The 56,047-nt window shown below is 65.9% G+C and carries 52 protein-coding genes, 1 tRNA gene and 3 pseudogenes (1 of these 56 cut by a window edge); 35 read left to right on the top strand and 21 right to left on the bottom strand.

All coding sequences use genetic code 11. The features are described 5' to 3' along the window. Positions 1 to 380 (top strand): annotated as a pseudogene (locus QM682_RS05650) (IS5 family transposase); the annotation flags it as partial. A gap of 48 nt (positions 381 to 428) precedes the next feature. Here the strand turns inward: QM682_RS05650 and QM682_RS05655 are convergent. The 5 genes and pseudogenes from QM682_RS05655 to QM682_RS05675 form a co-directional block, all read right to left on the bottom strand. Beyond that, positions 429 to 827, bottom strand: a pseudogene (locus QM682_RS05655) (integrase arm-type DNA-binding domain-containing protein); the annotation flags it as partial. Positions 828 to 996: 169 nt separating this feature from the next. Further along, a tRNA-Ile gene (locus tag QM682_RS05660) sits at positions 997 to 1,072 on the bottom strand. A 95-nt stretch (positions 1,073 to 1,167) separates the two neighbouring features. After that, a complete protein-coding gene (locus QM682_RS05665) occupies positions 1,168 to 2,139 on the bottom strand; it encodes a diguanylate cyclase domain-containing protein (protein WP_415127972.1) in 972 nt (323 codons plus the stop codon). Beyond that, positions 2,136 to 2,708: a heme NO-binding domain-containing protein gene (locus QM682_RS05670; protein ID WP_415127974.1), complete on the bottom strand. Its 573-nt coding sequence runs from the start codon at positions 2,706 to 2,708 to the stop codon at positions 2,136 to 2,138. Before QM682_RS05670 ends, QM682_RS05665 begins: the two co-directional genes overlap by 4 nt. Position 2,709: 1 nt before the next feature. Then, positions 2,710 to 4,839, bottom strand: coding sequence for a ComEC/Rec2 family competence protein (locus QM682_RS05675; protein WP_415127975.1), 2,130 nt, complete (start codon positions 4,837 to 4,839; stop codon positions 2,710 to 2,712). Positions 4,840 to 5,022: 183 nt separating this feature from the next. Here QM682_RS05675 and gltX point away from each other — a divergent pair, with 183 nt between their 5' ends. The 3 genes from gltX (at position 5,023) to QM682_RS05690 (ending at position 8,606) form a co-directional block, all read left to right on the top strand. Next, entirely contained in the window at positions 5,023 to 6,429 is a 1,407-nt protein-coding gene (gltX, locus tag QM682_RS05680) for a glutamate--tRNA ligase (protein WP_415127976.1), read from the top strand. 56 nt (positions 6,430 to 6,485) lie between these two features. Then, a complete protein-coding gene (locus QM682_RS05685) occupies positions 6,486 to 7,778 on the top strand; it encodes a citrate synthase (RefSeq protein ID WP_415127977.1) in 1,293 nt (430 codons plus the stop codon). 174 nt (positions 7,779 to 7,952) lie between these two features. Further along, positions 7,953 to 8,606: an SDR family NAD(P)-dependent oxidoreductase gene (locus QM682_RS05690; protein WP_415127978.1), complete on the top strand. Its 654-nt coding sequence runs from the start codon at positions 7,953 to 7,955 to the stop codon at positions 8,604 to 8,606. Here the strand turns inward: QM682_RS05690 and QM682_RS05695 are convergent. After that, positions 8,599 to 10,032, bottom strand: a complete 1,434-nt coding sequence (locus QM682_RS05695; RefSeq protein WP_415128079.1) for a cobyric acid synthase — start codon at positions 10,030 to 10,032, stop codon at positions 8,599 to 8,601. The two genes, QM682_RS05690 and QM682_RS05695, sit on opposite strands and share 8 nt — an antisense overlap. A 68-nt stretch (positions 10,033 to 10,100) precedes the next feature. Between QM682_RS05695 and secG the strand changes: the two genes are divergently transcribed. From secG to QM682_RS05740, 9 genes and pseudogenes are all read left to right on the top strand, one after another. Then, positions 10,101 to 10,634 (top strand): preprotein translocase subunit SecG, encoded by a 534-nt coding sequence (gene secG, locus QM682_RS05700; protein WP_415128080.1) that lies wholly within the window; start codon positions 10,101 to 10,103, stop codon positions 10,632 to 10,634. Between the two features lie 147 nt (positions 10,635 to 10,781). Beyond that, a complete protein-coding gene (locus QM682_RS05705) occupies positions 10,782 to 12,425 on the top strand; it encodes a CTP synthase (RefSeq protein ID WP_415127979.1) in 1,644 nt (547 codons plus the stop codon). An 88-nt stretch (positions 12,426 to 12,513) separates the two neighbouring features. Beyond that, positions 12,514 to 13,263 (top strand): type I methionyl aminopeptidase, encoded by a 750-nt coding sequence (gene map, locus QM682_RS05710; RefSeq protein ID WP_415127980.1) that lies wholly within the window; start codon positions 12,514 to 12,516, stop codon positions 13,261 to 13,263. A gap of 123 nt (positions 13,264 to 13,386) precedes the next feature. Further along, a complete protein-coding gene (locus QM682_RS05715; protein ID WP_415127981.1) occupies positions 13,387 to 13,854 on the top strand; it encodes a hypothetical protein in 468 nt (155 codons plus the stop codon). A gap of 63 nt (positions 13,855 to 13,917) precedes the next feature. Next, a complete protein-coding gene (gene ppk2, locus QM682_RS05720; protein ID WP_415127982.1) occupies positions 13,918 to 14,826 on the top strand; it encodes a polyphosphate kinase 2 in 909 nt (302 codons plus the stop codon). 136 nt (positions 14,827 to 14,962) lie between these two features. Then, positions 14,963 to 15,478 carry a hypothetical protein gene (locus tag QM682_RS05725; protein ID WP_415128087.1) on the top strand — a complete coding sequence of 172 codons (516 nt, stop codon included), beginning with the start codon at positions 14,963 to 14,965 and terminating at the stop codon, positions 15,476 to 15,478. Continuing rightward, positions 15,367 to 15,981 (top strand): hypothetical protein, encoded by a 615-nt coding sequence (locus QM682_RS05730; RefSeq protein WP_415127983.1) that lies wholly within the window; start codon positions 15,367 to 15,369, stop codon positions 15,979 to 15,981. Before QM682_RS05725 ends, QM682_RS05730 begins: the two co-directional genes overlap by 112 nt. Beyond that, on the top strand, positions 15,971 to 16,756 hold the full coding sequence (locus QM682_RS05735) for a hypothetical protein (RefSeq protein WP_415127984.1): 786 nt from the start codon (positions 15,971 to 15,973) through the stop codon (positions 16,754 to 16,756). The genes QM682_RS05730 and QM682_RS05735 overlap by 11 nt, the downstream gene beginning before the upstream one ends. After that, positions 16,716 to 16,913, top strand: a pseudogene (locus QM682_RS05740) (transposase); the annotation flags it as partial. The gene QM682_RS05735 and the pseudogene QM682_RS05740, both read left to right, overlap by 41 nt. Before the next feature lie 140 nt (positions 16,914 to 17,053). On the opposite strand, the gene QM682_RS05745 reads toward QM682_RS05740, so the two are convergent. Continuing rightward, complete coding sequence (locus tag QM682_RS05745) at positions 17,054 to 17,440, bottom strand: YraN family protein (RefSeq protein WP_415127985.1); 387 nt, start codon at positions 17,438 to 17,440, stop codon at positions 17,054 to 17,056. Then, the gene (gene rsmI / locus QM682_RS05750; RefSeq protein WP_415128081.1) at positions 17,437 to 18,294 is read right to left on the bottom strand and encodes a 16S rRNA (cytidine(1402)-2'-O)-methyltransferase; all 858 of its coding nucleotides are present in this window, start codon (positions 18,292 to 18,294) and stop codon (positions 17,437 to 17,439) included. Before rsmI ends, QM682_RS05745 begins: the two co-directional genes overlap by 4 nt. 174 nt (positions 18,295 to 18,468) lie before the next feature. On the opposite strand from rsmI, the gene QM682_RS05755 reads away from it, so the two are divergent. The 3 genes from QM682_RS05755 to murJ are packed head-to-tail and all read left to right on the top strand — an operon-like array spanning position 18,469 to position 24,062. After that, positions 18,469 to 19,695: a penicillin-binding protein activator gene (locus QM682_RS05755; RefSeq protein WP_415127986.1), complete on the top strand. Its 1,227-nt coding sequence runs from the start codon at positions 18,469 to 18,471 to the stop codon at positions 19,693 to 19,695. Between the two features lie 26 nt (positions 19,696 to 19,721). Then, positions 19,722 to 22,508, top strand: coding sequence for a [protein-PII] uridylyltransferase (locus tag QM682_RS05760; RefSeq protein ID WP_415128082.1), 2,787 nt, complete (start codon positions 19,722 to 19,724; stop codon positions 22,506 to 22,508). Between the two features lie 9 nt (positions 22,509 to 22,517). After that, positions 22,518 to 24,062, top strand: coding sequence for a murein biosynthesis integral membrane protein MurJ (gene murJ, locus QM682_RS05765; protein ID WP_415127987.1), 1,545 nt, complete (start codon positions 22,518 to 22,520; stop codon positions 24,060 to 24,062). A 4-nt stretch (positions 24,063 to 24,066) separates the two neighbouring features. Here murJ and QM682_RS05770 read toward each other — a convergent pair whose 3' ends face one another. Continuing rightward, positions 24,067 to 24,780 (bottom strand): rhomboid family intramembrane serine protease, encoded by a 714-nt coding sequence (locus tag QM682_RS05770; RefSeq protein WP_415127988.1) that lies wholly within the window; start codon positions 24,778 to 24,780, stop codon positions 24,067 to 24,069. Between the two features lie 101 nt (positions 24,781 to 24,881). Between QM682_RS05770 and trpS the strand changes: the two genes are divergently transcribed. Then, on the top strand, positions 24,882 to 25,901 hold the full coding sequence (trpS, locus tag QM682_RS05775) for a tryptophan--tRNA ligase (protein WP_415127989.1): 1,020 nt from the start codon (positions 24,882 to 24,884) through the stop codon (positions 25,899 to 25,901). Positions 25,902 to 25,970: 69 nt separating this feature from the next. Beyond that, positions 25,971 to 26,927 carry a betaine--homocysteine S-methyltransferase gene (gene bmt / locus QM682_RS05780; protein WP_415127990.1) on the top strand — a complete coding sequence of 319 codons (957 nt, stop codon included), beginning with the start codon at positions 25,971 to 25,973 and terminating at the stop codon, positions 26,925 to 26,927. On the opposite strand, the gene QM682_RS05785 is transcribed toward bmt, so the two are convergent. Further along, positions 26,924 to 28,006: a PA0069 family radical SAM protein gene (locus QM682_RS05785; protein ID WP_415127991.1), complete on the bottom strand. Its 1,083-nt coding sequence runs from the start codon at positions 28,004 to 28,006 to the stop codon at positions 26,924 to 26,926. The two genes, bmt and QM682_RS05785, sit on opposite strands and share 4 nt — an antisense overlap. Before the next feature lie 153 nt (positions 28,007 to 28,159). Between QM682_RS05785 and QM682_RS05790 the strand changes: the two genes are divergently transcribed. The 4 genes from QM682_RS05790 (at position 28,160) to QM682_RS05805 (ending at position 32,259) form a co-directional block, all read left to right on the top strand. Then, positions 28,160 to 28,321: a hypothetical protein gene (locus QM682_RS05790; protein ID WP_415127992.1), complete on the top strand. Its 162-nt coding sequence runs from the start codon at positions 28,160 to 28,162 to the stop codon at positions 28,319 to 28,321. A gap of 561 nt (positions 28,322 to 28,882) precedes the next feature. Then, entirely contained in the window at positions 28,883 to 30,259 is a 1,377-nt protein-coding gene (locus tag QM682_RS05795) for a GntP family permease (RefSeq protein WP_415127993.1), read from the top strand. Further along, the gene (locus QM682_RS05800) at positions 30,256 to 30,765 is read left to right on the top strand and encodes a gluconokinase (protein ID WP_415127994.1); all 510 of its coding nucleotides are present in this window, start codon (positions 30,256 to 30,258) and stop codon (positions 30,763 to 30,765) included. Before QM682_RS05795 ends, QM682_RS05800 begins: the two co-directional genes overlap by 4 nt. A gap of 111 nt (positions 30,766 to 30,876) precedes the next feature. Beyond that, the gene (locus QM682_RS05805) at positions 30,877 to 32,259 is read left to right on the top strand and encodes a GntP family permease (protein WP_415127995.1); all 1,383 of its coding nucleotides are present in this window, start codon (positions 30,877 to 30,879) and stop codon (positions 32,257 to 32,259) included. Positions 32,260 to 32,268: 9 nt separating this feature from the next. On the opposite strand, the gene QM682_RS05810 is transcribed toward QM682_RS05805, so the two are convergent. The 7 genes from QM682_RS05810 to QM682_RS05840 all read right to left on the bottom strand — a co-directional run bounded on the left by QM682_RS05810 (position 32,269) and on the right by QM682_RS05840 (position 38,501). Further along, entirely contained in the window at positions 32,269 to 33,600 is a 1,332-nt protein-coding gene (locus QM682_RS05810) for a glutamine synthetase family protein (protein ID WP_415127996.1), read from the bottom strand. 3 nt (positions 33,601 to 33,603) lie between these two features. Continuing rightward, positions 33,604 to 34,431 (bottom strand): ABC transporter permease, encoded by an 828-nt coding sequence (locus tag QM682_RS05815; RefSeq protein ID WP_415127997.1) that lies wholly within the window; start codon positions 34,429 to 34,431, stop codon positions 33,604 to 33,606. Continuing rightward, positions 34,428 to 35,306 (bottom strand): ABC transporter permease, encoded by an 879-nt coding sequence (locus QM682_RS05820; protein ID WP_415127998.1) that lies wholly within the window; start codon positions 35,304 to 35,306, stop codon positions 34,428 to 34,430. The genes QM682_RS05815 and QM682_RS05820 overlap by 4 nt, the downstream gene beginning before the upstream one ends. A gap of 84 nt (positions 35,307 to 35,390) precedes the next feature. Continuing rightward, positions 35,391 to 36,116, bottom strand: coding sequence for a transporter substrate-binding domain-containing protein (locus QM682_RS05825; protein WP_415127999.1), 726 nt, complete (start codon positions 36,114 to 36,116; stop codon positions 35,391 to 35,393). A gap of 22 nt (positions 36,117 to 36,138) precedes the next feature. Continuing rightward, complete coding sequence (locus tag QM682_RS05830) at positions 36,139 to 36,951, bottom strand: ABC transporter ATP-binding protein (protein WP_415128000.1); 813 nt, start codon at positions 36,949 to 36,951, stop codon at positions 36,139 to 36,141. Between the two features lie 90 nt (positions 36,952 to 37,041). Next, a complete protein-coding gene (locus QM682_RS05835) occupies positions 37,042 to 37,503 on the bottom strand; it encodes a TerB family tellurite resistance protein (protein ID WP_415128001.1) in 462 nt (153 codons plus the stop codon). A gap of 197 nt (positions 37,504 to 37,700) precedes the next feature. After that, positions 37,701 to 38,501, bottom strand: a complete 801-nt coding sequence (locus QM682_RS05840) for a heme-dependent oxidative N-demethylase family protein (RefSeq protein ID WP_415128002.1) — start codon at positions 38,499 to 38,501, stop codon at positions 37,701 to 37,703. 76 nt (positions 38,502 to 38,577) lie between these two features. Between QM682_RS05840 and purB the strand changes: the two genes are divergently transcribed. The 4 genes from purB (at position 38,578) to gap (ending at position 42,347) form a co-directional block, all read left to right on the top strand. After that, positions 38,578 to 39,879, top strand: coding sequence for an adenylosuccinate lyase (gene purB, locus QM682_RS05845; RefSeq protein ID WP_415128003.1), 1,302 nt, complete (start codon positions 38,578 to 38,580; stop codon positions 39,877 to 39,879). Between the two features lie 77 nt (positions 39,880 to 39,956). Continuing rightward, a complete protein-coding gene (locus QM682_RS05850) occupies positions 39,957 to 40,991 on the top strand; it encodes a flagellar motor switch protein FliG (protein ID WP_415128004.1) in 1,035 nt (344 codons plus the stop codon). Positions 40,992 to 41,074: 83 nt separating this feature from the next. Then, positions 41,075 to 41,218, top strand: a complete 144-nt coding sequence (locus QM682_RS05855; protein WP_415128005.1) for a hypothetical protein — start codon at positions 41,075 to 41,077, stop codon at positions 41,216 to 41,218. Between the two features lie 127 nt (positions 41,219 to 41,345). Then, positions 41,346 to 42,347: a type I glyceraldehyde-3-phosphate dehydrogenase gene (gene gap, locus QM682_RS05860; RefSeq protein ID WP_415128006.1), complete on the top strand. Its 1,002-nt coding sequence runs from the start codon at positions 41,346 to 41,348 to the stop codon at positions 42,345 to 42,347. A gap of 75 nt (positions 42,348 to 42,422) precedes the next feature. On the opposite strand, the gene QM682_RS05865 is transcribed toward gap, so the two are convergent. Further along, a complete protein-coding gene (locus QM682_RS05865; RefSeq protein ID WP_415128007.1) occupies positions 42,423 to 42,728 on the bottom strand; it encodes an antibiotic ABC transporter in 306 nt (101 codons plus the stop codon). 141 nt (positions 42,729 to 42,869) lie between these two features. On the opposite strand from QM682_RS05865, the gene pyrC reads away from it, so the two are divergent. The 7 genes from pyrC (at position 42,870) to QM682_RS05900 (ending at position 51,175) form a co-directional block, all read left to right on the top strand. After that, complete coding sequence (gene pyrC / locus QM682_RS05870) at positions 42,870 to 43,913, top strand: dihydroorotase (protein ID WP_415128008.1); 1,044 nt, start codon at positions 42,870 to 42,872, stop codon at positions 43,911 to 43,913. Next, positions 43,910 to 44,581: an orotate phosphoribosyltransferase gene (locus QM682_RS05875; protein ID WP_415128009.1), complete on the top strand. Its 672-nt coding sequence runs from the start codon at positions 43,910 to 43,912 to the stop codon at positions 44,579 to 44,581. Before pyrC ends, QM682_RS05875 begins: the two co-directional genes overlap by 4 nt. Before the next feature lie 232 nt (positions 44,582 to 44,813). After that, complete coding sequence (locus QM682_RS05880; RefSeq protein WP_415128010.1) at positions 44,814 to 46,313, top strand: replicative DNA helicase; 1,500 nt, start codon at positions 44,814 to 44,816, stop codon at positions 46,311 to 46,313. A 46-nt stretch (positions 46,314 to 46,359) separates the two neighbouring features. Beyond that, complete coding sequence (locus tag QM682_RS05885; protein WP_415128011.1) at positions 46,360 to 47,565, top strand: multidrug effflux MFS transporter; 1,206 nt, start codon at positions 46,360 to 46,362, stop codon at positions 47,563 to 47,565. 57 nt (positions 47,566 to 47,622) lie between these two features. Next, positions 47,623 to 49,017, top strand: a complete 1,395-nt coding sequence (locus QM682_RS05890) for a helix-turn-helix domain-containing protein (protein ID WP_415128012.1) — start codon at positions 47,623 to 47,625, stop codon at positions 49,015 to 49,017. A 384-nt stretch (positions 49,018 to 49,401) separates the two neighbouring features. Next, on the top strand, positions 49,402 to 50,694 hold the full coding sequence (locus QM682_RS05895; RefSeq protein ID WP_415128013.1) for a DUF5930 domain-containing protein: 1,293 nt from the start codon (positions 49,402 to 49,404) through the stop codon (positions 50,692 to 50,694). Then, a complete protein-coding gene (locus QM682_RS05900; protein WP_415128014.1) occupies positions 50,684 to 51,175 on the top strand; it encodes a bactofilin family protein in 492 nt (163 codons plus the stop codon). Before QM682_RS05895 ends, QM682_RS05900 begins: the two co-directional genes overlap by 11 nt. Positions 51,176 to 51,364: 189 nt before the next feature. On the opposite strand, the gene coaD is transcribed toward QM682_RS05900, so the two are convergent. From coaD to QM682_RS05915, 3 genes are all read right to left on the bottom strand, one after another. Continuing rightward, entirely contained in the window at positions 51,365 to 51,859 is a 495-nt protein-coding gene (gene coaD / locus QM682_RS05905; protein ID WP_415128015.1) for a pantetheine-phosphate adenylyltransferase, read from the bottom strand. A 128-nt stretch (positions 51,860 to 51,987) separates the two neighbouring features. Then, on the bottom strand, positions 51,988 to 52,425 hold the full coding sequence (locus QM682_RS05910) for a CBS domain-containing protein (RefSeq protein ID WP_415128016.1): 438 nt from the start codon (positions 52,423 to 52,425) through the stop codon (positions 51,988 to 51,990). Positions 52,426 to 52,502: 77 nt separating this feature from the next. Then, positions 52,503 to 53,420: a LysR family transcriptional regulator gene (locus tag QM682_RS05915; protein ID WP_415128017.1), complete on the bottom strand. Its 918-nt coding sequence runs from the start codon at positions 53,418 to 53,420 to the stop codon at positions 52,503 to 52,505. Positions 53,421 to 53,541: 121 nt separating this feature from the next. Between QM682_RS05915 and QM682_RS05920 the strand changes: the two genes are divergently transcribed. After that, entirely contained in the window at positions 53,542 to 55,041 is a 1,500-nt protein-coding gene (locus QM682_RS05920; protein WP_415128083.1) for a CoA-acylating methylmalonate-semialdehyde dehydrogenase, read from the top strand. Positions 55,042 to 55,303: 262 nt separating this feature from the next. Then, positions 55,304 to 56,047, top strand: partial view of an enoyl-CoA hydratase/isomerase family protein gene (locus tag QM682_RS05925; protein WP_415128018.1) — the 5' portion only. 276 nt of this gene lie beyond the right edge of the window; the window shows 744 of its 1,020 coding nt (coding positions 1-744); its start codon is at positions 55,304 to 55,306; the stop codon falls past the right edge of the window.

The following is a 56,047-nucleotide window of genomic DNA, read 5'->3' on the forward strand; positions in this document are numbered from 1 at the left end:
AAAGGGGGCGCGTACGCCAGATCGGGCGGACAAAAGGCGGCATGAACGCCAAACTGCACGCTGTTGCCGATGCCAGGGGGCGGCCGATCAGGTTCTTCATGTCGGCCGGCCAGGTCAACGATTACACCGGCGCAGCGGCGCTGTTAGGCCGTCTTCCGAAGGCTGGCTGGCTGTTGGCTGACAGGGGCTACGACGCTGGTTGGTTCAGAGAAGCGTTGAAAGACAAGGGGATAAAAGACACGGGGATAAAGGTCTGCATCCCGGGCCGGAAGTCTCGCAAGAAAGTCGTCAAATACGACAAGCGGCGCTACAAACGGCGCAACCGCATCGAGATCATGTTCGGCCGCCTCAAGGACTGGCGGCGCGTTGCCACGCAACACGGCCAGCACGTCCCGTGAGGTGATGGCGCATATCCCTTTCGTGCCCAGATCGGGAAAGACGTCGGCTTCAATCCGATTCCAGGTCCGGGCGGCATGGGCTGGCGCCCATGCGCTGCGGTTCGCTTCATGCCACGACTTGGCAACAGTCTCGAAGGTGTCGCTGCCATCCTCGGCTGCTTGGGGGCCTCTGGGATCGTAACCGGCCTTCACACCAACCCGCAGCGCCATGGCCGCGTCACGGGCCGCTGATAGGCCCATGGCAGGGTATTGTCCCAGCGTCTTATAGGATGGCTTGCCGCCGATCGGGCGGTAATAGAGCAACCAAGCGCGCACCCCTGAAGGACGAATCTCCAGGCTCAGCCCGTGCCCATCCGCAAGGCGATAGACGGACTCCTTGGGCTTGGCCGCTCGGCACACCGGATCGTTCGGCTTTCCCGCCTTCACCACCTGATTATTGCGAATCTGCTACCACAGTATTGCAACCATATTGCAAATCCCACAAGTCGCATGGGGATTCATCGGGACGCATGAGAGAGGCGACGGGGGAGGGAGAAAATTGATTTTTATAACGAAAAAGACAAATCTTCTTTGCGAAGATGGGCCTCGATCTATCTTTTGGTAGGCGCGGAGGGATTTGAACCCCCAACCAAGGCGTTATGAGCGCCCTGCTCTGACCATTGAGCTACGCGCCCGTTGGCTTTCAACTATGCCCCGCGGATGCCCAAGGTCAAGGGCATTGGCGAAGTCGAAGACATGCCCGGACAGAACCCGGTCCACCGTCCGCCGTTCAAGCCCGCACGCCGGGTCTTTCATGCAATGACGCATCGCCCCGGCCCGACACCTTCACCGCATAAAGCGCCGCATCCGCATCGGCGAGCATCGTTTCGGCGCAGGGGCTGGGGTAGTCCGATGAGCGGGCGAAACCCAGGCTGGCCGAAACACCGCAGCAAAGATTGTCAATTTCGACCGTGGCAGAGATACGGTGGATGATCCGCCGTCCCAGAAGCTGAAGGTCATCGGGCGAGCCGTTGCCCGAAAGCAGGATCAGAAACTCGTCCCCGCCCATGCGCGCGACGCGGTCGCTGGACCGGGTTTCGACCCGCAGGATCTGCGCCACCTGTTGCAGCACGTCGTCCCCGGCCTGATGTCCCAGCCGGTCATTCACCTGCTTGAAATGGTCAAGATCCATATGCGCCAGGGCAAAGGGATGGATCGCGGCCTGCCGCACGGCCTCATCAAGGCAGGATTCGAAGCCGCGCCGGTTCAAGAGCCCGGTCAGGGGGTCTGTCAGGGCCAGGGTCTGGGCGGCCTCGCGCGCCTCCTCAAGCCGGTTATTGGCGCGCGCGAGTTCCGTCATGACCGCGCGGTTCGCCTCATGCAGAAACAGAAACTCCATCGCCAGGTCCGAGGGCACGAAATCCGCATCGGTCAGGGAAAAGCGCCGAATCGCGTCGACCAGCGCGATGCCAAAGCCCAGATTCAGCAAAAGCCCGCCCGACATGGCCGTGGCCTGGCCGCGCAGCGGAACCTCGGGTGCCGAAAGCGGGCGCAGCAGGATCCGGCAGCCCGCCAGCATCCGCGGCCAGCCATCGCGTAGATCCCGGCAGACCGGGCGCTCGATCGTCAGGCAGTCGCCGATCCACCGGGCCGGGCCGATAATCTTTCGGATCGTCCGCCCGGCCGAGACGATCGTTCCGTCCGGGTCCAACAGCAGATGCATGGGCAACAGCGCGTGCAGCGCATCAAGGGAAAGGATCATGGCGCGACCTCTGGTTGCGGCATAAGCAGGAAAGGGCGCGAAAGGGCGAATTCCTCGACCACGATGCTAAGATCGATCCATTTGTCGCTGACCGCGATGACCGCCAGAGCGCCATAATCATCGGCCATGCCGCGCAGCCCCCCGGCCAGGACCCAGATCCAGCCCAAGGGCATCTCCTCGGAGCCGATGCGGTATTCCTGGGCGCCCGTCCGCTCGACCGTCAGGGAGATCAGCGGCATGTCCAGCAGCACCAGCCTGGCGCGCCCCGGCAATTCGTCCAGAGATTGCACGAATTCGGCGAAATCAGGGCCGCTGAAGCGCAGGAGGCGGCGCAGCGATTCGCGCTGCACCAGCCAGGCGCCCAGATCCTCAAGCATTTCGTCCAGCGGCTTTTCCAGCTTGCGCGCGGCGGTCAGGAGAATCCGGCGGGCAGCCCCCTTCCGGTCGGTGGACAGCGTCAGGAAATCGCTGTTCGCCAGACGCGCCGCGACCAGCGCCTCATTCCAGAAGGCGTCCCCGTAGCTGGTGCGCAAGAAGCCCTCAAGCCAGCGGTTGATCATGCCCTGCATGTCACCTCCCGTCCTTTCCACGCGTCCAAAGGCGGCGCGAGACGCCATTCGCATCCCGCACCAGATAGCCGGTGCCGGTCGGCACGATGGCCACCGCGCCGCGCCGGGCCAGCGCGCGCTGGTCCAGAAGCAGGCAAGCGGGCCTGCCCCCCAGCACCAGCGGCTGATCGCTGACCAGGATGGTTCCGGCGTCGCATAGCGATGCGGCAAGCGGTGCCGATTTCTTGCCGGTCAGATGCTGGATCGTCACATCCCGGCCCTGCGCCTGAAGCCGGGCGCTGCGCCCACCGGGCGGGCCGGACCAGAGCGGGCGCGCCGCCGCCGTGCGTTGATCGGCGGCATCGCCATCGGCCTCAAGCCACTCGGCCGTCGCGAAAGCGCCGCCCCTGGCCTTCGACGGCACCCGGCCCAGCGGCGTCATGATCGCCACCCCATCCCCCTCGGATGAGATCAGCATCAGCGGCCGGGGCGTCGCCCCCCAGACCCCCAGCGCCAGAAGCACAAGCCCCGCGCCGGCCAGACGGCGGAAAGGCAGCCGGGACATGTCGCCATGCCCGATGCCCGCCGGGGCCAGCACCACAAGCATGGCGCCAATCCCGATCATCGGCAGCACGATCCGGGGCGGGGCCTTGACCAGATAGACCGCGCCATGCAGCCCCGCGATCCAGTCGGCCACCCAAAGCATCCAGTCGACGCCCAGGCCCATCACCCAAAGCGCGGGCTGGGCCAGGCCCAGTAGCGCCAGAAGCGCGGCGATCACCCCTGCGGGCATCACCACCGAACCGACCACCGGCACGACCAGCAGGTTGGCCAGCAGCCCGTATTGCGTCCCGCGACCGAAATGCGCCGCCGCAAGCGGCGTGGTGACCAGGCTTGCGATCAAGGACGAGACCAGCAGCATCGCCAGCGGCCGCAGCCACCAGGGCAGCGCCGGGGAAAGCCGCAGCCAAGGCCCTTGCGACAGGATCAGCGCCACGGTGGCCGCGAAGCTCATCTGAAAACCGGCGCTGGTCAACGCCTCGGGCTGGTAAAGCAGAACCAGCGCCGCCGCAGCCGCCACCGTCCGCAGCGACACCGCGCGCCGATCCGCCAGGATCGCCAGCAGCATGACCGCGACCATGATGAAGGAACGCTCGGTCGCGACCCCCCCGCCCGAAAGCCACAGGTAGATCCCCGCCGCCGCAAGCGCCCCCAGCGCCGCGGGCTTGTGCAGCGAACTGCCCGCGAAAAGGCCAAGCCCTTGCAAAGCCATGCAGATCAGCCGCAGCCCCGCATAGACGAAACCCGCCAGCATGCTCATATGCAGCCCCGAGATCGAGATGATGTGATAGAGGTTCGAGGCGCGCATGATGTCGTTCGTGCGCTCGGAAATACCCGAGCGGTCGCCGGTCATCAGCGCCGCCGCCACCGCGCCCGACTGGCCGCCGATCGCATCGCGCATCACCTGGCCCAGATGCATGCGCAGCCGGTGCAGCGCCAGAACGCCCCCCGGACGGGGCGGCGCCACGGTCATCACGGGGGTGCGGGAATAGCCGATGGCGCCCAGCCCCTCGAACCAGGCCATGCGGCGGAAATCGAAGCCCCCCGGCTCGGCCGGTCCGTTCGGCGGGCCAAGATGCGCGGTCAGCATCACCTGCTGGCCCGGCACCGGCAGCGGATCGTCCAGAAACAGCGATATCCGCACCCGTTTCGGCAGCTTTCCGGGGGCCAGATCCCCAAGCGTCACCCGGTCCAGCGTCAGCCGCAGCCGGTCGCCGGCCGAGCGGTCGATACCGATCACCCTGCCCTCGACCGGACCGTAATAGCGAAAGGACAGCACCGGATCGGCCACGGACCAGGCACGCAGCCCGATCAGCGTGAATCCCAGCGCGACAACGGCGGCGGCCAGGCCCAGAAGCCGCAGCCGGTCGGCCATGGCCCAGCCCAGCCCGGCACGATCCGATCCGACCCGATACGCCAGACGCGGCAGCGACAGCCAGGCGGCAAGGCCCGCAAGCCCCGCCCCGCCCGCCAGCGCATAGGCCACCGCCCCAGGCTCTTGCGCGGGCCAGAACCAGGCGCCGATTCCCAAGGCCAGCCAGAAGGGGATCCAAGGCAAAAGCCCCGCCCGCACGCCCAGGGAAACCCGCACGACCGCGCTCTGGCCCCGCCAAAGCCCGATCGGAGCCGCATTTTGGATCGCCGCTAGCGCCACCGAAACTTGTCCTTGCCCTTTGCGTTGCTTATTGCTGCCGGCAAAGATGGCATGCCGAGCCTTTAGGAAGGGTTAATCGCGGCGGCCAGAATTCATATTTTCAGGAATGAACGGCCCGCAATGACTGACACCCGCCCCGTCGTGACCCGCTTCGCCCCCTCGCCCACCGGCTACCTGCATATCGGGGGGGCTCGCACCGCGCTGTTCAACTGGCTTTACGCGCGCGGGCGAGGCGGAAAATTCCTGCTGCGCATCGAGGATACCGACCGTGCCCGGTCCACGCCCGAGGCAACCGAGGCGATCCTGAAGGGCCTGACCTGGCTGGGCCTGGACTGGGACGGCGAGCCGATCAGCCAGTTCGCCCGCTGCGAGCGCCATGCCGAGATCGCGCGCGAGATGCTGGCCAATGGCCGGGCCTACAAGTGCTTCTCGTCCCCCGAGGAGATCGACGCCTTCCGCGAAGCCGCGCGCGCCGAGGGCCGCTCGACCCTGTTCCTGTCGCCCTGGCGCGACGCCGACCCCGCGACCCATCCCGACGCGCCCTTCGTCATCCGCCTGCGCGCCCCGCGTGAGGGCCAGACGGTGGTGCGTGACGCGGTGCAGGGCGACGTGACCTTCGGAAACGACCAGTTGGACGACATGATCCTGCTGCGCTCGGACGGGACGCCGACCTATATGCATGCGGTGGTGGTGGACGATCACGACATGGGCGTGACGCATATCATCCGGGGCGATGACCACCTGACAAATGCCGCGCGCCAGGCCCAGATCTATCAAGCCATGGGCTGGAATCTGCCGGTCTTTGCCCATATCCCGCTGATCCACGGCACCGATGGCAAGAAGCTTTCCAAGCGGCACGGCGCGGTCGGGCTGCACGAATTCGCGGCAATGGGCTATCCCGCGTCAGCGATGCGCAATTATCTGGCACGTCTGGGCTGGAGCCATGGCGATGATGAACTCTTCGATGACGCGCAGGCCAAGGCATGGTTCGATCTGCCTGGAATCGGCAAGGCCCCGGCCCGCCTGGACTTCAAGAAACTGGAACATGTCAGTGGCTGGCATATCGGGCGGATGACGGATCACGAATTGCTTGAGGAAATCACGGCTTACCTGGATGAAACCGGCGCCGAGGCGCTGAACGGGCAGCAGAAGGCGCGGCTGGCGCCGATCCTGGCGACGTTGAAAGCCAAGGCCAAGACCCTGCCCGCGCTGCTGGATCAGGGCCAGTTCGCCTTGGCCACGCGGCCGCTTCAGGTTGAGGAAAAGGCCGCTGCAGCCCTTGATACAGTATCCCGTGGTATACTGGCGGAATTGACTGCCGCATTGCAGCATGTTAGCTGGACGCGTGACGATCTCGAGGCGACCGCGAAGCAGATTGGCGAGTCGCGCGGGCTGGGTCTGGGCAAGATCGCGGCGCCGCTGCGCGCGGCCCTTGCCGGACGCAGTTCCACCCCGAGCGTATTCGACATGATGTTGGTGCTTGGCCGCGACGAGACGCTGGCCAGGATGCAGGATCAGGCGGGCTGACGGCCCGCGCCCCATCATCCGGCCGCCGGCCGGAGACAGGTGTAAAGGAGAGTGCAATGGCAGAAAACAAAGCCGCGAAACTGCTTGTCGGAGACAAGGAGATCGAGCTTCCGATCCTGAGTCCCACCGCCGGCCCGGATGTCCTGGACATCCGCAAGCTTTATGGCCAGGCGGATGTCTTCACCTACGACCCCGGCTTCACCTCGACCGCATCCTGCGATTCGACCATCACCTATATCGACGGTGACAAGGGTGAACTGTGGTATCGCGGCTATCCGATCGAACAACTGGCCAACCAGTCCAATTTCCTGGAAGTCTGCTACCTTCTGCTTTACGGGGAACTGCCCGACCCCGCGCAGATGAAGGATTTCGAGGGGCGCGTCACGCGTCACACCATGGTGCATGAGCAGATGCACAACTTCTTCCGCGGCTTCCGCCGGGACGCCCATCCGATGGCGACCATGGTAGGCGTGGTGGGCGCGATGTCGGCCTTCTATCACGATTCGACCGATATCAGCGACCCGCAGCAGCGTGAGATCGCCTCGATCCGGCTGATCGCCAAGGTGCCGACCATCGCGGCCATGGCCTATAAATATTCGATCGGCCAGCCCTTCGTCTATCCGCGCAACGACCTGAGCTATGCGGCGAACTTCCTGCATATGTGCTTCTCGGTTCCGGCCGAGGCCTATGTGGTCGAACCGGCTCTGGCCAAGGCCATGGACCGGATCATGACACTGCATGCCGATCACGAGCAGAACGCCTCGACCTCGACGGTGCGGCTGGCAGGGTCCTCGGGGGCCAATCCCTTCGCCTGCATCGCGGCGGGGATCGCCTGCCTCTGGGGTCCGGCGCATGGCGGCGCGAACCAGGCCTGCCTGGAAATGCTGCGCCAGATCGGCAGTGTGGACCGGATCCCGGAGTTCATCGCCCGCGCCAAGGACAAGAGCGATCCCTTCAAGCTGATGGGCTTCGGCCACCGGGTCTACAAGAATTTCGACCCGCGCGCCAAGGTGATGAAGGAATCGGCCGACGAGGTGCTGGAACTGCTGGGCATCCACGACAATCCCATCCTCCAAGTCGCCAAGGAGCTTGAGAAGATCGCCCTCCAGGACGAGTATTTCATCGAGAAGAAACTTTACCCGAACGTAGATTTCTATTCGGGCATCATCCTTGAGGCGATGGGCTTCCCGACCTCGATGTTCACGCCGATCTTCGCGCTGTCGCGCACGGTGGGCTGGATCTCGCAGTGGAAAGAGATGATCGCCGATCCGCAGAACAAGATCGGCCGTCCGCGCCAGCTTTACGTCGGCTCGGACAAGCGCGATTATATCGCTCTGGATCAGCGTTAGCAAAGGCGGAGGCCCTGGAACATTTCCGGGGCCTGTTCGTGCCAGCGAGGCCTCGGGGGCTCTGCCCCCCGCGGCTTCGAGGCCCCTCAATGGGGCCTCGAAGCCGCCCCCCCGGGATATTTGGGCAAGAAAGAAGCACTTGCCTGGGCGCGGCAGGAATGCGACATCGCTGGCATGACGAAAAGCTCCAAGATCGCGCTGATCACCGGCGCTTCGCGCGGCCTGGGGGCTGCTTTGGCCGAAACGCTGGCGGCGAAAGGCTGGCATATCCTGGCTCTTGCCCGGACCTCGGGCGCGCTTGAGGAATTGGACGACCGCATCCGCAAGGCGGGCGGCAGCGCCACGCTGGCGCCGATGGATCTGGGCCAGGCCGAGCCGATGGCCGGGCTGGCCCAGGCAATTGCCGGGCGCTGGGGGGGCGTGGACCTGTGGGCGCATTGTGCGGTCCATGCCGCGCCCCTGTCTCCGGCGGGGCATGTCGATGCCAAGGATTTCCAGAAATCGGTGGATCTGAACATCGTGGCGGTGCGCGGCCTGATCGCGCTGATCGAGCCGCTGCTACGCGCGCGCCGGGGCCAGGCGCTGTTCTTCGACGATCCGCGCGCCGGGCAGAAATTCTTCGGCAGCTACGGCGCGACCAAGGCGGCACAGATCGCCCTTGCGCGCAGTTGGCAAGCCGAGACCGAGAGCATCGGCCCCCGCGTCACCGTGGCCACCCCCGCGCCCATGCCCACCGCCACGCGGGCACGCTTCTTTCCGGGCGAGGATCGCGCCCGCCTGACCCCCTGCCGTCACGAAGCCGAACGGATTCTGGCCGACATCATCTAGCCAGCGCGAAAAGCCGGTCAAGATCGAGATGGGTTTCCAGGTGGCGGGCGAGGTCGTCCAGCACCGCCTCGACCCCCCCGCCGTAATCCAGCGCCGAGCGCGCACCCAGCCGCGCGAGCCATTCCGCGCGGAAGCCGTCCGAGGCGAAAAGCCCGTGCAGATAAGTGCCCGCCACGCGCCCATCGGGGCTGATCGCGCCATCGGCCTCGGGGATATGGGCGAAGGGGCGGGCGCAATCCGGCCCGGTGGTGCGGCCCATATGGATCTCGTAGCCCTCGATGCCTTGCCCCAAGGCTTGGCCGGCAATGCGGGTCAGGCGCTTTTCCGAGGCCATGCGGGTTTCCACGTCCAGAAGGCCCAGGCCGGAATCGCTGCCGGGGTTGCCATCATGGCCCTGGGGATCGTGGATCATGCGGCCCAGCATCTGATAACCGCCGCAGATCCCCAGCACATGACCACCGCGCCGGATATGGGCCGCCAGGTCCACATCCCAGCCCTGCGCGCGCAGGAAAGCCAGATCGCCGCGCGTGGATTTGCTGCCCGGCAGGATCACCAGGTCGGCATCCCCCGGCAAGGCCCGGCCCGGCGGCACCATGGTCAGGCGCACGCCCGGCTCGGCCGCCAGCGGGTCCAGATCGTCGAAATTGGCGATGCGCGACAGGATCGGGCAGGCGATATGCAGGGCGCCCCCGCCCGAGGCGCGGCGCAGGTCGGCCGCGTCCTCGGCCGGCAGGCGGGCGGCATCCGCGAACCAGGGCACAAGCCCCAGATCGGGCCAGCCGGTGCGCCTGGCGATCAGGGCGCGGCCCTCATCGAAAAGGCGCGGATCACCGCGGAAGCGGTTGATCAGGAAGCCCTGGATCATCGCCGCGTCCTGGGGATCCAGCACGGCCCGCGTGCCCACGATCTGGGCGATGACTCCGCCCCGGTCGATGTCCCCGGCCAGCACCACCGGCACATCAGCGGCGCGGGCAAAGCCCATATTGGCGATGTCGCGGGGGCGCAGATTGACCTCTGCCGGGCTGCCCGCGCCCTCGACCAGCACCAGATCGTGCCGCGCCCGCAGATGAGCGAAGCTGTCCAGCACCGCGCCCAGCAGTTGCGGCTTCAGCGCCGCATAATCGCGGGCGGCGGCGCGGGCGAAGGCACGGCCCCGCACGATCACCTGGGCGGCGCGGTCGGTCTCGGGCTTCAGCAGCACCGGGTTCATGTGGATGCTGGGCGCCAGCCCCGCCGCGCGGGCCTGAAGCGCCTGGGCGCGGCCGATCTCGCCCCCGTCCGGGGTGACGGCGGCATTGTTCGACATGTTCTGCGGCTTGAAGGGCGCAACCCCGATTCCGCGCCGCCGCGCCGCCCGGCACAGCCCCGCCACCAGCAGCGATTTCCCCACATTCGAGCCCGTGCCCTGGATCATCAGCGCCCGCATGAAGCCCCCGCTTGCCATTCCCCGCCTTGGTGACTAGATAGGCCCGTCGCTGAAAGAAAGGCCCCGTGTTGGAAAACATCGTCCTGACCGTGCATCTGATCCTTGCCGTCCTGCTGATCGGGGTGGTTTTGCTGCAACGGTCCGAAGGCGGTGGCCTGGGCATGGGTGGTGGCGGAGGCGGCGTCATGACCGGACGCCAGGCCGCCAATGCGCTGAGCCGCGCGACCTGGATCCTGGCAGCGGCCTTCCTGATCACCTCGCTGGCCTTGACGATCATCGCGGCGCGCAATGCCTCAAGCGGCTCGATCGTGGACCAGTTGAACCTGGGCGGAGATGCCGGCGAAGAGCCTGCGACCACGCTGCCGGGCATCGGCGAATATACTCCTCCGCCCTCGGCCGTCGGCCAGCCGATCCTGCCGCCGGTGCAGGGCACCGCGACCGAGACGCCCGCAGCCCCGGCCCAGATTGCGCCGGTCGAGAGCGCCCCCGTGACCCCGCCGGCAACCACCGAGCCCGCCGAAACGACCGCGCCCGAAGCGCAGCCCGAAGCGGCCACGGCAAGCGAAAGCCCCGCTCCGGCCAGCCCGGCGCCCGCCAACTAGACAACGGATAGGGGTGCGCCACGCATCCTCCACGACACATTGCGGTCCGTTGCGGCCACGGGACAATTCGGATAAAGCTCGAATCCCGTGATGCCGGCCAGATTCGGGCCGCGATTTCCTATTTGATCGACTCACGGGGGCCTTCGGATGGCGCGCTATATCTTCATTACCGGCGGTGTGGTTTCCTCGCTTGGCAAGGGGCTTGCATCGGCGGCGCTGGGGGCGCTTTTGCAGGCACGCGGCTATACGGTGCGGCTGCGCAAGCTGGACCCCTATCTGAACGTCGATCCCGGCACGATGTCGCCCTTCGAGCATGGCGAGGTCTTCGTTACCGATGACGGCGCCGAGACCGACCTGGACCTGGGCCATTACGAGCGCTTCACCGGCGTGTCGGCACGCAAGACCGACAGCGTGTCCTCGGGGCGGATCTATTCCAATGTGCTGGAAAAGGAGCGCCGCGGCGCCTATCTGGGCAAAACCATCCAGGTCATCCCGCACGTAACCAACGAAATCAAGGACTTCCTGGCCACGGGTGAGGATGAGGTCGATTTCATGCTATGTGAGATCGGCGGCACCGTCGGCGATATCGAGGGCCTGCCCTTCTTCGAGGCCATTCGCCAATTCGCCCAGGACCGCCCGCGCGGGCGCTGCATCTTCATGCATCTGACGCTGCTGCCCTATCTGGCGGCCAGTGGCGAACTCAAGACCAAGCCGACGCAGCATTCGGTCAAGGAGCTTCGCACCATCGGGTTGCAGCCCGATGTGCTGGTCTGCCGCAGCGAGCATCCGATCCCGGAAAAGGAACGCGCCAAGATCGCGCTGTTCTGCAACGTGCGCCCCGATGCGGTGATCCCGGCCTATGACCTGAAGTCGATCTATGAGGCGCCGCTGGCCTATCACCGCGCCGGCCTGGACCAGGCGGTGCTGGACGCATTCCAGATCAGCCCCGCGCCGCGCCCCGACATGTCGCGCTGGGAGGACGTGATGGACCGGCTGGAGAATGCCGAGGGTCAGGTCCGCATCGCCATCGTCGGCAAATATACCCAGCTTGAGGACGCCTATAAGTCGATCGCCGAGGCTCTGACCCATGGCGGCATGGCCAGCCGCGTCCGCGTCAAACCCGATTGGGTGGACAGCGAAAAGCTTGAGGGCGAAGGCGCGCATCTGCTGGACGGCTATCACGGCATCATCGTGCCCGGCGGCTTCGGCGAGCGCGGGACCGAAGGCATGGTCACCGCCGCCCGCTATGCCCGCGAAAAGAAGGTGCCCTATCTGGGCATCTGCCTGGGCATGCAGATGGCGGTGATCGAGGCCGCGCGCAACCTGGCCGGAATGCCCGACGCGGGTTCCGAGGAATTCGACCACGAGGCGGGCGAGACGCGCTTCACCCCCGTCGTCTATCACCTGAAAGAATGGGTGCAGGGCAATTATACCGTGCAGCGCAAGGTCTCGGACGACAAGGGCGGCACGATGCGGCTGGGCGCCTATACCGCCGTGCTGGCGCCGGGCTCGAAGATTTCCGAGGTCTATGGCGGTGCCCTTGAAATCGAGGACCGCCACCGCCACCGCTACGAGGTCGACGCGACCTATCGCGAAAAGCTGGAGGCGGCGGGGCTGTCCTTTTCAGGCATGTCGCCGGACGGCCGCCTGCCCGAGGCGGTGGAATACCCCGACCACCCCTGGTTCATCGGCGTGCAGTCCCACCCCGAACTGAAATCCAAGCCCTTCGCTCCGGCGCCCCTATTCGCGGGCTTCGTGCGGGCGGCGATGGAGAATGAGCGGCTGGTTTAGCGAGCAGGCGGGGGCTGCTTGGTGGAGTTTTGCCGCCGGTCATGGTCAGATGCCCCATGCCTGTGGAAAAAACCGATGAGGCCGAAGAATGACGATCACCAAGCAAGACGAACTCGACGGGATGAAGGCCATTGGCCGGATTGTCGCCAATACGATACAGACCATGGCCAAGGCAATGGAAGTAGGCATGACGACTGGGGAACTGGACGAGATCGGCCGCAAGCTGCTGGAACGAGAAGGTGCAGTTTCCGCGCCGAAGTCCACCTATGATTTTCCAGGTGCGACCTGCATCAGCGTGAACGAGGAAATCGCCCATGGCATCCCCGGCAATCGGGTGATTGCGCCGGGTGATCTGGTCAATATAGACGTGTCGGCTTCGAGAAACGGGTATTTTGCGGATACCGGGGCGACGTATCGGGTGCCTCCTGTGCGTGCCTCGCTGGATCGGCTTTGCCGCGACGGCAAGCGCGCCATGCAGGTGGGCATCGCACAGGTCGGAACGGGCAAACCTCTGGCGGGAATCGGCAACGCCATCGGACGCTTTGCCTCGCAACGCGGCTATACGCTGATCCGCAACCTCGCGAGCCATGGCGTGGGCCGGTCGCTGCACGAATATCCCGAAGAGGTCGCGACCTGGCCCACCCGTCATGACAAGCGCCGCATCAACAAGGGCCTCGTGCTGACTGTTGAGCCGTTTCTGTCCACGGGCGGCACGTGGGCTGCCGAGGGCGACGATGGCTGGACGCTCTACAGCGAGCCTCGCGCGCCGGTGGTTCAGTACGAACATACTGTCGTCGCGACGGATCGCGGAGCAATCGTGATCACGTTACCGGGTTAAAACCTCTGTGACCGTCAGCAAAGGATCAAAGGCAACAAGTTCCACGCCTTCCCGCCTGCACGCTCCACCCCTGCCCTTCCGCCCGTCCCTGCCCCACAATCGCCGCAGCAGACGGAACCGACCATGCGCATGAACCATAGCCCCCTCGCCCTGATCCTCGCCCTCACCCTAGCCGCCCCGGCGCTTGCCGATGCGCCGCTGTTCGTGCTGGAGCAGTCCAGCCTGCCCTTCGACCTTGGCCCCGGCGCGCCGCAAAACCAGCCCTCGCGGCAGGCGAATTCGCCCAATGCGGCGGCGAACAGTGCCGCGAACCCGGCGAATTCCGCCGCCAGCTTCGCCAATTCGCCCCGCAATCCCGCCAATGAGAAGCGGGTGATCTTTACCTCGGACGGGACGGTGCTGGGCTATTACGTCCGCAACCCTGCGGGCGTGCTGAATCTGTTCGACCGGGCGGGGAGGCGCGTGGCCTATGCGCCCAAAGGCTCGAAAAGCCTCTTCTCGGGGGATGGGCGCTGGTGCGGGACCATCGCCCCCGCCCAGGGCGGCGGTTTCGCCCTGGGCCTTGTCCCAAGCTGCGCCAACGGCTTCTGAACGAACGATACGCAAATGTCACATGCCAGGGGTAAACCGCGCCAGGACCGCAAGGAGAGGCGCATGAAGGACGAATATTCCAAGGACCGGCTGGAAGCGGAACTGGCAGACACCCTCGACGAGGATTGCGAGATCGCGCTGGAAGATGCGATCCTGTCGCAGGAAATCGCCAGGATCTACCGCGACACCCATCCCGACGCGATGCCGCCCGCCGCCTATTTCCGCGAGCTTCTGCGCCTGCAATCGGAGCTGATCCGGCTTCAGGACTGGGTCAGTCATCACAAGGAAAAGGTCGTCGTCATCTTCGAGGGCCGCGACAGCGCCGGCAAGGGCGGCGCGATCAAGCGCATCGCCCAGCGACTGAACCCGCGCGTCTGCCGCATCGTGGCGCTGCCCGCGCCCTCGGACCGGGAAAGGACGCAATGGTATTTCCAGCGCTATGTCCCCCACCTGCCCTCCGGGGGCGAGATCGTGCTGTTCGACCGCAGTTGGTATAACCGCGCCGGAGTCGAGCGCGTCATGGGCTTCGCCACCGAGCCCCAGGTGCGGCAATTCTTCGACGACGTGCCGGAATTCGAACGGATGCTGCTGCGCTCGGGGATCCGGCTGGTGAAATACTGGTTCTCGATCACCGACGAGGAACAGCAGATGCGCTTTCTTGTGCGCATCCACGACCCGCTGAAACAGTGGAAGCTTTCGCCCATGGATCTGCAATCCCGCGTGCGCTGGGAGCAATACACCAAAGCCAAGGAAGAGATGTTCGAGCGCACCAATATCCCCGAGGCGCCCTGGTATATCGTGCCGGGCAACGACAAGAGGCGGGCACGGCTGAACTGCATCAGCCATCTGCTGAGCATGATCCCCTATCAGGACGTGCCCCATGACGATGTCTCGCTGCCCGAGCGGGTGTTCAACCTCGATTACGAGCGCGAGGTGCTGCCGCCCGAGCTTTACGTCCCGCAGCGTTACTAGGTCCGGGGCCGCTCTTGCTTCAGTGCCGAAACCCGTGCCCGCCCCGCCGACCCGCACGGGTTTCGATCGTTTTCCAAGGCCGAGATGACGCTGCCCCTGGTGGTGGTGTAGGTTCTGGCAGAGGTGGTCACCGGCGATGTTCGCGCAGGGTCACCCGCAGGCGATCCGCGACGACATGGCGGCGGTGTGGGACAAGGCGAGCGGCAATCTGCGCCATGCCCCCGGCGATGGACCGGACCCGGCGCGCGCGGCGCTGAACGCGGCGCTGCAAGAGCGCGGCATAGACCCCGCCGAGATGACGAATGACGAGATCGCGGCGGCACTGGGGGAAGGGGCCAGCGCGGAATATGGGCAGGCTGGACGAAGTGAGCCGATCCCCCTGACGGGCAAGGAACTTGAAAGCGCCTCGGATGCCATTTCCGACCTGCGCGCGGCTGCGGATCGGTTTTATCGCGCCAATCTACAGGGCACGGCGGTCGACCGTGCCGATATTGGACAGGTATTTTTTCAAAGCGAGAGCGCAACAAGACCATCTCCACCATGGCAAACCCGGACAAAGCCCGCCTGGTGCCAGCCTTGCGGGATATACTGGCGCATGGGGCCTTGGTGCGGACGGTGCGGAACACTGACCCGAAGAAGCCAAACATCCTAGAATACCATTGGATAGAGGCCGATGTTGATGTCGGGGGCCGCGTTTTGCGCGCGGGCATAACCGTCGAGCACCATCGCGACGGCAAGAACTACTACAATATCAACCCTGTAAAAGAAAATGGCCCCGGAGATACCCAAGCTTCCGGCAACACAAATGCCGGGCGAGAGTATGACCAAGGCGACGAAATCAATATCGGCTTGACCGACGAGAAAGTCAACCGCCGTGGCTCCATCCAATTCCCCCCTGCCGGCCCGGACGGCGCGCAGACCGTCATCAACCTGTTCGAAAGCGCCGATCTGTCGACCTTCACGCACGAGGCCGGGCACTTTCCCCTGGAAGTGACCGACGCGCTAGCGCGCGATCCGCGACGACATGGCGGCGGTGTGGGACAAGGCGAGCGGCAATCTGCGCCATGCCCCCGGCGATGGACCGGACCCGGCGCGCGCGGCGCTGAACGCGGCGCTGCAAGAGCGCGGTCTGGATCCCGCCGAGATGACGAATGATGAGATCGCGGCGGCGCTGGGGGAAGGGGCCGGCGCGGAATATGGTCAGGACGCTAATTTTGTAAAATCACCAAACGGGAGTTATGACTTCGGGGAGATTGACAGGGACGTTGCTGCTATCCTCGGTCGTCAGTCGGGTCCGCTTCGGCTGCGGCGCGGTGACGAAACCAGCGGCTTAATCCACATCGAAAGCCGGCATGGCGACCAGATCCGCAAGATGGGATTCCCCTCAGTTGAGGAATTCGTTCAAACCATCGCGCACGGATTCACGGCGGTATATGGACGAGAGGGACGCGCGCTCGATCTTGTTCTCGACAACGGCGACCGTGGTATGATGATTGTGCAGTTAGAGCCGCACGCGTCTGGCGACTTCTACGACATTCGCACGGCAACCCCGATCAGGTCAGGTCAGTATAAGAGGAAAGCGCCGCTCTGGGAGAAAACCGGGCCCAGAAACTCGCCTGCCGAAGCAGGCCCCCTTGATCCCAAGGGCCAAAGCGACAATCTCAATATAGGCATTTCGAGAAGGGGAAGCAACGAGGATGACGGGAAGCTCTTCGACCAGACCCGCCGTGGCTCGATCCAGTTCCCGCCGGGCGGCCCGGACGGCGCGCAGACCGTCATCAACCTGTTCGAAAGCGCGGACCTGTCCACCTTCATGCACGAGGCTGGGCACTTTTTCCTTGAGGTGACCGACGCGCTCGCACGCGATCCCGACGCGCCGCAGGCGAGTTGCCGCCCTGCTCGGCAGCCTTCCAAAGGATCGGGGTTATGATGCCGACTGGTTCAGAGATGCGTTGAAAGACATGGGGACTAACGCCTGCATCCCCGGCCGGAAAAGGCGCATGAAAGCTGTTCGATACGACAAAAGCCGCAGCCGCATCAAGGTCATGTTCGGCAGGCTCAAGGACTGGCGGCGCGTGGCTACCCGCTAGGACAGGTGCCCCATCGTCTTCCTTTCAGCTATCGCGCTCGCAGCAACCGTCTCGTTCTGACTTTGAAGGGGAGTGAGTCTGGAGCCTAAACGCCTGCCAACCCTCAATAGCGTGAATAACCCAATGAAAGCTTACAGCTAGAGCGGCTGCAAGGCATTCTCCAGGATTTGCACCCGACCGACGCCGTCGACCAGGGCGGCGTCGAAACGCATGGGCGTCGCCATCCCCTGGGCCTGCGCGGCGCAGAATTCCAGGGCGGCGGCACGGATGCGCCGGATCTGGCGCGGCAGGATGCGCGCGGCGGCGCGGGCGTGATCGGCCGATTTCTTGACCTCGACAAAGACGAACTCGCCGCCCGCTTCCAGGATCAGGTCGATTTCGCCCGCCCGGCCGCGCCAGCGCGACGCGATCAGCCGAAAGCCCCGCGCGCGATATTCACGCGCAACGCTCTCCTCGCCCAGGCGGCCCGCGCTACCGGCCACCCGGCCCCGCGCCCGGCGCGCGCAACCATCCGTATCCGTCATTCCCGATCCTCTCTCATCTCGACCGCCAGTGCATAGACATCGCGCCGGGGCAGGCCGAAACGGCTGGCGACCTGGGCTGCGGCCTCTTTCACCGGCAGCGAGGCCAGCCCCGCCAGCGCGGCGCGCAGATCCTCTTCGCCCACCTCGCGCGGTTCGGGATGGCCGAAAAGAACGACCACCTCGCCGCGCAATCCTTCCTCGGGGATGCGATCCAGCAATTCCGCCGCCCCGCCCCGCATCACCTCCTCGAATTTCTTCGTCAGTTCCCGGCAGATCACGATAGGACGATTCGCCTCAATCTCGCAGATATTCTCCAACAATTGCCTAACGCGCTTGGGGCTTTCGAAGGCGATGACGGTGGCCTCGACCTGAACCCAGCTTTGGATCCATTTGCGCCGCGCGCCGGCGGCAGCCGGGGGAAAGCCCACGAACAGGAAGCGATCGCTTGGCAGCCCCGAGACCGACAGCCCCGCCAGCGCCGCCGAGGGGCCGGGCAAGGCGCGCACCGCATGCCCCGCCTCGGCCACGTCGCGCGCCAGCCGATAGCCCGGATCGGCGACCAGGGGCGTGCCCGCGTCCGAGGCATAGGCCACGCTCAGCCCCTCATTCAGCGCGGCCAGGATCGCCGGGCGCGCCCGCTCGGCATTGTGGTCGTGATACGAGACCATCCGCCGCCCCCGCACCGCGATGCCGTGAATGTCCATCAGGTGGCGCAGGTTGCGGGTATCCTCGGCGGCCAGGACATCGGCGGTATTCAGGACGTCGAGCGCGCGCAAGGTGATGTCCCTGGCCGCGCCGATCGGCGTCGCCACCAGGTAAAGCGCCGGCTCGGGACGCTCGGCCGAAACCTGCATCGGGACCGGGCGGGCGGGGGTCTCGGACGGGGTCATGGCGGATCTCCTTTCAGGGGCGCTTTTGGGGGCGCGTTTCAGGGGCGCTTTTGGGGGGCGGCGCCCAAGTTGCCATCCCGGGGATATGACAATAACCTGCCCGCGTTAAGACCAAAGCCAAGCACGAGGGAATCACGCATGACCGCCATGACGACCCGCCGCGGCCGCATCGAGTTGCTCCGCCCCCTTGCCCGTCCCCTCGCCAGACCGCTGGCCAGACTCGCGGCGATCGCGTCGGCCTTCATGCTGGCGGCTTGCGATCCGATCCAGACGGCCAGTTCGGGCGGCTCCGGCGGACCCAGCATCGACCCATCGCAGCCGGTGCAGGTGGCGCTTCTGGTTCCCTCGGGCACGTCGGACGCGAACCTGACATGGCTTGCGCGCTCGTTGTCGAATTCGGCCAAGATGGCGGCGGCGGATGCGCAGGGCGCGCGGATCGACCTGCGGGTCTACGATTCCGGCTCGGATCCGGCCACGGCGGTTGCCAAGGCCAACGAGGCGGCCGATCAAGGCGCGAAGATCATCCTGGGACCGCTTTTCGCCGACAGCGCCAATGCGGTCGGCCATGCCATGGCGCCGCGCGGGATCAACGTGCTGTCCTTCTCGAACAACGCCGATATCGCGGGCGGCAATGTCTTCGTGCTGGGCAATACCTTCGACAATATCGCGAACCGGCTGGTCGGCTACGCGGTGGACCACGACAAGCGCCGCATCATGATCGTGGCCGAGGACGACGCTGCGGGCCAGGTGGGCGCCGCCGCGATCCAGCGCGCGATCCAGCGCCATCGCGGCACGCTTTCGGGTTCGGTCTCGCATCCGCTGTCGCAGCAGGGGATCGACGCGGCGCTGCCGAACATCACCCAGGCGGCGCTGTCGGGCAATGTGGATGCGGTCTTTCTGACCGCGAATCAGGGCGCGGTGCTGCCCTACCTGACCGACAAGCTGGCCGATGCGGGCGTCACCTCGGCCTCGGTCCAGATGATGGGGCTGACGCGCTGGGACCAGCCGCCGGCACGGCTGGCGCTGCGCGGCGTGCAAGGCGGCTGGTTCGCCCTGCCCGACAGCCACTTGAAGGCACAGTTCGACCAGCGCTATCGCGGCGCCTATGGCGAGCAGCCGCACGAGCTTGGCTCGCTGGCCTATGACGGGGTGGCGGCGATCTCGGCGCTGGTGCGGGCGGGCAAGCGCGATGCGCTGGCGACATCGGGGCTGACCCAGAACGCCGGCTTCGTGGGCATCACCGGCGCCTTCCGGCTGAACCGCGACGGCACGAACGAGCGCGCCCTGGCCGTCGCCACCGTCGTGGACAAGCAGATCCGAATCCTGTCCCCCGCTCCCAGCAGCTTCAGCGGCGCCGGGTTCTGATCTTGGCGCAACGTTCCGGCGAGGCCCTGCCGCAAAACGCCTCGGCCCCGCCCGAGGCGCATTCGCTGTTCGATGCGGAAAACTTCCTGCCACGGCTGACCCAGGCGCTGGAGGGGGCCGACAGCCCGCGCGAGATCCGCCAGCGCGCGGTCGCCCTGCTGTCCGAGGCCCGCACCGCCGCCATGGCCGATATCGTCGCGGCCTTCCAGTCCCATCCCCGCGCCGCGCGCGAGACGGTGCGCGCCATCGCCAGCCTGACCGACGCCACCGTCGCCGCGATCCATCATGTCGCCACGACCGTCCTGCACCCCCAGTTGAACCCCACCAATGCCGAGCGGATCACGATCCTGGCGATCGGCGGCTATGGCCGGGCCGAGATGGCACCGCAATCCGATGTGGACCTGCTGTTCCTGACCCCCTGGAAGGTCAGCGGCTGGGCCGAAAGCGTCGTGGAATCGATGCTCTACATGTTGTGGGACCTGAAGCTGAAGATCGGCCAGGCCACCCGCTCGATCGACGACTGCATCCGGCTGGCGACGGGCGACATCACCATCCGCACCAGCCTGCTGGAGCACCGGCTGATCTGCGGCCATGCCGACACGGCCGAGGTGCTGCGCCAACGCATCTGGGCCGAACTGTTCGACAGCACCGTCCCCGAATTCATCGAAGCCAAGCTGGCCGAGCGTGCCGAGCGCCACCGCCGCCAGGGCGGCCAGCGTTACGTCCTTGAGCCGAACGTCAAGGAGGGCAAGGGGGGCTTGCGCGACCTGCAAACCCTCTACTGGATCGCGAAATACATCCACCGGGTGGATCGCGCGGCGGAACTGGTGGACCTGGGCTTCTTCACCAAGGAAGAGCACCTGACATTCTGGCAGGCCGAGGATTTCCTCTGGGCCGTGCGCTGCCATCTGCATCTTCTGACCGGGCGGCCCTCGGATCAGTTGACCTTCGACATGCAGGTCGAGGTCGCCCAGGCCATGGGCTATCGCGACCAAGGCGGGCGCCGCGCGGTCGAGATCTTCATGCAGGACTATTTCCTGCACGCCACCCGTGTCGGCGAATTGACCCGCGTGTTCCTGGTCGCGCTTGAGGCCCGCCATCTTTACAAGGCGCCGATCCTGGGCAGCCTTTTTACCCGAAGAAAACGCGTCCGGCCCGGCTTCACCATCGAGCGCGGGCGGCTGAACTATGCCGACGAAGCGGCGTTCCTGTCCGATCCGCTGAATATCCTGCGCCTGTTCGAAGAGGCGCTGCGCAGCCAGTTTCTGCTGCATCCAGATGCCATGCGCACGGTCGCGGCCAATCTGGACATGATCGACGACCGGGTGCGCCAGGACCCCGAGGCGGTGCGGATCTTCCTGGACCTGCTTTTGAAGCACGGCAACCCCGAACGCTCACTGCGGCGGATGAACGAGCTGGGCCTGCTGGGCGCCTTCATCCCCGAATTCGCACCCATCGTCGCGATGATGCAGTTCAACCTGTATCACCATTTCACCGTCGACGAGCATTCCATCCAATGCGTGGCCGCGCTTTCCGCCATCGAGCGGGGCGAGAAAATCGAGGATCTGCCCACCGTCACCCGGATCATGAGCGGCAAGATCAACCGCCGCGTCATCTATCTGGCGGTGCTGTTTCACGACATCGGCAAGGGCCGGGCCGAGGATCATTCGATCCTGGGCGCGCGGCTGGCGCGGCGCATCTGCACGCGCTTTCGCCTGCCCACCGAAGAGATCGAGACCATCGAATGGCTGATCCGCAACCACCTGCTGATGTCGGACGTGGCGCAAAAGCGCGACATCGCCGATCCGCGCACGCTGCGCGATTTCGCCAAGCTGGTAAAGACGACACGGCGGCTGGACCTGCTGGCAGTGCTGACGGTCTGCGACATTCGCGGCGTCGGTCCCGGCACCTGGAACAACTGGAAGGCCGTGCTGCTGCGCCGCCTTCACGGCGAGACCGAGCGGGCGCTGAAGAACGGGCTTGAGGAGCTGAACCGCGACAAGCGCATGGGCGAGGCCAAGCGTTCGCTGCGCCATGCGCTTGTCGCGCGGGGCTGGGACGCCAAGGTGATCAAGGCGGAACTGGCGCGCCATTACGACAGCTATTGGCCGGGCCTGTCGACCGAGACGCAATCGGTCTTTGCGGACCTGCTGCGCGGCCTTGGCGATGACGAGATCCGCATAGACCTGCATCCCGACACCGCCCGCGACGCCACCCGCGCGGTCTTCGCGCTGGCCGACCATCCGGGGATCTTCTCGCGCCTGGCCGGGGCCTTGGCGCTGGTCGGCGCGAATATCGTCGATGCGCGCACCTATACGACCAAGGACGGCTTCGCCACGGCGGTGTTCTGGCTGCAAGACGGCGACGGGCGGCCCTATGCCTCGGAACGCCTGCCCCGCCTGCTGAAGATGATCGAGAAGACGCTGAAGGGCGAGATCGTCCCGCGCGAGGCCCTGGCCGGCCGCGACAAGCCCAGGAAGCGCGAATCCGCCTTCCGCTTCCCGACGCATATCACCTTCGACAACGAGGCGTCCGACGTTTATACCGTGGTCGAGGTCGATACCCGCGACCGTCCCGGCCTGCTTTACGACCTGACCCGCACCCTGGCCGAGAACCATATCCAGATCGCCAGCGCCGTGATCGCCACCTTCGGCGCGCAGGTGGTGGACAGTTTCTACGTCAAGGACATGTTCGGGCTGAAGCTGCATCAGCCGCAAAAGCGCGATGCGCTGCGAAAGAAGCTTGAAAAGGCCATCAAGGACGGGACAGAACGCGCCGAAAAGGCCGAGCGCCCTTTGGGCGGGGCGTTCTGAGGGACCGATATGCAACCGATAAGACTGATCCGCGGCTTTTTGTCGGTGGGGGCCTGGACGCTTGCCAGCCGCGTCGTGGGCTTTATCCGCGACGTGTTGATCGCGGCCTATCTGGGCGCGGGACCAGTGGCCGAAGCCTATAACGTCGCCTTCCGCCTGCCGAACATGTTCCGCCGCTTCTTCGCCGAGGGCGCGTTCAACACCGCCTTCGTGCCGATGTTCGCCAAGCGCCTGGAGGCTGGCGAAGACCCGCGCGGCTTCGCCGAAGAGGCGTTCTCGGGCCTGTTCACGGTGGTCCTGGTCGTCTCGGTCATCGCCCATTTCGCGATGCCCTGGCTGGTCTTCGCGCTGGCGGCGGGCTTCGTCGGGGACGCGCGCTTCGACATGGCCGTGACCTATGGCCGGATCTGCTTTCCCTATATCCTGTTCATCTCGCTGACGGCGCTGCTGTCGGGGCTGCTGAACGCGGGCGGGCGGTTCATGGCGGCGGCGGCGGCGCCGGTGCTGATGAACCTGATCCTGATCGCGGCCATGCTGCTGGCCGACCTGAACGGCTGGGACATGGGCGGCGCCATGGCCTGGTCCACGCCGCTCTCGGGCCTGGCGCAATTCGCCACGGTCTGGTGGGCGGCCCGGCGCATGGGCTTTGCGCTGCGCCTGCGCCTGCCGCGCCTGTCGCCCGACATGAAGCGGCTTCTGGCGGTCGCGGCGCCCTCGGTGCTGGCGGGGGGCGTGGTGCAGGTGAACCTGATCGTCGGCCAGCAGGTCGGCTCGTTCTTCGAGGGCGCGGTGGCCTGGCTGACCTATGCCGACCGGCTGTATCAACTGCCCTTGGGCGTCGTCGGCATCGCCATCGGCATCGTGCTTCTGCCCGACATCTCGCGCCGGCTGAAGGCCAAGGACATCGCGGGCGGGCGCCACGCCTATAACCGCGCGACCGAATTCGCCCTGTTCCTGACGGTGCCGGCGGCGGTGGCGCTGACGGTCGCCGCCTATCCGGTGATCTCGGTGCTGTTCCAGCGCAGGGCCTTCCTGGAAAGCGATGTCGGCCCGACGGCGCTGGCGCTGGCGATCTATGGTATCGGCCTGCCCGCCTTCGTCCTGCAAAAGGTGCTGCAACCGCTGTATTTCGCGCGCGAGGACACGCGCAGCCCGTTCCGCTTCGCGATCTGGTCGATGGTGGTCAATGCGGCGCTGGCCCTGGGCCTGGCGCCGGTCATCGGCTTTTCGGCAGCGGCGCTTGGCACCACGGTCGCCGGTTGGACCATGGCCTGGCAATTGTGGCGCGGCACCCGCGTCTATGGAGAGGCGGCCGAGTTCGACGGCCGGCTGCGCCACCGCCTGCCCCGCATCCTCGCGGCCTCGGCGGTGATGGGCGTGGCGCTGTGGGCCGTCATGCTGGCCTTGGGCGACAGCCTTTATCAGCCCGGCACCCGCTATCTGGCGCTGCTGGCGCTGGTGATCGCCGGCGCCGTCTGTTACGGCGCGGCGCTGGTCGCGATGGGGGGCTTGCGGCTTGCTGATCTGCGCGCCGGCTTCAGCCGCCGGCGCTGACAGCTTAACGCTGGCGGATCTGGCGCATCACCCGCGCCACGCCGCCGGGAACCACCACGAAGGACAGCAGGAAGCCCACGGCAAAGCCCGCCACCTCGGCGATCCAGGTGGTGTTGCCCGACTGGAACAGCAGGCCGAAGACCAGTTGAAAGGCCAAAAGCATCCCGATCATGGTGAAGGCCCGCATCCGGTTCGCGTTCTCTTGCCCCAGCCGGGTCCAGATCAGGAAGGTGAAGGCGCCGACCAGCCCATAAACCGCCGGATAGCCTCCGATCAGGGGCTGAAAGCGGAATTGCGGCAGCAGCCCGACCACCAGCGTATAGACCAGCGCCCCGCCGATGGCCGAGCCGAAGAACAGCACGATCACCGCCCAGGGCCGGAACTGGCTGGCCACCATATTCCCCAAGGCCAGGCAGAAGACGATGACGAACAACGCATGCATCGCCGACAAATGCACGAAGGAATAGGTCAGGATGCGCCAGCTTTCGTCCAGCAGGAACAGCTTCATCTGCCACAGCCGCAAGACCAGCTCGGGAATATAGGCCGTGCGCTCGACCGCGACCTGGCGCATGGCAAGGCCCGCGCCGGGGCCGCCGCCACCGGCAAAGCCCAGTTGCGCCAGGCCGAACACGGCCTCGCAGGCGATCATCGGCAGGACCAGCGCCCAGACCACGGCAGGCACCGGGTTCAGGGGCGATTCGTTGTAACCGGGGCGCATGCGGGCCTCCTTTCCGGGCTGCGGTCAAGATGCGGGGGCGGTTGCGCCCGCGCGGGCCAAGGGGTAAGCCAGCGACCGGGATTTTCCAAGCAGGTAGTGCCATGACCACGAGCTTCGCCAAGCGCATCTTCTCCGGTATCCAGCCCTCGGGCGGGCTGACGCTGGGGAATTACCTGGGCGCGTTGAAACGTTTCGCGGAATATCAGGGGCAAGGAGCCGAGACGATCTATTGCGCCGTGGACCTGCACGCGATCACCGTCTGGCAAGAACCCGAGAAGCTGCGCCACAACACGCGCGAGGTCGCGGCGGCCTTCATGGCCTCGGGCGTGGACCCCGAGGTCTCGATCCTGTTCAACCAAAGCCAGGTCAGCCAGCACGCCGAACTGGCCTGGCTGTTCAACACCGTCGCACGCGTGGGCTGGATGTATCGGATGACCCAGTTCAAGGACAAGGCCGGCAAGAACAGCGAGAATTCGTCGCTGGGCCTCTTGGCCTATCCCTCGCTGATGGCGGCCGACATCCTGGCCTATCACGCGACGGCGGTGCCGGTGGGCGAGGATCAGAAGCAGCACCTGGAACTGACCCGCGACATCGCGGCCAAGTTCAACCACGATTACGGCACAGATTTCTTCCCGATCACCGAACCGCTGATCGAAGGCACCGCCACCCGCGTCATGTCCCTGCGCGACGGCAGCAAGAAAATGTCGAAATCCGACCCCTCGGACGCGGCGCGCATCAACCTGACCGACGATGCCGACACCATCGCGCAGAAGATCCGCAGGGCGCGCACCGATGCCGATCCCCTGCCCGGCGGCATGGACGGCCTGAAGGACCGCCCCGAGGCGAAGAACCTGGTCAATATCTATGCCGCCCTGTCGGGCGAGACCGGCGATCAGGTGCTGGCGCGGTTCGAGGGTCAGGGCTTCGGCGCCTTCAAGCCGGCGCTGGCCGAGGTCGCGGTCGAGGTCCTGGCACCGATCACGGCGCGCATGACCCAGTTCATGGCCGACCCGGCCGAGATCGACCGCATCCTGGGACGCGGCGCGGATCAGGCGGCGGCCATCGCCCAGCCAATCGTCGAAAAGACGAAGCAGATCATGGGTATGATCCGCTCGCGCTGAGGGGCATAAACATCAACTCTTTCCGCATGGGACATGCTAGGCTTGCCCCATGCGAGCACGGAATTCAAAATGACGGATCCCCTGTCCCGGCGGCTTGACGCGCGCCCCTGGCTTCTGGCGGACGGCGCGACCGGGACGAACCTTTACAATATGGGGCTGCCCCCCGGCCAGCCGCCCGATCTGTGGTGCGAGAGCCATCCCGACCGGGTGCGCGCGCTGCATCTTCGGATGATCGAGGCGGGCGCGGACCTGATCCTGACCAACAGCTTCGGCGCCAATGCCAGCCGCCTGCGCCTTGCCGGTGCCGAGGGGCGCGTGGCGGAACTGAACCGCACCGCCGCCCGCCTTGCGCGCGAGGCCGCGGCCCAGGCCGGCCGCGACGTGCTGGTCGCCGGCTCGATGGGTCCGACGGGCGAGATCATGGCCCCCATGGGCCGCCTGACCGAGGCCGAGGCGACGCGGCTGTTCACCGAACAGGCCCTGGCCCTGAAACAGGGCGGCGCGGACCTTCTATGGGTCGAGACGATCAGCGCCATCGAAGAGATGCGCGCCGCCGCCCGCGCCGCCCAGACCGCCGAAATGCCCTGGTGCGGCATGATGAGCTTTGAGCCGGGCGGGCGCAGCGTGATGGGCGTCAGCCCGATGCAGCTTGCCGGGCTGATCGACCGCCTGCCCCATGCCCCCATGGCTTACGGTGCGAATTGCGGCACCGGCCCGGCGGAACTGCTGCTGGCGGTCTCGGGCTTTTCGGCGGCGGGCTGCGAGCGGGCGCTGATCGCCAAGCCGAATGCCGGCGTGCCGCGCTATCAGGATGGAGGGCTGGTCTATGACGCCACGCCCGAGGTGATGGCGGAATTCGCGGTCCTCGCGCGCGATCTGGGCGTGCGCATCATCGGCGGCTGCTGCGGCACGACCCCCGCGCATCTGGCCGCCATGCGCGCCGCGCTTGAAAGCCGCCCCAGGGGGCCGCGCCCGACGCCGGATGTGATATCCGCCCGAATCGGCGCGCTGATGGCCGAGCGTTAGAACAGGCTCAACTGGTCGCCCGCACGCGGCGGTGGTGAAAACAGGCTGCAATCCAGGATCGGAGAAGGCCCGTCCAGCCCCAGCCGCCTGCGGGCCAGGCGAAAGCGTTGCAACAGCAGATCGGCCTCGTGCCCCTGACCCCGCATGCGGCTGCCGAAGCGCGGATCATTGTCCCTCCCGCCCCGCATCGCCTGGATGCGCGCCATTACATGCGCCGCCTTGCCGGGGTGATGGCGGTCCAGCCAGTCGCGAAACAGCGGTGCGACCTCAAGCGGCAGGCGGATCGGGATCATGCTGGCATTCGTCGCCCCGGCATCGCGGGCGGCGGTCAGGATCCGCTCGATCTCATGCTCGTTCAGGACCGGGATCATGGGGGCGGCCATGACACGCACCGGCACGCCGGCCTTGGCCAGCGCCTCGATCATGTGCAGCCGGGTCGCGGGGGTCGGCGCGCGCGGCTCCATCGCGCGGGACAGGTCTGGGTCCAGCGTCGTGACCGAGACCCCCATCAGCACCAGCCGCCGCCGCGCCAGCCTGCCCAGCAGATCCAGGTCGCGCAGCACGGTGGCACCGCGCGTCACCAGGCTAAGCGGATGGTTCCAGTCGGACAGCACCTCAAGGCAGCCGCGCATGATCCCCAGCTTCGCCTCGGCCGGCTGATAGGGATCGGTATTGGTGCCGAAGGCGATGGGCGCGACCGCGTAGCCCTTGCGCCCGATCTCGGCGGCCAGAAGCTGGGGCGCGTTCGGCTTGGCGGTGATGCGGGTTTCGAAGTCCAGGCCCGGCGACAGGCCCAGATAGGCGTGGCTGGGCCGCGCGAAGCAATAGATGCAGCCATGCTCGCAGCCGCGATAGGGGTTCACCGAGCGGTCGAACGGGATATCCGGCGAGGTGTTGCGGCTGATGATCGAGCGCGCCCGCTCGGTCGCGATCTCGGTGCGCAGCAGCACCTGCTCCTCGGGGATGTCCCAGCCGTCATGCTCGCTCCGCCGGGTCTGGGTGTCGAAACGCACATCGGGGCGGCTCGCGGCACCGCGCGCGCGCAGAAGTTCGTCAGGATCGCGAGGCGGCAGGGTCATGCCGCCAGATTAGCGCAGCGGAAAGAACATTTCAAGAACATGCCAAGTCGCGATGCAACCGAATGCCGCGATCCGGGGTTCATTTACCGAAAGGGCAAATCAGCCTTGGGATTCGCGACAGATCCACGCATAGTCACTTGCAAGGAGGATGACATGCCATTGCCGCATTTTTTGTTCCTGATCCTGGCCGTGGTCCTGGCCGCCGGCCTGACCATCTGGGCCGCAAGCGCCGTCGGCATCCCGCTTTTCGTCCTGGCCCTGGCCGCGTTGATGGCGGCGGCGATCGCGCATCTGGCCTGGCGCGAGGATCACTAGCACAGGGCCTCTTCGATCCACTCGGTCATTGCCGCGACGGCTGCGATGACCGAGAGGCGGTTCTTGAAGATGCGGAAGCGTGCTTGGGGATTTGCCCCAGGAGCCGCCATTGATTTTCAAATCCAGAAGGCGACGGATAGGGCCACGGCCGAAAGAAAGCCTTGGTGCATCGGCTGAAACCAAACTCCAAGGCGCGACGGTATTGGACGCCGCCAGCACCGCCACCGGCATCGCCCACGCCCGAGGCCCCGTAACGGCCGAACACATCTCCGGCCTGCGCCGCGAAGCCGAAAGCAAGCCGCAGCCCGCCCGAAGAACAAAGCCGCGATCCTGAGCCCACCGCCGGGCCATGGCTCGGCCATGCGCGGCTATCGCAATGGCAAGTTCACTCGCATCTGATCGTCCCGACCCCCTCGATGCGCGTCATCAGATTCGGCAAGCACCTCCGCAAGATGAACACTCGCGAGACAACCCAACGCCGCCCTACATTGCGCATGACCGCTGGATTTTCCGTATCGCACCCCTGTAGCATGGCGCTTGCGCTAACAAGAGGAGAGTAGTGTGCCCCCCGTCGAGCCCATGCACGGCACCTTCGTGCTGTTAACCATCGCCGCAGCGTCTGTTCTGCTGCTGCTGGTGCTGATCATGCGATTCAAGCTTCATGCTTTCATCGCCCTGGTCCTTGTCAGCCTCATCACTGCCCTGGTCGCGGGGATTCCTCTGGTCAAAATCGTGCCCACGCTGCTTGAAGGTTTTGGCGGCACATTGGCGACGGTGGCGCTGCTGGTGGGCTTCGGGGCCATGATCGGGCGGCTTCTTGAGGTCACGGGCGGCGCGCAGGTGCTGGCTGACCGGCTGATCAACCAGTTCGGCGAACATCGCGCGCCCCTTGCCCTGGGCGTCGCGTCGCTGATGTTCGGCTTTCCGATCTTCTTCGATGCGGGCCTTGTGGTAATGCTGCCCATCATCTTCAGCGTGGCGCTGCGCTTCGGCGGCTCGGTCCTGCGCTATGCGCTGCCGGCGGCGGGGGCCTTCGCGGTCATGCACGCCTTCGTGCCGCCCCATCCCGGCCCAGTCGCGGCGGGCGACCTTCTGGGCGCCGATATCGGCCTTCTGCTGATCGTGGGCATCGTCCTTGCCCTGCCGACCTGGTATCTGGGCGGCTATCTTTTCGGGCTTTGGGCCGGGCACAAGTTCGAGCTTCCGGTGAAACAGGTGCTGGGCATGGATGCCGGGCGGCATATGGACGGCACGGCCCCCAGCTTCGGCGCGGTGCTGCTGATCCTGCTGCTGCCGCTGGCCCTGATCTGCCTGAACACAAGCATTTCGACCCTTGTGACGACCGGCCATATCGACGGCGGCCACTTGATCGTCAGCCTGCTGAAAACCGTAGGCCAGACGCCGGTGGCATTGCTGATCACGCTGCTGGTCGCGATCTTCACCCTGGGCAAGGGCCGCACGCGCTCGGATATCGAGCGGATCACCGATCAGGCCCTGGGGCCGATCTGCGCCATCATCCTGGTCACGGGGGCGGGCGGCATGTTCGGGGGCGTGCTGCGCGCCAGCGGCATCGGACAGGCGCTGGCGGGCAGCCTTGAGGCGGTGGGCATGCCGCTGATCTTCGCGGCCTTCGTCATCTCGACCGCGCTGCGCGTGGCGCAAGGCTCGGCCACGGTGGCACTGACCACAACGGCGGGCCTGATCGCGCCAACCGTCGCCGCGACCCAGGGCCTTAGCCAGTTCGACCTGTGCTTTCTGGTCATCGCCATCGCCAGCGGGGCCACCGTGCTGAGCCATGTCAACGATTCGGGCTTTTGGCTGGTCGGGCGTTTCCTGCACATGGACGAAAAGCTGACCTTCAAGACCTGGACCGTGATGGAGACGCTGCTGGGCACCATCGGCTTCGGCTTCGCGCTGCTGGGATGGTGGCTGCTATGAGCGGATTGCAGCATATCGTGGTGATGGGCGTCTCGGGCGCGGGGAAAAGCACCACCGGCGCGGCCCTGGCCCAGCATCTGGGCTGGCCCTTCGTCGAAGGCGACAGCTTTCACCCCGCGTCCAATGTCCAGAAGATGGCTGCCGGCCATCCCCTGGACGATGCCGACCGCGAGCCCTGGCTGAAGGCGCTGGCGGTCGAGATCGGGCGCTTCGAGGCGCTGGGTCAATGCGCGATCATCGGCTGCTCTTCGCTGAAGCGGCGCTATCGCGACATTCTGCGCCAGGGCGCGCCGCGCGTGCGCTTCCTGCATGTCCATGGCTCCGAGGCACTGCTGACAGAGCGCCTGGGCAATCGCGCCGGGCATTTCTTTCCGCCGCAGCTTCTGGCCTCGCAATTGGCGACGCTGGAGCCTTTGCAGCCCGACGAGGACGGCGTGGTGGTGGACCTGGCCCTGACGGTCGATGAGCAGGTCAAGCAGGCGCTGCGCCTGCTGGGGCTGGAATAACGCGCGGCCCTTCGGGGCCGTGACGTAGCGTCATTCGGGTTTCCTTCCTGGCGCGGTGCCCTCAGACTGGGCGTCGCTGCATTGCGGCATGCGCCACTGAAAGGGGAAACGATGGCACTGACGGGGATTCTGGCTTCGCTGGGCCTGCTGATGTATCTGGCCTATCGCGGGATCAACGTGCTGATCCTGGCGCCTCTGATGGCGCTTCTGGCGGTGCTCGCCTCGGGTGATCTGCCTATCCTGGCCAGCTATACCCAGGTCTTCATGACCGCCCTGGGCGGCTATGTGATCACATATTTCCCGCTTTTCCTGCTGGGGGCGATCTTCGGCAAGCTGATGGCCGACAGCGGCGCCGCGCGCGTCATCGCCGAGCGCATCGTCGAGGGCCTGGGCGCGCATCGCGCGATCCTGGCGGTGGTGCTGGCCTGCGGTGTGCTGACCTATGGCGGGGTCTCGCTTTTCGTGGTGGCCTTCGCGATATATCCCATCGCGAACGCGCTGTTCCGACGCGCCGATATTCCCAAGCGCCTGCTGCCCGCGACCATCGCGCTGGGGGCCTTCACCTTTACCATGACCGCCTTTCCGGGCACGCCGGCGATCCAGAACGCGATCCCGATGCCCTATTTCGGCACCAATGTCTTTGCCGCGCCGGTGCTGGGCACGCTGGCCGGGCTGATCATGCTGTTCGGGGGGCTGGCCTGGCTGAACCGCCGCGCCGCCGGAGCCGCCGCCAGGGGCGAGGGTTATGGCGATCACAAGCCCACCGCCGCAGATGGCAGCCTGGCCGAGGACGCGGATCTGCCGGGCCTGGGCGTGGCGCTGGCGCCGGTGGTCGCGGTGATCGCGCTGAATGCGGGCTTTACCTATCTGGTCGTGCCGCGGATGCAGGCCGCCTATCTGGCCGATCCGCGCTATGGCGCGACCCAGCTTTCCAGCGTGGCGGGGATCTGGGCGATCATCGTGGCACTGACGCTCTCGATCTTGCTGGCGGCGGCACTGAACTGGCGCCGCTTCACCGACGTGAAGGAAACGGTGAACGCCGGGACGATGGGCGCGCTGCTGCCGATCTTCAACACCGCGTCCGAGGTCGGCTATGGCGCGGTGATCGCCTCGCTCCCCGCCTTCATGCTCATCCGCGATGCGGTGCTGGGGGTGTTTCCGGGCAATCCGCTGGCCTCGCTGGCGGTGGCGGTGAACGTGCTGGCGGGGGTCACCGGCTCGGCCTCGGGCGGCATGTCCATCGCGCTTGAGGCGCTGGGGCCGCAATTCGCCGAGATGGCACGCGCGCAGGGGATCAGCATGGAACTGATGCACCGCGTCACGGCGATGTCCTCGGGCGGGTTCGACGCCCTGCCCCATAATGGCGCGGTGATCACGCTGCTGGCGATCACGGGCATGACCCATCGCAAGAGCTATGGCGACATCTTCGCCGCGACGGTCCTGATCCCGGTCGCGGCGACGGTGCTGGTAATTGCCATTGGTTCAATTGCTTGAACGTATTTCCTAGACGGTATCCAGGTAAAGCTCGATGGTTTCGTCATCCGAAAGCTCGGCCATGTAGTGCAATTCCTGGCGCTTGGTCATGACAAGGTTTTCGATCAGATGGGCGGGAAGGATGCGGCGGATCTGGGGGCAGCTTTCAAAAGCGTCGATCGCCGCGCCCCAGCTTCCGGGCAATTGCTCAAGCCCCTGCTCATAGGCATTGCCCTGGATCGGCGGCGGGGGTTCCAGCCGGTCCTCAAGCCCGTTCAACGCGGCGCCCAGGATGGCCGCGACGGTCAGATAGGGGTTCACGTCGCCCCCGGCCACGCGATGCTCGATCCGGCGCGCCTTCGGCCCCGAGGAAGGGATGCGGATGGCCGAGGTGCGGTTCTCATAGGCCCAGCCGATCCCGGTGGGCGCATGGGCATTCGGCACCAGCCGATCATAGCTGTTCTCATGCGGAGCGAATAGCAGGGTCGAGCCGGGCATGGCCGCAAGGCAGCCCGCCACGGCATGGCGCAGGCGTTCGGACCCCTCCTCGCCGCCATTGTCGAAGATGTTGTTGCCGTGCAGATCCAGGATCGAGAAATGCATATGCATCCCCGAACCGTTCCAAAGCTCATAAGGCTTGGCCATGAACGAGCCGGCGAAGCCGTATTGCCGCGCCAACCCCTTGACCAGAAGCTTGAAAAGCCAACTGTCGTCGGCGGCCTTCAGGGGATCGGCCTGATGCATCAGGTTGATTTCGAACTGGCCCGGCGCGGCTTCGGAAATGGCGGTGTCGGCGGGAATGTCCATCGCCTCGCAAGCGTCGTAAAGCGAGGTGAAAAAGCGGTCGAAGGCGTCCAGGGCACGCAGGCTGAGCGTCTCGGCCCCGGTGCGGCGCTTGCCCGAGCGGGGGCTGGGCGGCACGCGCAACTGGCCGCCTGAATCGTCGATCAGGAAGAATTCCAGCTCGGTCGCGACGACCGGGATCAGGCCCGCCGCCTTGTAGCGTTCCACCACGCGGGCCAGCGCCTGGCGCGGATCGCCGTCATAGGGCCGCCCGTCCGAATGGAACATCCATAGCGGCAGCAGGCCCGTGGGTGCCTCAAGCCAGGGCATGGGCATGAAGCCGCGCTCGGTCGGCAGCAGCAGCCCGTCCGGGTCGCCGGATTGAAAGACCAGGGGGCTGTCGTCCACATCCTCGCCCCAGATGTCCATGTTGAGGACCGAGAAGGGGAATTTCGTCCCCTCGGTCATCAGTTTGTCGGCGAAACGGGCCGGGATGCGCTTGCCGCGCGGCTGGCCGTTCAGATCGGCGGCGGCCACGCGGATGGTCTTAACTTCGGGATGCTCGCGCAACCAGTCCATGGATTACCTGACGAGAAGGGGCCTGTAGCGGATCTTGCGCACCGCGCCGGGCATGTGGCGGTTCAGCCGCCGGTTGACGACCCCGAAAAGCGCGATCACGCACAGGGTCAGAAGGATGAAATAGCCGCCGACGATGGGATAGGCGACGAAGGGGTTGAAGGTCTTGTCCGCGAAATAGCTGGCGTAATACAGCGCATCGCCCTGTTGCTGAAAGGCGGGGAAGCTGGCGAAGAAAACCAGCGTCGTCGCATGCAGCAGGAAGATCGCCTCATTGGTATAGGCCGGCCAGGCAAGCCGCATGGCGGTGGGCCAGACCACGCGGCGATATCGGGTCCAGCCGGTCAGTCCGTAGGCGTCGGCGGCCTCAAGCTCTCCCTTCGGGACGTTGCGCAGCGCGCCATAGAAGATCTCGGCCGAATAAGCGGCCGTGTTCAGCGTCAGCACGAACAGCGCACCGGCCCAGGCCCGCGTCATCCAGCTTGTCTGGATGGTGATGCCGAAGATGTCGATACCCGCGCGGGGCAGATGCACCAGCGTCTCATAGGCGATGAAGAACTGGATAAAGAGCGGGCTGCCCCGGAACAGAAAGATGAACCATTGCGCGGGCTTGCGCAGCAACGGATTGGGGCTGAGCCTGGCCAGCGCCAGGGCATTGGCCAGGAAAAAGCCCAAAAACAGCGCCAGCGCCGCGAAATAGACGTTCCAGATCAAACCCGAGCCGATCAGCACCATCTGTTCGCACAGGGGGTAATCACCACGCGGCAGCAGACGCTCGCCCAGGCCGATGGCGCGCAGGCCGTAATCATGCAGGCTTTGCAGGCATTGGCTCATGTCGCGGCCTTTCGCATCGCTTCGCCCGCCAGCGTCGCCTGCCCCGAGGACAGCCGGAGGCGCACCCGGTCAAGGACTTTTTCCGAACCCCAGGTCATCAGCAGGTAAAAGATCATGATCCCCAGGAAGTAATAAAGCCGCCAGTCGGGATGGGGATAGGCATAGGTGCTGGTCTTGGCGCCGCCCAGTTCGCGCGCCCAGTAGACGATATCCTCGACGCCCAGGACGAAAAGCAGGGGCGTCGCCTTGATCAGGATCATCCATAGATTGGCGAGACCTGGCAGGGCATAGCTCCACATCTGCGGGATCAGGACGCGGCGGATGACCTGGCGCGAGTTCATGCCGTAAGCCTCGGCGGTCTCTAGCTGCGCCTTGGGCACCGCATTCATCGCGCCCGCCAGAACATTCGCCGCGAAGGCACCGAAGACGACCGCGAAGGCGGTCACCGCAAGCGCGATGCCATAGCCCTGATGCACCCATTCCGGCGCGGTCGAAAGCGGCAGCTTGGCCGCCGGGCAGACGACGAAATCATTGCCCTGGCGGATCGGCACGGTCGGGTCGCAATAGACCTTGGCGCGCAGGTATTCCAGGCCCTGATCCAGCGCGATCGGCACGAAAAGGAAGAAGACGATATCCGGCACCCCGCGCACCATCGAGGTATATGCCTTGCCCAGCAGCCGCAGCGGCGCGAAACGCGCGCGCGAGGCCAGCGCGCCGCCAAAGCCGAACAGCAGCGCCACCGGCGCGGTGATCGCCAGCAACGCCAGCACCGTGCCGAAGGACATATAGAACAGCATGTGCTTGCCCGAGGTCAGGTAGCACAAAAGCCAGGACAGCCCTTCCAGGGACTTGGGATCGGCGCAGCTTGCCAGCATGGGGCACTCCTCAGGCGCGTCTGGTCCGGGCCGGCGGGACAGGCCGCGCGACCGGGCGCGCAGCCGTCTCGACAGGGCGCAGGATCAGAATTGCAGGGCCTTGTCGCCGAACCATTTCTTCATCATCGCGTTCAGCGAGCCGTCATCCTTCATCGACTTGATGGCGGCGTTGAACTTTTCCTTAAGCGCGGTGTCGGACTTGCGCAGGCCCATGCCGATGCCTTCGCCCAGTTGCACGGTGTCATGGCCGTCGACCCAGACCAGTTCGCCGTTCGATTCCTCGACCGTATCGCGCAGGAAGTCCTTGTCGGCGAAAACCGCGTCCGCCTCGCCGTTGCGGACGGCGGCGATGGTTTCGTCGGCGGTGGGGAATTCCAGCAGCGTCGCGCCGGTCTCGGCCACATGGCTGGCCTGGATGGTGCTGGTCTGGGCCGAGATCACGCCGTTGATGTCGGCATCTGGCTTCAGCGCCACATAGGCCGAGGGCATCGCAGGGGTATAGGGATCGGTGAAGTCGATCGCCTTCTTGCGTTCCTCGTTGATGTTCATGCCCGCCATGATCGTGTCATAGTTCGAGCTGACGAGGTTGGGGATGATCGAATCCCAGTCGTTCTTGACCCAGGTGCATTCCAGCGCCGCGCGCTTGCACAATTCGTTGCCCAGATCGATCTCGAACCCGTCCAGCTTGCCCTGGTCGTTCACGAAATTGTAGGGGGGATATCCGCCCTCGGACGCCATGCGCACGATCTGGGCCATGCCCATCCCCGCCGTCAGGGCAAGCGCGGCGGCTGCAAGCATGATTTTCTTCATTCGTCTCTCCTGTTGGTCGTTTTTATTTCGCCATGGTGGCGCTGAGGAACTGGCGCAGCCGCTCGGATCGAGGGGCGCCGAAAAGCTGGCTGGGCGGACCCTGTTCCTCGATCAGGCCCTTGTGAAGGAACACCACATGGTCGCTGACATCCGCCGCAAGCCGCATGTCATGGGTCACCAGCAGCATGGTGCGATGCTCGGCGGCCAGATCCTTGATGACCTTGACCACCTCCTGCTGCAATTCGGGGTCCAGCGCGCTGGTCGGCTCGTCCAGAAGCAGCGCCTTGGGCTCCATGCAAAGCGCGCGGGCGATGGCTGCGCGCTGCTGCTGGCCGCCGGAAAGCTGGCCGGGCCAGGAATCGGCCTTGTCGCCGATTCCCACCTTTTCCAACAGGGCGCGGGCACGCGGCTCGACCTCCTTGGGATCGCGCTTCAGCACCTGGACCGGCGCCTCCATGACGTTTTGCAGCACGGTCATATGGGACCACAGGTTGAACTGCTGGAACACCATCGACAGATTCGTGCGCAGCCGGGTGATCTGGGCGCGGTCGCCGGGCACGCGGGCCGGACCCGAGCCGCGCCAGGTCACGGCCTCGCCCTCGAACAGGATATCGCCTTTCTGGCTGTCCTCAAGCAGGTTGCAGCAGCGCAGAAGCGTGGACTTCCCCGAGCCGGAGGAGCCGATCAGGCTAATGACATGGCCACGCGGCGCGGTCAGGCTGACGCCCTTCAGCACCTCCAACTGGCCATAGGATTTATGCAGATCGCGGATCTCGATCACGGGCTGCAAGGCGGTGGCACTGGTGGCCAGGGGGGTGGCTTGGCTTTGGCTCATAACGCCATCTGGCGATATTTTCGTCGCCATTGCAACGCTTTCCTGCCTGACTTTACAGGCAGGGCTGCCTGTGCCGAAAGGCGCGGCAGATCAGCGTCCGGCCAGACCCATCTCATCCAGCACCCGCCGGCGCACCAGTGCGGAATCGCGGTCGTTGACGCCCAGAAGCCCCGCGATCAGGCGCATCAGGCCCTCTTCCTCGGGGGCGCGGCGGCCATCGGCATAGGCCACCTCCCAAAGCGCGGCGATCACGTCGCGGCGGTCCTCGGGCGCGATCCGCTCCTTGATCGTGCGGGTGAAGCGCACGGTGTCGGGGGCCTCGGCCTCGATCATCTCGGCGGCGGCGCGGCGCTCGGCCACCTCCTCGGGGTCAAGGGTGCCGCGCCGTGCCAGCACCGCCTCGATGCGGCGCTGTTCGGCCGGGCTGTAGCGGTCGTCGGCCCGCGCCAAGCGCACCAGAAGAGCCGCGACGGCGACTTCGGCATCCCGCGACGACAGACGATCACCCTGAGGGCTTTCCGCGAAGACGCGGCTGAGGAGATTCCGGAACATGGGACCAATCCTAGAACATTCCGCCGGGCAACTAAAGACAATAAAGCTCTTCCGGCAGGGTGGCGAGCCTTACCGGAAGGCCGGGGCGATAAAGGCATGGACGCGCCGTGGACGGGCGCGACGGGCACCGCTCATATCCGTGCCACGGGCATCATGTTCGGACAATCCGGCGACAGGACACATGCGGCAGGGCGGCGTCAGGCCGCCTCGCGGATCGGGAATTCGGCCAGGGCGGCCGCCTGATCGGGGTCCAGATCCTCGGGCCGGATCACCGAGGTGTGAATGGAAAAGACCACGGCGCCGGTCCGCGGCAGGCGGAACAGGCATTGCCGCTCGACCCGGATGAAAGGCAGGGCACCCTCGGGGGCGCGGCCCTGCTCTTCGCGGCGCGGATTGTGCAGCGGTGCGTTCGAGTGATGCGCGGTCCCCCGCAGCAGCCCCATGCCGGGCCGCACGCCGTCCATAAGCCGCTGCACGCGCCGGCCGACATCCTCGGTATATTTCGCCACGGGCTTGTGGATGCGCATCATCGGACGCATGAATTTCTGCGCCAGCGTCCAGCCCGCCGGAAAGCACAGGATGGCGCCGCCCAGGACATGCTGGCCCTCTCCCCCGGTCTCGGCGGTGCCGGGGACCATCAGGCAAAGATCCTCGGCCACCAGCCGGCCCAGGGTCAGCAGCGGCCGGTCGCGCTCGGCGGTGATCTCGGCGCCGTCCGGGCGCCCGATCATGGTGCCGACCCGATAGCCCCGCGCGGGCAGAAGCCGCATGATCCAATCGTAAAGCTCGACCGCTGCGGACATGCAGCCCGGATCCAGCCGGTGCACCGAATCGGGACTCTCGGCGATCAGCTTTTCGCGCAATCCCAACTGTTTGGAGAATGCGTCGTCCTGAACCAGCCAATCCTGCTCCATGACCGGGATGGTGCCCGGCAGGCGGCGCGTGCGCGGATCGGCCCAGGGCGCGAAGACAAGGCGTTTCTGAAGGATGTCGCTCATGCCCGCATCTTGCGCGGCGCGCGGTTGCGGGCAAGGGGGTTCGGGGCTAAAACCCCGGCAAATTCAGGAGAAACCGATGATCCCGCGCTATTCCCGCCCCGACATGGTCGCCATCTGGTCGCCCGAAACCAAATTCAGGATCTGGTATGAGATCGAGGCCCATGCCTGCGATGCCCAGGCCGATCTGGGCGTGATCCCGCGCGAAAACGCCGAAGCCGTCTGGAAGGCGCGCGACGCGGAATTCGACGTGGCCCGCATCGACGAGATCGAATCCGTCACGAAGCATGATGTCATCGCCTTCCTGACGCATCTGGCCGAGCATATCGGCAGCGACGAGGCGCGCTTCGTCCACCAGGGCATGACCTCCTCGGACGTGCTGGACACGACGCTGAACGTGCAGCTTGTCCGCGCCGCCGACATCCTTCTGGCGGATATGGACAGGGTGCTGGCCGCATTGAAGAAACGCGCCTTTGAACACAAGGATACGGTGCGCATCGGCCGCAGCCACGGCATCCATGCCGAGCCGACGACCATGGGCCTGACCTTCGCCCGCTTCTACGCCGAAATGGCCCGCGGCAAGGCCCGTCTTGAGGCCGCGCGCGAGGAAGTCGCGACCGGCGCGATTTCCGGCGCCGTCGGCACCTTCGCCAATATCGATCCGGCGGTCGAGGAACATGTCTGCGCCAAGCTGGGCCTGCGCCCCGAGCCGATCAGCACCCAGGTGATCCCGCGCGACCGCCATGCGATGTTCTTCGCCGTCCTGGGCGTAATCGCCAGCTCGATCGAGAACATCGCCATCGAGATCCGCCACATGCAGCGCACCGAGGTGCTTGAGGCCGAGGAGTTCTTCAGCCCCGGCCAAAAGGGCAGTTCGGCCATGCCGCACAAGCGCAATCCGGTGCTGACCGAAAACCTGACCGGCCTTGCCCGCCTGGTCCGCATGGCCGTGATCCCGGCGATGGAGAATGTGGCGCTGTGGCATGAACGCGACATCAGCCATTCCTCGGTCGAGCGCGGCATCGCCCCCGACGCGACCATCACCCTGGATTTCGCCCTGAACCGCCTGGCGGGCGTGATCGAGAAACTGGTCGTCTACCCCGAAAACATGTTGAAGAACATGAACAAGTTCAAGGGCCTGGTCATGTCGCAGCGGGTGCTTCTGGCGCTGACGCAAGCCGGCGTCTCGCGCGAGGATGCCTATCGCCTGGTCCAGCGCAATGCGATGAAGGTCTGGGAGCAGGGCGCCGATTTCAAGACCGAGTTGCTGGCTGACCCCGAGGTCACCGCCGCACTCGGCCCGGCCGAAATCGAGGAGAAATTCGATCTCGGCTATCACACCAAGCATGTCGACACGATCTTCGCGCGGGTATTCGGCTAAGATTTTAGACGTTAACCGGATCTTGGTCTCGACCTGACAGACTGCCCCCGACAGACATGGGAATCGGGGGCAGTTTCATGGCCATCGCGGCAATCGGCAAATCCAGCGGCCTGACGGCGAAGCAGAAGGCGGCGGTGATCGTCCGGCTGATCCTGGCCGAGGGCGAGGATGTCGATCTGGCCCGCCTGCCCGGCGCTCAACAGACTGATCTTGCCCAGGAAATGGCGCTGATGGGGCTGGTGGACCGCGACACGCGCGACGCCGTGGTGGCCGAATTCTGCGACCAGATCGAAGCGGTGGGGGTCAGCTTTCCGGGCGATATAGACGGCACGCTGGACCTGCTGGGCGGGCATCTTTCGCCCGATACCAGCGACCGGCTGCGGCGTCTGGCCGCGCTCAACGGCGATGGCGACCCCTGGGACCGCATCGCCGCGCTCTCGACGCCCCTTCTGGTCGAACTGGCCCGCACCGAAGCGATCGAGATCGCGGCGGTGATGTTCTCGAAGCTGCCCGTGCCCCGCGCGGCCGAGATATTCGCCAAGCTGGACCCCGGGCTGGCGCGCCAGATCGCCTATGCCATGTCGCTGACCGGCACCATCGAGGCGCCCGCCCTGCGCCGCATCGGCCGCGCGCTGATCCAGGCCGCCGACGCCATCCCGCGCCCGGCGCTGGATGGCAAGGCGGTGGACAAGGTGGGCGCGATCCTGAACTTTTCGCCCTCGGCCACGCGCGACAGCGTGCTGGCGGGGCTTGAGGACGACGATGCCGGTTTCGCCGGCGAGGTGCGCCGGACGATCTTCACCTTCGCCAATATCCCCGCCCGCATCGACCCCCGCGACGTGCCCCGCATCATGCGCGAGGTCGAAGGCGCGGTGATGACCCGCGCCATCGCCGGCGCGAAGGGCGCGGACGAGGCGACGGCGCGCTTCCTTCTTGACGCGATTTCTCCCCGCCTGGCCGAGACCATGCGCGAAGAGGCCCAGGCCCTCGGCAAGGTTTCGACCAGGGAGGCAGAAGAGGCGATGGATCAGGTCGTCGCCGCCATCCGCCGCATGGAGGCCGCGGGCGATCTTTTCATGATCGTGGCCGATAATGACGAGGCCAAGGACTAAGCCCGCCCGCGCCGGCGCTTGCGGCGGCAGGCCCGCTGGCCTAGCAGGGGGCGCATAACTCCGAGGACGAGGAAGGATGTCCGATGACCAACAAGATCGCCATCGCCCTGGCCCTGCTGATCCTGGCGATGTTCCTGATCGACGGGTTTTTCCTGGACGGCGCCCTGCCGGTCTTCCTGGGCAAGCGGATGGCGGAGCTGATCGAATATCTCTGCTTCTGGCGCTGACGGGCGCGCCCTGCCCCGCCCAGGGCGGGCGTCGGTGAAAGTTTTGATCCGAAAGCCCCGCCAACATTTGCATTTCCCCCGAAAGCCGGGCTATCTGCTGACCGAACATTTTCATCGGAGGAAGCCCATGGCTGTAAAGGTGGCGATCAACGGATTTGGCCGGATCGGTCGGAACGTGCTGCGCGCGATCATCGAATCGGGGCGCAATGATATCGAGGTCGTGGCGATCAACGACCTTGGCCCGGTCGAAACCAACGCGCATCTGCTGCGCTACGATTCGGTCCACGGCCGTTTCCCGGCCAAGGTGACGGTCACGGGCGACCAGATCGACGTGGGCCGCGGCCCGATCAAGGTCACGGCGATCCGCAACCCGGCCGAACTGCCATGGGGCGATATCGACGTGATCATGGAATGCACCGGCATCTTCACCTCGAAGGACAAGGTGCAGCCGCATCTTTCGACCGGCGCCAAGCGCGTGCTGATCTCGGCTCCGGGCGAGAATGCCGACAAGACCATCGTCTTCGGCGTGAACGACGACACGCTGACCAAGGATGACGTGGTCGTTTCGAACGCAAGCTGCACGACGAACTGCCTGTCCCCGGTCGCCAAGGTGCTGAACGACTCGATCGGTATCGCGCGTGGCTTCATGACCACGATCCACAGCTATACGGGCGACCAGCCGACACTGGACACCATGCACAAGGATCTGTATCGCGCCCGCGCCGCCGCGCTTTCCATGATCCCGACCTCGACCGGCGCCGCCAAGGCGGTGGGCCTGGTGCTGCCCGAACTGAAAGGCCGCCTGGATGGCGTGGCGATCCGCGTGCCGACCCCGAACGTCTCGGTCGTGGACCTGGTCTTCGAGGCTGCCCGCGACACCTCGGTCCAAGAGATCAACGACGCCATCCGCGCCGCCGCCGACGGCCCGCTGAAAGGCATCCTTGGCTATACGGACGAGCCCCTGGTCTCCTCGGACTTCAATCACGATTCGCATTCGTCGGTCTTCCACCTGGACCAGACGAAGGTGATGGAGGGCAAGCTGTGCCGCATCCTGACCTGGTATGACAATGAATGGGGCTTCTCGAACCGCATGTCCGACACGGCGGTCGCGATGGGCAAGCTGATCTGAACCCGCGCGCCCGACAAAGCTGAAAACGCGCCCCTCGGGGCGCGTTTTTCATGTCAGCCCTTGGTCAGCCCTTGGTCAGCCCTTGCGTCGCGCCAGACGGCGGACATTGGCCTTGGTGCGGCGGCGATAGGGCCGCAGTGCGGCGGCCATGACCTCATCGGCGCGGCGGCCCCGGCCAGCGGCGCGCAAGGCCGACTGGACCGCCTCGGACGCGGCATCGGCCTTTTCCAGGAACATGCGATGCGGCTCGCCCGCATCCTGATGGATCAGGCCCATCATGCCCGCAGTGCGCATCGCAATCACCATCTGCGCCTCCAGCGCCATCTGGCTGACTTGCTGCCAAAGCAGGAAGGGTGCCTGAAAGGCAGCGAAGTTCATCATTCCAAATCCCATGTAATTCCCCGTCGCCAATCCGTTGACCTAATCACATACGCATATGCATATGCAAAAGTTTTCCAAGCCATCCTTTGGGATCAGCAAACAGGTATTCCCACGCCGCAACAGTCGGTATACAGCATCCCCATGACCCAATCCATCACGATACGACGCCCCGACGACTGGCACCTGCACCTGCGCGATGGCGACATGCTGGCCGCAGTCGCATCATATTCCAGCCATTTCGGCCGCGCGATCATCATGCCGAACCTGGTGCCCCCGGTGGCCACCGGCGCGCAGGCCGCCGCCTATCGCGATCGCATCCTGACCGCCCTGGGCGGGAATGTGACGTTGCGTCTCTTGATGACGCTCTACCTGACCGAGGCGACCGATCCCGCCGATCTGGTTGCAGCGCACAGGGCCGGAATCGTGACGGCGGTGAAACTCTATCCAGCCGGGGCCACGACGAACTCAGCCTCGGGCGTGCGCGATTTCGACAAGATCCGCCCCGTGCTGGAGGCCATGGCCCAGGCCGGCATCCCGCTTTGCATGCATGGCGAAGTCACCGATCCAGCGGTGGACATCTTCGACCGCGAGGCTGTGTTCATCGACCGCGTCCTGGACCCGATCCGGCGCGCGACGCCCGGCCTGCGCGTGGTGCTGGAACATATCACCACCTCGGATGGCGTGGATTACGTCGCCAGCCAGCAGGACATGGGCGCGACGATCACCACGCATCACCTGGTCATCAACCGCAACCACATCCTGGTCGGCGGCATCCGGCCGCATTACTACTGCCTGCCGGTCGCCAAGCGCGAAAGTCATCGCCAGGCGCTGCGCCGCGCCGCGACCTCGGGCGACACGCGGTTCTTTCTGGGCACCGACTCGGCCCCGCATCCCGACCGCGCCAAGGAAGCCGCCTGCGGCTGCGCCGGCTGCTTCACCGCGCCGAACACCATGTCGATCCTGGCCCAGGTCTTCGAGGACGAGGGCGCGATGGACCGGCTCGAAGGCTTCGCCTCGCTCCACGGCCCCGCCTTCTACCGCCTGCCGGCAAACGAGGACCGCATCCGCCTGGTCAAGCGCCAGACGGTCGCCGCCTATCCCAGCCATATCCCCGTCGGCGCCGAAAAGGTCACCGTCTTCGACCCCGGCTTCCCGCTTCACTGGCATGTCGAGGACCCCGCATGAGCCTGCCCTTTCCCCCGCGCGAGGAAATTGCGCGCCTGACCGCCCGCATGCTCCTGGAGATCAAGGCCGTGCATTTCAACGCGGCGGAGCCCTATACCTATGCTTCCGGCCTCAAGGGTCCGACCTATATCGACTGCCGAAAGCTTCTCAGCTTCCCGCGCATCCGCTCTACGCTGATGGATTTCATGGCGGCGACCGTGCTGCGGGACGCGGGCTTCGACGCCTTCGATAATATCGCCGGCGGCGAGACAGCGGGCATTCCCTTCGCGGCGCTGGTCGCGGAACGCCTTGAACTGCCGATGACATATGTGCGCAAGAAGCCCAAGGGCTACGGCCGCACCGCCCGGATCGAGGGTGCGATGACCGAAGGCCAACGGGTGCTTCTGGTCGAGGACCTGACCACCGATGGCGGTTCGAAACTGAGCTTCGTCGACGCGATCCGCGAGACCGGCGCAAGCTGCGCCCATACGGCAGTGATCTTTTATTACGGCATCTTCCCCGAAACGACCCAGCGCCTGGCCGATCATGGCGTGCAGTTGCACCATCTTTGCACCTGGTGGGACGTGCTGGCCGCCGCCAAAGAACAGGGCTTTTATGACGCGGCGACTCTGGCCGAGGTCGAAAGCTTCCTGACCGATCCGCGCGCCTGGCAGGCGGCACATCCCTGAACCGGCGCGGGCACCGCCCCGCCGCGATGTCGCACGGGTATTTTTAAAACGAAGAAAGATGGGGCCCGCGCTCGGCTTTATTCTTCGTTTTCAAAATACCCATGCCGACCTGTCCACCGGAAACGCGCTCCGGATTCCGTCCACAGCTTATCCACAGCATATCCAGATGGACCCCCGCCGGCTTAAGAGGGATAAGGGCGAAGAACCCAGACCGAACCCCGGAGTGCTTGGGATGAGCGAGTTGCGCGCCGTCGAAATCAGGAAGCCCAGCGAAATCGCCGAAGCGGCCGCGAGTCAGGCCGTGCCCTTCTCGATCGAGGCCGAGCAGCAATTGCTTGGCGCTCTTCTTACCAATAACGAGGTCTATGACCACGTCTCGCGCATCATCCAGCCGCGCCATTTCTACGACCCGGTGCATCGTCGCATCTATGAGATCTGCGTCGAGCGCATCGCCAAGAACGCCCTGGCCAGCCCGGTCACGATCAAGGCCTTCATGGAGAACGATGCGGGGCTGAAGGAACTGGGCGGGCCGGCCTACCTGGCGCGGCTGGCCGGGGCGGCGATATCGTCCCATGCCGCGCGGGATTACGCGCAGATGCTGCGCGAATTCGCCTTGCGGCGCGACCTGATCACGCTGGGCCAGGATATCGCCTCGCGGGCGACCACGGTCTCGGTCAACGATTCGGCCGAGGATCAGATCAAGGAAGCCGAGCAGACGCTTTACAAGCTGGCCGAGCAGGGCGTAGCCGAGCGGGGATTCCAGAGCTTCCTTGCCGCCGTGACCGGGGCCTTGAACGCGGCCAATGCGGCATTCAGCCGGGGCGGCGGCCTTTCGGGGATCTCGACCGGGCTGATCGATCTTGACGGCAAGATGGGCGGGCTGAACCGCTCGGATCTGATCATCCTGGCGGGGCGTCCTTCGATGGGCAAGACCTCGCTGGCCACGAACATCGCCTTCAACGTCGCCAAGGTCCACAAGATGGGTGCCCTGCCCGATGGCAGCCAGGGCACCGTCGCTGGCGGTGTCGTCGGGTTCTTCAGCCTGGAGATGTCAGCCGAGCAGCTGGCCGCGCGGATCCTCTCGGAAGCGGCCGAGGTGCCGAGCGAGGCGATCCGGCGCGGCGACATGACCGAGGAAGAGTTCCGCCGCTTCGTCCAGGCGGCGCATGACCTGTCGAACTGCCCGCTTTACATCGACGACACACCGGCCCTGCCGATCAACCAACTGGCCGCACGGGCACGCAAGCTGAAGCGAACCATGGGCCTCGACGTGCTGATCGTGGACTATCTACAGCTTCTGCGCGCCGCGAGCGCCAAGGACAGCCGCGTGAACGAGGTGAGCGAGATCACCCAGGGCCTGAAGGCCATCGCCAAGGAACTGGACATTCCCGTCATCGCCCTGTCGCAGCTTTCCCGTCAGGTCGAAAACCGCGAGGACAAGCGGCCGCAGCTTTCCGACCTGCGCGAATCCGGCAGTATCGAACAGGATGCCGATATCGTCATGTTCGTCTTCCGCGAGGAATATTACCGCGAGCGCGAGAAGCCAGCCGATCATGAGCTGGACAAGATGGCGGCCTGGCAGCAGATCATGGAAGCCTGCCATGGCAAGGCCGAGGTCATTCTGGGCAAGCAGCGGCACGGCCCCATCGGCACGGTCGAATTGTCCTTCGAGGGCCGTTTCACCCGCTTCGGCAACCTGGAAAAACATCGAAGCTGGGACCCGCGGGAATAGCCGTCTGCCCCGTTGCCTTTTCCGTCGCAGCGGGTGATGAGGCGGCATGCATTCGACCTTGCCGTCCCCCGCCCGCGCACCGCATCTGCTGACGCTTGTCTCGGTCACCGGGCTGGGCGCGTTGTCGATGAACATCTTCCTGCCTTCATTGCCCGGCATGTCGCGCGACTACGGCGTCGATTACGGCATGATGCAGCTTTCCGTCTCGGGCTTTCTGGCGGTCAGCGCGGTGCTGCAACTGCTTTGCGGACCGATCAGCGACCGCTTCGGCCGCCGCCCGGTGCTGCTTGGCTCGCTGGCGATCTTTCTGGCCGCGACCGCAGGCACGCTGATTGCCCCCACGGCGGGCTGGTTTCTGTTCTTCCGCATGGTGCAGGCGGTGGTGACGACCGGCTTCGTGCTGAGCCGCGCCGTCATCCGAGACATCGTTCCGGCCGAGCGCGCGGCCAGCATGATCAGCTATGTCACCATGGGCATGTCCTTGGTGCCGATGATCGCGCCGACGCTGGGCGGCGTCCTTGACGAAAGCTTCGGCTGGAAGGCCAGCTTCACCAGCATGGCCCTTTTGGGCGCGCTGGTGCTGACCGCCTGCTGGTTCGACCTGCATGAGACCGCGCGCGGCGGCGGGGTGCCCATGCGCCAGCAGATCGCGACCTATCCGATCCTGGCGCGCTCGCAGCGCTTCTGGGGCTATGCGCTGTCGGCGACGCTCAGCGCGGGGGCGTTCTACGCCTATCTGGGCGGCGCGCCCTTTGTCGGCCGGGCGGTGCTGGGGCTGACGCCCGCACAGGTCGGCTATTGGTTCGCCGCGCCCTCGATCGGATATATGCTGGGGAATTTCATCTCGGCGCGCTGGTCCACGCGGGTCGGCATGAACCGGATGATCCTGGCCGGAGCCTTGGTCTGCACCCTGCCCCTTGCCCTGTCGCTGCTGGTCGATCTGTTCGGCGCCTTGTCGCCGCTGACCTTCTTTGGCGGGGTGGCCGCGATGGGGCTGGGCAATGGGATGCTGCTGCCCAACGCCAATGCCGGAATGATGAGTGTCCGCCCCGAGCTTGCCGGCACCGCCAGCGGGCTGGGCGGCGCCTTGTCCGTGGCCGGGGGCGCGGGCCTTGCCAGCCTTGCCGGCGCCTTCCTGGATCAAGGCAGCGGCGCCACGCCGCTTCTGATGATCATGGTCGGCGTCTCGGCGGCGGCGATCCTGTCGGCGCTTTGGGTGGTCCGACGCGAAAGGCGGGTCTCGGGGCTTTAGCCGTCTTGCCTCGGCGCATTTGCAAAGCATAGAACCGGCTTTGCAAAGGGAGCACGGATGAGCATGCAAAAGATCTATGCGGGCGTTTCCCTGCGCGAGACGCGGGGCCGCGCCGGGCTGACGCAGCGCGCCTTCGCCGACCGGCTGGGCGTGTCGCTGCCCTATCTGTCGCAGATGGAGAACAACCATCGCCCCGTCTCGGCCGGGGTGCTGCTGAAGCTCGCGTCGGAATTCGCGGTGGATCTGGGGGCGATGGCGGTGGGCGATGCCGATCGCATGGTCATCGACATGACCGAGGCACTGGCCGATCCGCTGTTCGACAGCCCGCCGCCGCGCGCCGACCTGCGGCTGGCCGCGACCAACGCGCCGGGCCTGGTGCGCGCCTTCCTGAACCTTTACCGCGCCCATCGCGAGGGGCAGGAGCGGCTGGCGGCACTGGACGAGGCGCTGGGGGCGGGGGCGCAGAACTCGACCCCTTCGCCCTGGGAAGAGGTGCGCGATTTCTTTCACTATTGCGACAATTACATCGACGCCGTGGACCGCGCGGCCGAGCATTTCGCCCGCCAAAGCGGTCACGCCCGGCCGTTGGAGCGCGCCATCCAGGCGCTGACCCAGCGCGGCATGCGGATCGAGCATGCGGAACTGGGCAGCGGCGCGGTCTATCTGCGCGACGGTGCCCGCCTGACGCTGAATGCGGCGGCCGAGCCCGCGACCCAGGCTTTCCAGCTTTTGCACCTGCTGGCGCTGGAAAGCCGTGGGGACCTGATCGAGGCGACGCTGGAACTGGCGCGTTTCCGCAGCGACAGCGCCCGCGACATCGCCCGGCTGGGGCTGGCCAATTACTTCGCGGGCGCCGCAATGATGCCCTATGGCGCTTTCCTGCAAGCCGCGCGGGCCGAACGTCACGACCTGGAACGGCTGGCGCATCTGTTCGGCGCCTCGCTGGAACAGGTGGCACATCGGCTTTCGACCATGCAGCGCGGCGGGGATCGGGGCGTGCCCTTCTTTTTCGTCCGCGTCGATCAGGCGGGCACCATCACCAAGCGCCATTCCGCGACCCGGATGCAATTCGCCCGCTTCGGCGGCGCCTGCCCGCTTTGGAACGTGCATCAGGCTTTCGAGACGCCGGGCCGCTTTCTGCGCCAACTGGCCGAGACGCCGGACGGCAAGCGGTATCTGCTGCTGGCACGGGATGTCTCGAAACCCGCGGGGGCCTTCGGCGCGCCGGTGCGGCGCTTCGCCATCGGCCTGGGCTGCGAGATCAGCCATGCCCGCGATCTGGTCTATTCGGACGGCCTGGACCTGGGCAATCCGCATCCGTTCGAGCCGATCGGGGTTTCCTGCCGGATCTGCCCGCGCCCCGCCTGTCACCAGCGTTCCGTTCCGCCGGTGGACCGCGCCATCCGCATCCCGCGCGACCGTCCCGGCCCCTTGCCCTATGAGATTGCCTGAGGGGCCAGGCACCCTTGCCGCGCCCGGATCTGGGCGAATCCCCTGCCCGCCTTCCGGGCAGGCCCGCCGGAAAGGACGCCGCGGCGGCACGGGCGGCATACAACCGCGCCTTGGCCCCGCCCGCATGCCAAGTGCGGCTTTTCCAGCGGTTCACCCGATGGTTGCGTGCTGTTCCTGACAAAACCGCCCGCCCCCTCAATTCGCCTCATGCGCGAATGACGGCGGGAATCCACTTAACTCGCCTAGCCAGATCGGCATGTATCCGCGCACAACCTAAGGATTTGTTCCGCAAATGTTGCACTTTGGGCACGGCTCGGATTTATCCGTCCAAGCCGCGCGTGCCCTTGCCCGGCCATGCGTCGCCAACAATGTGGACCAGGGACATTGCGGATCACTCATAGCCTGAATTCGGTGCTGGAGCGCTGGCTGCCCGAACAGCGTCTCTTCCTGAAATCGGACGACACGACTCGTTTCGTGCGCCTCAGCCCGACAACCCAGCTTGTCGCCCTGGGGGGGACGGCGGTGATCTTTGGCTGGACCATCATCGCAAGCTCGATCCTGGCCATCGACGCGGTCAGCGCCCATGGCTCGCGCGATCAGGTCAAACGCTCGCAAGAGGCGTTCGAGGCGCGCCTGGCCGATCTTTCGGCCGAGCGCGACAGCCGCGCGGCAGAGGCCATCGCGGCGCAGAATCGCTTTACCGTGGCGCTGGACCAGGTTTCGCAGATGCAATCGCAACTGCTGGATTCCGAGGCCCGCCGCCGCGAGCTTGAAACCGGGATGAGCGTGGTCCAATCCAGCCTGCAAGCCGCCATCAAGGGCCGCAACGCCGCAGAGACGGAGCTGGCCGAATCCGGCAAGCCCGGCCCCGTCGCGCGCACCGCCGAATTGCAGGCGGCGCTGGACATCGTTGCGGGCGAGCTGAAGAAATCCTCGGTCGACCGCGCCGAGGCCGAGCGCCAGGCCCAGGACGCCCGCCGCGCCGCCACCGCCCTGACGCTGGAGCGCGATCAGATCATCGCCCGCAACGACGAGATCCTGAGCCAGGTCCAGGACGCCGTGACCATCTCGGTCAAGCCGCTGGACCAGGTTTTCCGCAATGTCGGCATGGACCCGGACAAGGTGCTGAGCACGATCCGGCGCGGCTATTCCGGCGAGGGCGGGCCGCTGAACCCAATCAGCTATTCCTCCAGCGGGGATGCCGACATCACCCAGGGCGAGGCCAAGGCGAACGAGATCCTGATCACGCTCGACAAGATGAACAGCTATCGCATCGCGGTCGAGAAGATGCCGCTGGCGATGCCCGTCAAGGGCGCCTTCCGCTATACCTCGCCCTATGGCCGCCGCTGGGGCCGCATGCATGAGGGCATCGACATGGCCGGTCCGGTCGGCACGCCGATCCATGTCACGGGCGACGGTGTGGTGACATGGGCCGGCTGGCAAAGCGGCTATGGCAACCTGATCAAGGTCCAGCACGAGTTGGGAACGGAAACGCGCTACGGCCATCTGTCGAAAATCAAGGTGAAAGTCGGTCAAAAAGTGTCGCAAGGCGACCTGATCGGTGCTATGGGCAATACGGGCAGGTCGACGGGTTCGCACCTTCACTATGAGGTGCGGGTGAATGACAGGCCCGTGAACCCCATGACCTTCATCAAGGCAGCGCAGAATGTTTTCTAAGACCCGCGTGACCGAGCCAGGCCCCCGGAAGCAGCCGGCGCCGATCCCCGAAGATTTCCGCGCGCAAGACACGAATTTCGACATCCCAGCGACCCCCGCCGCCACCCCGCAGCGCGCGCGCAGCGCGCCCTCGGTGCTGGCTGCGGATCTGACCGTCAGCGGCAATATTCGCAGCGAAGGCGACATCCAGGTCGAAGGCACGATCGAGGGCGACATCCGCGCCCATCTGCTGACCGTCGGCGAAAGCGCCACCATCCGCGGCGAGATCGTGGCCGAAGAGGTCGTGGTGAACGGCCGCGTGGTCGGCCGCGTGCGCGGCCTGAAGGTCCGCCTGACCGCCACCGCGCGGGTCGAGGGCGACATCATCCACAAGACCATCGCCATCGAATCCGGCGCCCATTTCGAAGGCTCGGTCCAGCGCCAGGAAGACCCGCTGACGAATGGCGCGACGCCCAAACTGGCCAAGCCCCAGGCCGAGTGACGGGGACCGCCCTGCCCGACCGCATATCGCAAGGCGGCCCTCTTGCGGGCCGCCTTTTTCGTCGGGCCTAGCCCTCGCCCGATTCCTCACCCGGTCCTGGATCGGGCGCGGGGTCCGGCAAGGGCGGACGCGCCGGATCGGGGATCGGCAGCGGCTCTTTCGACGAAACGGCCACGGCGTAGGACATGGCTAGCCCCGCATCCGCTGGATCAGCGCCTCATTGACCGGAGGCGTCACGAATTTCGAGACATCGCCGCCCAGCCGCGCGATTTCCTTGACCAGTTTCGAGGCGATGGCCTGGCGCCGCGCATCGGCCATCAGAAACACCGTCTCGATGCTGGAATCCAGCGCGCGGTTCATGCCGACCATCTGGAACTCATATTCGAAATCCGCGACCGCGCGCAGGCCGCGCACGATGACCGAGGCGCCCACGTCGCGGGCGCAGTCGATCAGCAGGTTCTCGAAGGGATGGACCACGATCTCGCCCCGGCCCGCGTCGATCACCGCATCGCATTCCTGCTGGACCATCCGCACCCGCTCATCCAGCGAGAACAGCGGCCCTTTGTCGCGGTTGATGGCGACACCAATGACCAGCCGGTCCACAAGCGCAAGGGCACGCTGGATGATGTCCAGGTGCCCCAGGGTAATCGGGTCGAAGGTGCCCGGGTAAAGCGCGATCCGCATGGTTCCTCCCTAATCCGCCCCGCGGCGGCAACGAACAGTCTTTCCGAAGGAAATGCAAGACCCCGGCCGGCGGTGGATCGCCGGTCGGGACCGGGATGAAGCCAGCCCGGGACGACGCGCCTTCGGCCTCAGTTACCCATGATCATGCCGGTCAATGCCTCTTTCTCGGCGGCAAGCTCTTTCAGCCGCCCCGAGACCGCATCCCCGATCGAGACGATGCCCAGCATGTTGCCCTCTGCATCGACCACCGGCAGGTGGCGGAAACGGCCCTGCGTCATGCGGTCCAGGATCGCCAGCGTATCCTCGCCCGTATGGCAGGTGGCAAGCTTGCGGGTCATCAATTCGCTGATCGATGCCGTCAGAACGGCCGCGCCGCGCCGGCCCAGTTCGCGAACGATATCGCGCTCGGACAGGATGCCGACCGGCTTTCTGCCATCCTCCGAGACCACGATCGCCCCGATGCGCTTCTCGGACAGAAGCTTCGCGGCCTCGGCCACGGTCGCGTCCGGCGCGACGGTGAAAATCTCGCCGCTTTGCTTCATCGACAGGATCTGGTTCACGAGCATCTGCAATTCTCTCCCTGATAGTTTGGCAAAGGGCCGCCGCCCCGCTGCGCCCAGCGTTGCGTCTCGCCGGGCCGCCGTCAAGCCCGCTGTTCGGGTTTGGCCCCCTCTGGCACCAGCGCGTGCAGCCGGGCCACCTCTTGCCGGATGCCCTGGGCCAGCGCGTCGGCCAGCCGGTTCATGCGCTGCGAACGGCGGTCGTCCTGATGCCGGATCAGCCAGAAGCTGCGCGTCAGCCGGATCTGGTCGGTCAGCAGCCGCTCGACCCCCGGATGAAAGGGGATGGCGAAGTCATGCACGATGCCAAGGCCCGCGCCCGCCCGCACCGCGTTCATCTGCACCGAGACCGAATTCGATGTCAGCTGCGCCCATTCCACCCCGGTCTCGGCCAGGTAATCCAGTTCTCGGTCGAAGATCATGTCCGGGATATAGCCGATCATCCGGTGCCCGCGCAGATCGGCCAGGCCCGCGATGGGCGGATGCGACATCAGATAGTCGCGATGCGCCGCCAGGTGCAGATGGTAATCGGCCAGCCGCTGCACCACCAGCCGCCCCGCCCTGGGCTGCGAGACGGCGATGGCCATGTCCGCCTCGCGGCGCGACAGGTTGAAGACGCGCGGCAGGGCGACGATCTGGATCTCAAGCCCCGGATGCGCCTCGCACAGATCGCGGCAGACCTGAGGCAGCAGGTAATTGGCGCAGCCATCCGGGGCGCCGATGCGCAACTGTCCGGTCAGGTCGCCCGGCCCGGACAGCGCCTCGGCGGCGGCGGTCATCGCGGTCTCGACCGCCTCGGCATGGGGCAGCAGCCGCTCGCCCTCGGGGGCCAGCGCATAGCCCTGCGGGGTCTTGGCGAAAAGCTTCGCGCCCAGCCCCTGCTCCAGCCGGGCCACCCGCCGTCCCACGGTCGAGGCGTCGATGCCAAGGCGCCGTCCCGCCGAGGACAGGCTTTCATCGCGCGCCACCGCCAGGAAGATGCGCAGATCGTCCCAGTCCATCCGCCGATCCCCCGCGCGACCCTTTGCAGAAATGCAAAATGCTTTTGCCAGACTTTCTCTTTTCGTGGCAATGCTGCAAGTCTATCGTCTGGCCAAATCCGCTTACTCCTGGGAGGTCGACATGCAGGAACTGAACCACTGGATCGACGGCAAAGAGGTCAAGGGCACCTCGGGCCGCTTTAGCGATGTCTACAACCCCGCCACCGGCGAGGTGATCGCCAAACTTCCCCTGGCCACCCCGGCCGAGCTTGACGCCGCCATCGCCAGCGCGGCGAAAGCGCAGGTCGGCTGGGCCGCGACCAACCCGCAGCGCCGCGCGCGGGTGATGATGAAATTCGGCGATCTGATCAACGCGCATATGGACGAGCTGGCCGAGCTGGTCTCGCGCGAGCATGGCAAGACCCTGCCCGACGCCAAGGGCGACGTGCAGCGCGGGCTTGAGGTGATCGAGGTCTGCATGGGCGCCCCCGCCATGCTGAAGGGCGAGTTCACCGATAATGGCGGGCCGGGCATCGACCTTTACTCGATGCGCCAGCCGCTGGGCGTGGTCGCGGGCATCACGCCCTTCAACTTTCCCGCCATGATCCCCTTGTGGAAGATGGGTCCGGCGCTGGTTTCAGGCAACGCCATGATCCTGAAGCCGTCCGAGCGCGTGCCCTCGACCTCGATCCTGCTGGCGAAGCTGGCGCAGGAGGCCGGGCTGCCCGACGGCGTGCTGCAAGTGGTGAACGGCGACAAAGAGATCGTGGACGCGATCCTGGACCATGAGGTCATCCAGGCCGTGGGCTTCGTGGGCTCGACCCCGATCGCGCAATATATCTATGGCCGGGCGGCGGCGAACGGCAAGCGCGCGCAATGTTTCGGCGGCGCCAAGAACCACATGATCATCATGCCCGACGCCGATCTGGACAAGGCGGCGGATGCGCTGATCGGCGCCGGCTACGGGGCTGCGGGCGAGCGTTGCATGGCGATCTCGGTCGCGGTGCCGGTGGGCGAAAAGACCGCCGACGCGCTGGTCGAGAAGCTGGTGCCGCGCATCGAGAAGCTGAAGGTCGGCCCCTATACCGGCGGCAATGACGTGGATTTCGGCCCGGTCATCACCAAGGCGTCGCAGGACCGCATCAACCGCCTGATCGCCTCGGGCGTGGACCAGGGCGCGGATCTGGTCGTCGATGGCCGCGGGCTGTCGATCCAGGGCTATGAGAACGGCTTTTTCTGCGGCCCGTCGCTGTTCGACCGCGTGACGCCGGACATGGAGATCTATCGCGAGGAGATCTTCGGCCCGGTGCTGAGCCAGGTGCGCATGGACAGCTACGAGGATGCGCTGAAGCTGGTCATGGACAACGATTACGGCAACGGCACCGCGATCTATACCGCCGATGGCGATACCGCGCGCGACTTTGCCAGCCGGGTGAACGTGGGCATGGTCGGCATCAACTTCCCAATCCCGGTGCCGCTGTCCTATTACAGCTTCGGCGGCTGGAAGAAATCGGCCTTCGGCGACCTGAACCAATACGGCCCCGACGCCTTCCGCTTCTATACCAAGACCAAGACGGTGACGGCGCGCTGGTTCTCGGGGATCAAGGACGGGGCGGCGCTGAACTTCAAGGCCATGGACTGACCGCGCCGGGGGCCGGGGGGCTTCGCCCCCACGTCCTGACGACCCCTCAATGGGGTCGGCAGGACGTTCCCCCCAGGATATTTGGGCAAGAAAGAGGACGAGGGCCGTGTTCATGCCTGGGCGTCCCCTTGACCAGGATCGGGTATTGGTCCGCGCGCCCTGTCCTGACGCTTCCTTGCGCTCGGCCGGAGCGGCGGTATGAAATATGGGCAGGGAGAGGCGGTCCCGCCCTGATCGCCCGCATCAGCCCCGAGAGGAACCGATGGCAGATATCCAGATCTACAAGGACCGCCGGGCGGGCCGGATCACCCTGACCCGACCCAAGGCGCTGAACGCGCTGAGCCATGACATGGCCCTGGCCATAGATATTGCGCTGAGAGACTGGGGCGGCGATCCCGAGATCGGGCTGGTGATCATCGACGCCGAAGGTCCGGGCGCCTTCTGTGCCGGCGGCGACATCGCAGCGGTCTATCGCGCCGGCCTTCGGGGCGACCACCAGATGGGCCGGGATTTCTTTCGCGACGAATATGTGATGAATGCCCGCATCGCCGATTTTCCAAAGCCCGTCGTCTCGTTCATGCAGGGCTTCGTCATGGGCGGAGGCGTGGGTGTCGGCGGCCATGCCAGTCATCGCATCGTCGGCGAGGACACCCGGATCGCCATGCCCGAGGCCGGGATCGGTCTGATTCCCGATGTAGGTGGAAGCTGGCTTCTGGGACGTGCGCCGGGTCGGATCGGCGAATATCTGGGCCTGACCGCGCATCGTATGGGGCCGGGCGACGCGGTTCATGCCGGATTTGCCGATCTGTATCTGCCTTGCGCCGAATGGCCCGCCCTGATCGACCGCCTGGCCGAGACCGGCGATCCCGGCCTGATCCAGGGCCAGCCCCCTCCACCTTCACCCCTGGCCGACATGGACCTGACCGCTTTCGGCGCGCCCAGCGTGGCTGAGATCATCGAGCGCCTGGAAGCCGCCGGAGATGTCGGAGATGCTGCGGCACTGGCG

Source organism: Paracoccus sp. (in: a-proteobacteria), assembly GCF_047605025.1.
Taxonomy (GTDB): Bacteria; Pseudomonadota; Alphaproteobacteria; order Rhodobacterales; family Rhodobacteraceae; genus Paracoccus.

Bases quoted from the DNA above. Each gene is read 5' to 3' on its own strand.
- gap (WP_415128006.1), top strand. From the start codon at position 41,346: ATGGCTGTAAAGGTGGCGATCAACGGATTTGGCCGGATCGGTCGGAAC.
- QM682_RS05835 (WP_415128001.1), bottom strand. From the start codon at position 37,503: ATGTTCCGGAATCTCCTCAGCCGCGTCTTCGCGGAAAGCCCTCAGGGT.
- QM682_RS05915 (WP_415128017.1), bottom strand. From the start codon at position 53,420: ATGGACTGGGACGATCTGCGCATCTTCCTGGCGGTGGCGCGCGATGAA.
- QM682_RS05920 (WP_415128083.1), top strand. From the start codon at position 53,542: ATGCAGGAACTGAACCACTGGATCGACGGCAAAGAGGTCAAGGGCACC.
- QM682_RS05770 (WP_415127988.1), bottom strand. From the start codon at position 24,780: ATGCGCCCCGGTTACAACGAATCGCCCCTGAACCCGGTGCCTGCCGTG.
- QM682_RS05875 (WP_415128009.1), top strand. From the start codon at position 43,910: ATGAGCCTGCCCTTTCCCCCGCGCGAGGAAATTGCGCGCCTGACCGCC.
- QM682_RS05715 (WP_415127981.1), top strand. From the start codon at position 13,387: ATGCGCATGAACCATAGCCCCCTCGCCCTGATCCTCGCCCTCACCCTA.
- QM682_RS05880 (WP_415128010.1), top strand. From the start codon at position 44,814: ATGAGCGAGTTGCGCGCCGTCGAAATCAGGAAGCCCAGCGAAATCGCC.
- pyrC (WP_415128008.1), top strand. From the start codon at position 42,870: ATGACCCAATCCATCACGATACGACGCCCCGACGACTGGCACCTGCAC.
- QM682_RS05670 (WP_415127974.1), bottom strand. From the start codon at position 2,708: ATGCAGGGCATGATCAACCGCTGGCTTGAGGGCTTCTTGCGCACCAGC.
- QM682_RS05910 (WP_415128016.1), bottom strand. From the start codon at position 52,425: ATGCTCGTGAACCAGATCCTGTCGATGAAGCAAAGCGGCGAGATTTTC.
- murJ (WP_415127987.1), top strand. From the start codon at position 22,518: ATGCAACCGATAAGACTGATCCGCGGCTTTTTGTCGGTGGGGGCCTGG.
- map (WP_415127980.1), top strand. From the start codon at position 12,514: ATGACGATCACCAAGCAAGACGAACTCGACGGGATGAAGGCCATTGGC.
- QM682_RS05865 (WP_415128007.1), bottom strand. From the start codon at position 42,728: ATGATGAACTTCGCTGCCTTTCAGGCACCCTTCCTGCTTTGGCAGCAA.
- QM682_RS05820 (WP_415127998.1), bottom strand. From the start codon at position 35,306: ATGCTGGCAAGCTGCGCCGATCCCAAGTCCCTGGAAGGGCTGTCCTGG.
- QM682_RS05900 (WP_415128014.1), top strand. From the start codon at position 50,684: ATGTTTTCTAAGACCCGCGTGACCGAGCCAGGCCCCCGGAAGCAGCCG.
- QM682_RS05855 (WP_415128005.1), top strand. From the start codon at position 41,075: ATGACCAACAAGATCGCCATCGCCCTGGCCCTGCTGATCCTGGCGATG.
- ppk2 (WP_415127982.1), top strand. From the start codon at position 13,918: ATGAAGGACGAATATTCCAAGGACCGGCTGGAAGCGGAACTGGCAGAC.
- QM682_RS05800 (WP_415127994.1), top strand. From the start codon at position 30,256: ATGAGCGGATTGCAGCATATCGTGGTGATGGGCGTCTCGGGCGCGGGG.
- QM682_RS05890 (WP_415128012.1), top strand. From the start codon at position 47,623: ATGAGCATGCAAAAGATCTATGCGGGCGTTTCCCTGCGCGAGACGCGG.
- QM682_RS05745 (WP_415127985.1), bottom strand. From the start codon at position 17,440: ATGACGGATACGGATGGTTGCGCGCGCCGGGCGCGGGGCCGGGTGGCC.
- QM682_RS05725 (WP_415128087.1), top strand. From the start codon at position 14,963: ATGTTCGCGCAGGGTCACCCGCAGGCGATCCGCGACGACATGGCGGCG.
- QM682_RS05785 (WP_415127991.1), bottom strand. From the start codon at position 28,006: ATGACCCTGCCGCCTCGCGATCCTGACGAACTTCTGCGCGCGCGCGGT.
- QM682_RS05685 (WP_415127977.1), top strand. From the start codon at position 6,486: ATGGCAGAAAACAAAGCCGCGAAACTGCTTGTCGGAGACAAGGAGATC.
- QM682_RS05850 (WP_415128004.1), top strand. From the start codon at position 39,957: ATGGCCATCGCGGCAATCGGCAAATCCAGCGGCCTGACGGCGAAGCAG.
- QM682_RS05705 (WP_415127979.1), top strand. From the start codon at position 10,782: ATGGCGCGCTATATCTTCATTACCGGCGGTGTGGTTTCCTCGCTTGGC.
- QM682_RS05695 (WP_415128079.1), bottom strand. From the start codon at position 10,032: ATGCGGGCGCTGATGATCCAGGGCACGGGCTCGAATGTGGGGAAATCG.
- QM682_RS05690 (WP_415127978.1), top strand. From the start codon at position 7,953: ATGACGAAAAGCTCCAAGATCGCGCTGATCACCGGCGCTTCGCGCGGC.
- QM682_RS05790 (WP_415127992.1), top strand. From the start codon at position 28,160: ATGCCATTGCCGCATTTTTTGTTCCTGATCCTGGCCGTGGTCCTGGCC.
- QM682_RS05815 (WP_415127997.1), bottom strand. From the start codon at position 34,431: ATGAGCCAATGCCTGCAAAGCCTGCATGATTACGGCCTGCGCGCCATC.
- QM682_RS05755 (WP_415127986.1), top strand. From the start codon at position 18,469: ATGACCGCCATGACGACCCGCCGCGGCCGCATCGAGTTGCTCCGCCCC.
- QM682_RS05830 (WP_415128000.1), bottom strand. From the start codon at position 36,951: ATGAGCCAAAGCCAAGCCACCCCCCTGGCCACCAGTGCCACCGCCTTG.
- QM682_RS05730 (WP_415127983.1), top strand. From the start codon at position 15,367: ATGGCAAACCCGGACAAAGCCCGCCTGGTGCCAGCCTTGCGGGATATA.
- QM682_RS05885 (WP_415128011.1), top strand. From the start codon at position 46,360: ATGCATTCGACCTTGCCGTCCCCCGCCCGCGCACCGCATCTGCTGACG.
- QM682_RS05735 (WP_415127984.1), top strand. From the start codon at position 15,971: ATGACGAATGATGAGATCGCGGCGGCGCTGGGGGAAGGGGCCGGCGCG.
- rsmI (WP_415128081.1), bottom strand. From the start codon at position 18,294: ATGCAGGTTTCGGCCGAGCGTCCCGAGCCGGCGCTTTACCTGGTGGCG.
- coaD (WP_415128015.1), bottom strand. From the start codon at position 51,859: ATGCGGATCGCGCTTTACCCGGGCACCTTCGACCCGATTACCCTGGGG.
- QM682_RS05825 (WP_415127999.1), bottom strand. From the start codon at position 36,116: ATGAAGAAAATCATGCTTGCAGCCGCCGCGCTTGCCCTGACGGCGGGG.
- trpS (WP_415127989.1), top strand. From the start codon at position 24,882: ATGACCACGAGCTTCGCCAAGCGCATCTTCTCCGGTATCCAGCCCTCG.
- QM682_RS05840 (WP_415128002.1), bottom strand. From the start codon at position 38,501: ATGAGCGACATCCTTCAGAAACGCCTTGTCTTCGCGCCCTGGGCCGAT.
- QM682_RS05805 (WP_415127995.1), top strand. From the start codon at position 30,877: ATGGCACTGACGGGGATTCTGGCTTCGCTGGGCCTGCTGATGTATCTG.
- purB (WP_415128003.1), top strand. From the start codon at position 38,578: ATGATCCCGCGCTATTCCCGCCCCGACATGGTCGCCATCTGGTCGCCC.
- bmt (WP_415127990.1), top strand. From the start codon at position 25,971: ATGACGGATCCCCTGTCCCGGCGGCTTGACGCGCGCCCCTGGCTTCTG.
- QM682_RS05665 (WP_415127972.1), bottom strand. From the start codon at position 2,139: ATGATCCTTTCCCTTGATGCGCTGCACGCGCTGTTGCCCATGCATCTG.
- gltX (WP_415127976.1), top strand. From the start codon at position 5,023: ATGACTGACACCCGCCCCGTCGTGACCCGCTTCGCCCCCTCGCCCACC.
- QM682_RS05810 (WP_415127996.1), bottom strand. From the start codon at position 33,600: ATGGACTGGTTGCGCGAGCATCCCGAAGTTAAGACCATCCGCGTGGCC.